The following is a 56,720-nucleotide window of genomic DNA, read 5'->3' on the forward strand; positions in this document are numbered from 1 at the left end:
ATCGAGCAGATCCTCAGCCTGCCGGATGTGCGTGAACGGGTGAAACTCTACCGCGACCATGAAGACAAGGCCAAGGAGCAGATCGAACGCTGCGCCAGCGTGCACGACAACCTGGTGGTGCTCGACTTTCGCGAGCAAGACCCGATCTATGCCACCAACCGTTTCGTGATCTACGCCCTCTATCCCCAGTGCAATATTTCCATCAACCAGACGTGGGGACTGAGAAAACACAATACGGTGCTAACTATCGGCAAATCGATTCTCGACTGCTCTAGCAACACCCATGTCGGTGAACTGTGTCTGGCCTACGACGGTGACGGCCATCTCGACGCCGGTACCTGTCAGATCGACAACCACCAGGCCGACGCCACGCTCCAGGATATTATCTTGCGCATCAATGCCGACGGCTAACGCTGAGACTCTGATCTGACGAGGCTCAGTTTTATTGATGTTAGTCATGGTCGTCAGGGCGTAATTACGTCACCATGCCGATACCTTACTGAATCACTCAGGTATCGCCATGCAAGCTCCTTTCCGATTCGCTCAAGTTCCCCTGCTGGGTTTGGCATTTCGCCCCTTCTTCTTGCTGGGTGCCGCCTTTAGCATTATCTCGCTACTGATATGGCTGGCCTTCTGGCACGGTAACATCTGGTTGCGCCCTTATGGCGGCTTGGTGTGGTGGCACCAGCACGAAATGATTTTCGGCTTTGCAGCGGCCATTATTGTCGGCTTTTTGCTCTCGGCGGTACAAAACTGGACAGGCAAACGCAGCCTGCATGGCGGCCCCCTGCTTGGCCTGGTGTCGGTGTGGCTGGCCGCGCGCCTGCTGCTGGCATTTCCCATGGGCATACCTGCCGCTTGGCTGATTGCGCTGGATGTCGCCTTTCTTCCTCTGGCCGCTGTGGTCGTGGGAGCCTTGGTGGTTTCAGCCAAACGTTGGCGCAACCTGATCTTCCTGCCGGTACTCACGCTTCTGGCCTTGGCCAATCTGGCCATGCACCTGGGCTGGGTATGGGGGGATGCCACCCTCATTCGCGATGCTGCTTACCTGGCGGTACTGCTGATCGGCCTGCTGATGGTAGTACTCGGCGGGCGTGTGATTCCGTTTTTCACCTCACTCAAGCTGGGCCGCCCACAAGTGGCAGGCCTCCCGCGACTGGAAGCCGCGACGCTAGGCAGCACTGCCCTGGTCGTGGTCTTGCAAGCGTTAGTAGTGATCGGTATGCCGGTGCCCGCGGTCTTGCTCGCGATAGTCTTGCTGGTGGCAGCCGTTACCAACGGCATTCGCCTGGCACGCTGGGAGAGCCTGCACACCCGGCATGAAGCGCTTCTGTGGGGGCTTCATCTGAGTTATGCCTTTATCGTGATCGGGCTTGGCATGTGGGCGCTGGCACTACTGGGTGCATGGCGGGTGGAACTGGCCGTCCATGCGCTGACCATCGGCGCCATCGGCGCCATGATGCTGGCAATGATCTCGCGAGTGTCCCTGGGCCATACCGGGCGCCCGATACGCACCTTGCCGGGCATCGGCTGGGCATTGGCGCTCTTGTTCCTCGCAGCCGTGCTACGCGCTCCGCTTCTGGCATTGATGCCGCAACTGAGCCACTGGGTTTACAGCATCAGCATTCTGGCCTGGTGTGTGGCTTACGCTATCTTTTTGGTGCACTACAGCTGGCCGCTTGTCACCCCACGAAAGGATGGTAAAGAAGGGTAGGGTGGGTTTCAACCACCCCTGAACCACACAAGCCATCTTCATCCCCCGGCAATGGGGCGGCCTGAGGATTTCCGAGCATCACCGCCAAGGCTCTCTCCCTGTGACGTCCAGTCATGTCGGCCACGCTCGGGAATCACCAGGTTGGCAAAATTACACGGCTTATGGCGACTATCCAGCTGCGTCAACAGAATGCCATCCCAGGCAGTGCGGCAGGCACCGGTGGAACCCGGCAGGCAGAACACCACGGTGGCATTGGCAAGCCCCCCCAGGCAGCGGCTCTGAATGGTGGAGCTGGCCACTTCCTGGTACGACAGCTGACGAAACAACTCACCAAACCCCTGGATCTGCTTGTCGAGCAACACTGCTACTGCTTCCGGTGTGGAGTCACGCCCGGTAAAGCCAGTCCCCCCGGTGGTCAACACTACCTGCACTTGAGGGTCGGCGATCCATCCGGCGACCACGGCCCGAATCCGGTAGACGTCATCGGGCACAATGCGCTTTTCCACCAGCTGATGCCCGGCAGCGGTTAGCCGCTCGACAAGCACCTGGCCGCTGCGGTCTGTGTCTTCGGTACGCGTATCGGAAATGGTGAGTACCACGACGTTGAGCGTATCCATCGGCTCGGTCATTGCGTCTGCTCCTGTTCCTGGGCGGCTTTTCGCGTTTGGCGATCCTCGAAGGCAGCCAGTTGCTCCGGAGTGGCTTTCTGTTGGTGGTTGTCTTTCCATTCAGCGTAAGGCATACCGTAGACATGCTCACGCGCGGCATCGTAATCCAGGTCGGCACCGCGTTCATCGGCGGCGCTCACCAACCACTTGGAAAGGCAGTTACGACAGAAATCCGCCAGGATCATCAAGTCGATGTTCTGCACTTCCTTGTGCTCGTCGAGATGCTGGAGCAAGCGACGAAAGGCGGCGGCTTCAAGCTCGGTACGGGTGGCGTCGTCAAGATGCTGCATGGAAAATCTCCCGCTGTTTAGATGGCAAATAGGTGTGGCAATCAGATTGCACTCAGCTTAACAAAAGACACAGGAGCGACCACCATGATCGTTGTCTCAGCTATTGTTCAGACACTTGTTCATCTCGCATTCACCTGGAGGCGCATCGATGATTTCCCGCGCTGAGCTGACCGGTCTGATTCTGGCCGGCGGCAAAGGCCGTCGTATGGGCGGTCGCGACAAGGGCCTCGAATTGCTCGCTGGTCAGCCGTTTGTGGCCCATGTGCAAAACCGCCTCACCCATCATGTGAGCGAAGTGTTGATCAACGCCAATCGCAACCTTGAACGCTACGCCGACTTCGGCGACCGGGTGATCGTCGATAGCGAAGGCGGATTTCTAGGGCCGCTGATGGGCATTTATACCGGCCTCCGGGCCGCCTCTACCCCCTGGGTCGTGGTGACGCCCTGTGATACCCCGGCGCTGCCCACGGACCTGGTGGCTCGCCTGGTAAACGGCATTGGCGAGAACGACATCGCCGTGGCCGATGACGGCGAGCGCCTGCATCCGGTGGTGGCACTGATTCGCACCACCCTGGCCGATGACCTCGAACAGGCCCTTAGCCAAGGTGAGCGCAAGGTCGAACGCTGGCAGGCGCGCCACGCCTGGTGCCGAGTGGATATGTCAGATTGCGCCGAGGCGTTTACCAACCTTAACAGCGAAGCCGACAAACGCAGGTTGTCGTTGAAAGAGGCAGGGGCAACGTTCACGAACATCTAAACCAGCCAAGCCATCAACAACCCTACCGCAAGCGACAGCAGCATGGGCAAGGCCACACGCCTGCCCAGCTGGTAAGTGCCGACGAACGTGGACAGCCCTGTCTTGAACAGGTTATTGGCTGAGGCAGCGATCACGATGCCCAGTACTGCCGTCCCTCCCTCTATGGTGGTCAGCGACATACGCGATAATGACAGGGTGATGGGGGCCACATCAGCAAGTCCGGACGTGGCAGCCAGCAGATAGACGCCGGTTTGACCCAATACCTCCCGTAGCCACTCTCCCAGTACCAGAATCAACGCCAGCAGCGCGCCGAGCAGTAAGGCAATGCGCAGCTCCAGGGGGTTCTGGGTCAGGGTAGGCCTATCCACCTTGAGCTTACGATGCTGGGTGCGCCAGATAAAAAATGCCGGCATATACAGGGCCAGCCCCATCAGTAGAACAGGAGGCGTCAACGTGGGTAACAGGGCGGGGTTGATCAAGACGGTATAAAGTAAAATGCGCGGAAACATGGTGCCGCAGGCTAGCAAGATGCCTACTGCCAACATCGGTTCCAGATCAGGGTTCCGGCGCGACTGGCGCGCGTACTGCAAGGTCAAGGCGGTGGATGAACTGAGACCGGCAAACAGGCCAGTGAATAGAATGCCTTTTTCGGTGCCCCCGAGGCGGATGGCGAAATAGCCGACAAAGGAAATCGAGGCGACCAGCACCACCAGCCACCAGATATGATAAGGATTAAGCACCCCGCCCGGGCCCATGTTCTCGTCCGGCAACAATGGCAACATCACCACGCTGATCAAGAGTAGCTTGAGCCCCGCATCAAGTTCATGCGACTGCAATTTGTACAACAAGCCGTGAATTTCTCGCTTATTGTCGAGAATCACAGCGGTAATCACCGCGCAGGCCGTGGCCAAGACAAGGTCGATCGCCACCGCAATAGCGCCGAAGCAGAAGGTCAGTAACAACCCTATCATGCCAGTAATGCTGTAATTTTGAGTTTCGACTGCATGCGCTCGCCATGCCACCAGACTAATCCCGGCCACCGCTAAAAAAATCAGCGGAAAGGCCCAGGGAGTGAGCGCTTGCGAAAGCAGCGCGGCAATTCCCCCCAGCAGTCCCACCAACGCATGGGTACGAATACCCGCTACTCGCTGCCCGGCTTTCTGTTCGCGAGCCACCCAGCCACGCTCGATCCCGATTAAGGTGCCCAACAACAAGGCCACGACCAAGCGAATGGCGGTCTCGTTGGTGGCAAAAAATTGCTGTGTGATGTCATCCATGAGGTGCTGCTCGCTAGGTGGCAGTGGCTGTTTTATGCCAAGGTAACAAGGTGTTCCGTGCAAGATGGGCCTACGCTGGAGGTAGTCTTCCAGTAAATACACAGCGTTGCCAGCATCGCCGCTGCCTGCAATGGCTAAATTGCCTCGCAGTGGCATGTCAAAGAAAACACACACCATCCTATTCAACAACCACGGGGGTTGCCATGTCCGAAACCGACCGCAGAACCTCATCGTCTCCAACGGATTCACGCTCAGAAAAGCGGGAAGAAAAGCGCTCACCTTTCCAGAATGAACCCACAGGCGCCGGAAATCAGTGGCTGCTATTCCTTTGGCTAACGCTGGGTATTTTCCTGGTATTCAATTACTTCGATGCCGCCGAACAGCAGAGCCAGGTGGAACTCACCTATTCGGAGTTTCTTGACGCTGTGGATGCCGGCCACATCGCGGAGGTCACTTTACATGGCCAGGACGTGGAGGGAAGCTTCAGCGAAGCCGGCCGGGAAGCCCGCGAGGCCGAAGAGGTCGAAACCTTCGAGACTATCCGCCCGGATGTCGAAAGCACCCGCCTGCTGGAGCGCCTGGAGACCAATGGCATCGAGATAGCCGCCAGGCCAGTCGACCCGCCTTGGTGGCAGCGCATGCTGATGGGGGTATTGCCGTGGGTGCTGTTTCTCGGGTTGCTGTTCTGGTTTTGGAATCGAATGCAGCAACGCGCCATGTCGGGGGGTGGCGGCATTTTCAGCATGGGGAAATCCAAGGCGCGCCAAGTGCGCAGCGAAGACAGCAAGGTACGCCTGGATGACGTGGCCGGCTCGGAAAACGCCAAGCAGGATGTCATTGAGGTGATCGATTTTCTCAAGCACCCGCAACGCTTTCGCGCGTTGGGTGCCAAGATCCCCCGCGGCTTGCTGTTGATGGGCCCGCCCGGCACCGGCAAGACCCTGATGGCCAAGGCGGTGGCCGGCGAGGCCGAAGTCCCTTTCTTCAACATCAGTGGCTCGGAGTTTATCGAAATGTTCGTGGGTGTCGGCGCCTCCAGGGTGCGCGACATGTTCCAGAAAGCCAAGGAACAAGCCCCTTCGGTGATCTTCATCGACGAACTGGACTCCATCGGCCGTTCACGCGGAACGGGGATGGGGGGCGGCCATGACGAGCGCGAACAGACATTGAATCAGATTCTCGCCGAGATGGACGGCTTCGAAGAAGGCGAGTCGGTAGTCGTGCTGGCGGCCACCAACCGTCCGGATGTGCTGGATTCGGCACTGCTGCGTCCAGGGCGTTTCGACCGCAAGATCACCCTTGAAAACCCTCACCGCGATGCTCGCCGCGAGATAATGGAAGTGCATACCCGCAAGATGCCACTAAGCGATGATGTCGACCTGGAACGCCTGGCCGAGATGACCACCGGCTTCTCCGGGGCGGACCTGGCTAACCTGGCCAACGAAGCAGCTCTACTGGCAGGGCGCCGTGAACAGAAGGAAGTCGACTGGAAGTGCTTTTCCGATGCTCGCGACCGGCTGTTACTGGGCGAGGCCAAGGACGTCGGGCTCTCAAATGAAGAGCGTCATCTCGTGGCCTACCATGAATCCGGCCATGCCCTGCTGGCTTATCTGCTACCCCATGCAGATCCGCTCGAGAAGATGTCCGTGCTACCGCGCGGGCGTTCGCTAGGTGTGACAGCCCAAGTGCCCGATGAAGACCGCTACAACTATCAGGAGTCTTATCTACGCGACCGTCTCACGGTGATGTTCGGCGGGCGCTTGGCGGAGTCGGTGGTCTTCGAGGAAACCAGCAGCGGCGCGGAAAATGATTTGCAGCAAGCCACCCAATTGGCGCGGCGCATGGTGGCGCGCTGGGGGATGAACCAACGTGTGGGGCCGATGATGTGCGCCCAAAGCCAGGATCACCTTTTCCTGGGCAAGGAAATAGCACAACAGCGCGAACATAGTGAAGAGACCGCCAATCTGGTCGACGAGGAGATTCGAGGCCTGCTGCAGGAAGTGGAAGAGCATGGCCGTGAATTGCTCAAACAGCATCGTAAGGCACTGGACGCGCTCGCTTCAGCGCTGGAAAAACATGAAACCCTAGATGCCGAGGAAATCCACGAAATACTGCATAAAAACACGGCGTAAACACAGAGGTTAATTCGTTTGAGTACTGGTCAGCTGTGCTGCTGCCGGCTGGCCGGGTTAAATAGTCGAGAATCAATACGGTGGTTCAACACAGCTTAACGTTAATTTACGTTTCATCTTGATACCATGCATGATATTTACCGTTTAAATAAAGGCTAAATAATCACATGCGTTGGTTTGAAGCCATCCATACTCAAATTCCCACTACTTCATACCAGTCATATAGACGCCGCGCGATTGCCATGTATCTACTGGCACTCCTGATGATGACCACCATGCTGGGCTGGGTATTGAGTGACCAATATCAACGCGATATTCAGGCGGGGCGTGAGAAGGGTGCAGTGCGTGCGGAGCTAGTCGCCGAATGGGTGAGCAATGTATTCATGGTGAATGAATACACCCTGGTGGGCGTCTCCCAACTAGTGGGAACGCCGGGACAATCGCTATTTTCTCTTTCAGACGATACCGCCCGGCGTATTGAAACCTTTCTGGCGACACGACGCGACAGCGTGCCGATTCTGGAAGAGCTGGGGCTGGTCGATACCCACGGTCGGGTCATCCTTTCTTCCAGTTCGCTGCACTCAGCGGGTTACGATATCAGTGACCTGCCCTTCTTCGAGGCGTTCGCCCGCGACTCAAGGCGTGATCAACTGGTGACACCCCTGGTCTGGTCTGCTCACGATCAACGCCATTATATTATCCACCTACACCGCTTACGCGGCCTGGAAGGTCACACCGAGGGCTTTAGCGTTGCCTGGATCGACCCCGTCGTGTTCCATGACACACTCAAAGGTCTGGGAAGGGCTCCGGGGGAAAATATCACTCTCCTCGATAATCAAATGCAGCTGATCGCGCACCATCCCGAATCGGCGGATAGCTTGAATGCAAGCACCCTAGGGGTATCCCTCCACAGATCGTTTGCTCCGGCATTTATCGAAAGCAAGGAGCAGCCGACCAGCTTGCGTATGGCATCCCCGCTTGACGGCAAAGACAAGCTTTACTGGCTGCAACAGGTCAATGGGCTGCCCTTCATCGTAGTGGTAGGCGAGGACCTTCAAGGATTGTTGAGTAACTGGCTGCAACGCCTATGGGTACTGGTCAGTATCGCCTTGCTCTTGGCGTTATTGGGTGGCTTGGTGCTGCGCCACTACATGGGACGTTTAAGCTTGGAAGAAACACTGAATCAGCGCATGGCCGAGCGTGAACAGGCGCGCCATCGAGCCCGCACCCGAGCCGCTCGGCTCCAGGCCCTAGTCAGCTCGATACAGGACATGGTTTTCGTCTTTGACCAAGCGGGTCGCTTTACTTATGTGCATGCGGCTGCTAAAGAACGGCTAGCGCTCGATCCCGAGGCGGCACTCGGGCAACATTACCGCGACGTTCTGCCAAGGTCGGTCGCTGACCGGTTCGCCGAAGTGTCCGCTCGGGTGCGTCACACGGAAACGTCCGAAGAATTCGAGTATTCCCTGCGTATCGGGCGAGAAACGCGCGCCTTTCATTCGGTTGTCAGCCCGCTGAAGGATGCCGCCAATGCCTTTAATGGGGTCTTGGCGGTGGTCCGCGATGTGACCCAGGCCAAGGCCAACGAAGCTCAGTTGAGAATCGCAGCGACGGCCTTCGAGACTCATCTGGGCATGCTGGTCACTGACGTCCACGGCAATATTCTCAAGGTCAACAGTACCTTTACCAGAGTCACCGGCTATCACCAGGACGAGGTAATGGGGCGTAACCCTCGAATGCTCAGTTCGGGACATCATGACAAAGACTTTTACCGCAAACTGTGGCAAGGCGTCGTGAAAAATGGCAGCTGGCAAGGGGAAATATGGAACCGGCGCAAGAACGGCGAAGTGTTTCCCGAGTGGCTGACCATCAGTGCCGTGCACAATGCCAAAGGTGCGCTGACCAATTATGTGGCAACGCTGAGCGATATTACCGAACGCAAGGCTGCCGAACAGGAAATCCATCAGTTAGCCTTCTATGACACCCTGACCGGGCTTGCCAACCGCAGGCTGCTTCAGGAGCGCCTGGGTCAGGTCGTCCAGAGCAGCTGCTCATCCAAGAAATCTTGTGCCGCCTTGTTATCCATTGACCTGGATAATTTCAAGCAGGTCAACGATACCCTGGGCCCCTATGCGGGTGACCAACTGCTGCAACACATAGCCCGAGAGCTTGACCAGGCGCTGGATGACAATGACACCTTGGCGCGCCTGGGCGGCGATGAATTCGCCGTATTGGCGCACAACTTGGGAAGCACCCTGGAAAATGGGGCGGCGCTGGCCGAGCGCTTGGCTCTCAAATTGCTCGCTGTTATGCGACGCCCTATTTCTCTGGGAAGTGAGTCGCTCACCATTACGGGAAGTATCGGCATTACCTTGGTATGCGGGAACAACGCCACCAAGAATGAACTACTCCAGCAAGCCGATATGGCACTGTTTCAGGCCAAGGAAGCCGGCCGCAATACCTTGCGCTTTTTCGACACTGCGATGCAGTTGCGCCTGCAAAATCGGGCCCGACTGGAAGCCGACTTGCGCAAGGCGTTACCCAATAACGAACTGGTGCTCTACTACCAGGCACAAGTAAATGCCGCCGGCATCCCCACTGGTTATGAAGCTTTACTGCGCTGGATACATCCCGTGCGTGGCATGGTTTCGCCGGGCGAGTTTATCCCCTTAGCCGAGGAAACCCGGCTGATTATCGAGATAGGTGCCTGGGTGCTGGAAACTGCGTGTCATCAATTGGTAGTCTGGGCCGACAACCCTGCCACGGCAAAGCTTACCGTGGCGGTCAACATCAGTCCGGTGCAATTTCACGAGCCGGATTTTGTCGAGCGAGTCATGCAAATTCTCGAACGTACCGGCGCCTCTCCTCAGCGTCTCAAACTCGAGCTGACCGAGGGCCTGCTTGTCGAAGCACAGCAGCAGGCCCGCGAAAAGATGCTGCGCCTGAAACAGACCGGCTTGAGCTTTTCATTGGATGATTTCGGCACCGGTTATTCATCGCTTGCCTATCTCACTCAATTACCGCTGGACCAGCTAAAGATCGATCAATCCTTCGTACGGCATCTGTTGGATGACCTCGCCAATGCGGCCATCGTCGAAAGCACTATCGGGCTGGCTCATAGCCTGGGACTGGAGGTTATCGCCGAAGGCGTGGAAACCGAGGCTCAGCGAGTCTGGTTGACCGAGCATCACTGCCACGCCTTCCAGGGTTACTTGTTTGCACGCCCGCTTCCGGTCGAGGCGCTGTGATCGCGACAGGCCTCGAGCCCGTCGGCCAAACTCTCGGCACCGGGTAAAGCTTGTGGCGGAGCGATGATTTCCAGGCGTGAGTCCTGACGCCAGGCGCTGCTTTGCATGTGCATGGCGCCCTCGGCACGGTTGAGAAGCTTCCAGCCATCGTGGGTATGGAGGATGCCCTTGATGCGTACCTCTCGAGGAAAGGCGCTGAGTTGCGCGGTGAGCTGATCAAGATCGAAGCATTCCTCAGGGTGCCAACGCCAGCTCAGGCTGGTATAGCCCAGGGCGCTGCCGGTCTCATGCTGAGGTTGTCCCAACGGGGGCGGCCTATCCACCACGGCGGCAAAAATATCATCCAACATGGTGGGCGCCGCAGGGACATGCAATGCCCGATGCGAGACTGGCCTAGAAGGAGTGGATACTGTCGAGGCATGACTGTTTTTCAACTGTTCGTTTTTCAACAACAGATCAATCGGCAAGGCGCCATGAGGGGCCTCGACCAGCCATTTTTTCGGTGGCCAGCAGGCTTCCATCCGTTCACGAGCGGCCTGGCATTGCGCGGCACTGGCCTGGTCGGTCATGGTCAGCGCGACGGCATCGGCCATTTCCAGCTGGTCGCGGAAGGTCTCGTGTTCGCGCACCCGTTGTTCATCGAGTCGGCGCGGGTCGAGGGTGGCGATGATATCCTGAACCTCCAGCACCTCGGCAAACGCCTCGCCGCGCAGCATATCGAGCAGCCCGGCAGGATGGCCGAGCCCGGAAGGTTCGATGATCAAACGATCCGGGCGATGGCGGTGTAGCAGGTTAACCAGGGTAGCCTGCATCACGAACGCCAGCTGGCAGCACAGGCAGCCGCCGGGCAGTCCTTTGACGACCACATCGTCGCGTTCGGTGAACATGGCCTGATCGATACCGATCTGTCCGAATTCATTGACCAGCACTGCCCAGCGTTCATCCACAGGCTTGTGTTCGATCAGGCTGTGGATAAGCGTGCTCTTGCCACTCCCCAGAAAACCGGTGATCAAGTGAGCGGGTATCTTCTTCAAAATTAGCCTCCAGTCATGTTCATAAAGCGTACCACTATTAGCGACTACTAGCCGTTGCCTCTTGCCAGCGCGCCTCCAAGCGGCCACCCTTTGCCTCAGCCCCTTTTTCAACCCAACTGGAGCTCGCCCATGAGCGATTCGCCTACAGATCCCCGTCGTCGACATTCCGCCCCGGTAGTGGATGGTGTCGGCAAAGCCGCCAGTCGCGCCATGTTGCGTGCGGTGGGCTTCAAGGATGAGGACTTCACCAAGCCCCAGGTAGGCATTGCTTCCACCTGGAGCAATCTTACGCCCTGCAACAGCCATATCGATGAACTGGCAAGACAGGCAGCCGCCGGGGCCGATGCTGCCGGCGGCAAAGGAGTGATCTTCAACACCATCACCATATCCGATGGCATTGCCAACGGCACGGAAGGCATGAAGTATTCGCTGGTGTCGCGGGAGGTGATCTGTGATTCCATCGAGACAGTGGCCGGCTGTGAAGGCTTCGACGGCCTGGTCGCCATCGGCGGCTGCGACAAGAACATGCCGGGCTGCCTGATGGGTCTGGCACGACTTAACCGTCCCAGCGTGTTCGTCTATGGCGGCACCATCCTGCCCGGCAAGGGCCACACGGATATCGTCTCGGTATTCGAGGCCATGGGCGCTCACAGCCGCGGCGACCTCGACCTGATCGAACTCAAGCAGATAGAGGAAACGGCAATTCCCGGTCCTGGCGCCTGCGGTGGCATGTATACCGCCAATACCATGGCCTCGGCGATCGAGGCATTGGGCATGAGCCTACCGGGAAGCTCAGCGCAAAACGCTGTATCGCAAGCCAAGCACGACGACTGCCATGCCGCCGGGGAAGCGGTGCTGGCATTGCTTGAGCGTGACATCAAACCTTCCGACATCATGTCTCGCGAAGCCTTCGAAAATGCCGTCACCGTGGTGATCGCTCTGGGCGGCTCGACCAATGCGGTACTGCACCTGATCGCCATGGCCAATACCGTGGGGGTCGAACTCGATCTTGACGACTTCACCACCATCGGCAAACGCGTGCCGGTGCTCGCCGATCTGCGCCCCAGCGGCCATTACATGATGAGCGAGCTGGTGGCGATTGGCGGCATTCAACCGCTGATGAAGATGCTGCTCGAAGCGGGCCTGCTACACGGCGACTGCCTGACGGTCACCGGCAAGACCCTGGCTGAAAACCTGGCCACAGTCGCCCCTTACCCCAACGACCAGACCATCATCGCGCCGCTTTCGGCACCCCTGAAAACCGAGAGTCACCTGCGTATTCTGTTCGGCAACCTGGCGCCAGAAGGGGCAGTGGCCAAGATCACCGGCAAGGAAGGTACACGCTTTTCCGGCACCGCCCGGGTCTTCGGCTCCGAAGAAGAGGCCCAGGCACGCATCAATGACGGCACCGTGGTCGCCGGCGATGTGGTGGTGATTCGTTACGAAGGTCCCAAGGGTGGCCCGGGGATGCGCGAGATGCTAACGCCAACCTCCGCCATCATGGGCCGGGGGCTGGGCAGTGAGGTGGCGTTGATTACCGACGGGCGTTTTTCTGGCGGTAGCCACGGCTTCGTGGTCGGGCATATCTCTCCGGAGGCCTTCGACGGCGGCCCCTTGGCTTTGGTGGAAGATGGCGACATGATCACCATCGATGCCAAGGTCAACACCATCGAGATCGACCTCAGCGATAAAGAAATGACCCGCCGCCGCGCGGCCTGGCAACAACCTGCGCCACGTTACACCCGCGGCGTGCTGGCCAAGTATGCCAAGACGGTCAGTTCGGCCTCGACCGGCGCGGTGACTGATATTGCTGATGGTCCTGAACTCAAGAAATAAGCACAGCGACTGACGGGGTAGCTTGCTTGGCCCCAACAAAAAAAAATCACAGGTAGATCCACCTAATCAAGGGATGGAGGCCACCGGATGACAACTATACTGGCCAGGAATGAGCCTTGAACACGAGCCAATAGAGGAGACCAGCCATGTTATTCGCCATTTCGATCTGCTCGGCGATTCCCCTTCGCGGTTGTGGCCGACGTAGCACTATTGTCCTTGGCACGTTGGTGGCCTTGGGTGTTAGTGCTCTCAGCCTTGCCGCAGAGCCCGTCAGGCCTGAACTGACACCCAAGCTGCAGGGCCTGCTGAAGAAGGAGATGGTTCAGATTGATCTGGCGATGCAGGAGGTCTATAGCGCCATTGTGCAGGGGCAACATGCTATGGTGGCAGAGAAGGGACAGTCGATTCACGACAGCTTTATTCTGGAACAGTCCTTGACCGATGAGGATCGTCGGGATCTAAAGGCCGCGGTGCCGCCGGAGTTCCTGCAAATGGATACATATCTGCATGAGCTCTCGGCGTCACTGGCCGAGGCTGGCCTTGCGGAAGATACCCCCCGGCAGGTGGATATCTTTGGGCGCATGACCGAATCCTGCGTGGCGTGTCACAGCACCTACGTGACCGACCGCTTCGAGGGACTGGAAGCCTCGGATATCCCGGCAGAGTGGGGGCTGGCCCCACAGATCCCAGGTGATAGCTCGTAAGGGTGATCTGTTTCGGATTTCAAGGATGTCGACGGCTAGTGGATCGGGGTCGTATCAGCCGACCGGCTCTCTACCTTGGGCGATTGAGCTCAAGTCCGAGTTCGTCAGGAAGGTGTGGTACCCCTCCCGCTAGATCGAAAGGGAGTCACTATGGCCAAGGATTCGCACCCTATCTCTGGCGCGACCGCAAACGACGTCTCACTTCGAGACAAGGTCGCGTTCCTGTCGATTCCCCGGGCTTACCCCGGTTTCGAGGGCGAGGTCGATGTCAAGGAGACCCACATGGCCTGGGTCTTTCTGACAAAGGATCGGGTCTACAAGCTCAAGAAGCCTGTCGAGTACAATCATCGCGACTGTCATGTCCTGCGCGACCGCGAGTTTCTTTGCCACGAGGAGGTTCGTCTCAACCGTCGCCTGGCACCGGAGGTTTACTTGGGCGTGGCATCGCTGGGGCTGAATTCCGAGGGCCGGCTCAAGATCAATGGCGAGGGAGAGGTGGTCGACTGGCTGGTCGTGATGAGGCGACTGCCCGAGCATCTCATGCTTGATGTGGCGCTGTCGCAGGGTACCGTCACTAGGGCCCGGGCCACCCGGGTCGCCGAGCGGCTCTCCGTTTTCTATCAGGGCCTCGAGCCGGTCGAGATATCGGTAGAAACCTACTTGGATCATTTCAAGCGCGAGCTCGACAGAAGCCGAGAAGTCATCGCTGATACGCGATTCTCTGTGACAAGGAATGGGGTGGCGCCGGTCATCAACCGCCTCGATCGCCTGCTCGCCGAAGAGCCTGACCTGCTGGGGGAGCGCGCGCATCAGGGACGGATCGTCGAAGGGCATGGTGATTTGCGCCCCGAGCATGTCTGCCTCACCGAGCCTCCCGTTGTCATCGATTGCCTCGAATTCAGCCGCCCTCTGCGGCTGGTGGATCCCTTCGACGAATTGAGCTTCCTGGGCCTCGAGTGCGACCGACTCGGGGCAGCCTGGATTGGCAAGCTATTGGTCAACGACTGCGCCCGGACACTCGATGATCGGCCAGACAGGCGGTTGCTGGCCTTCTATAAGGCGTATCGTGCCTGCCTCAGAGCGCGCCTGTCGCTCGCTCACCTGCTCGAGCCAGATCCGCGCATCCCAGAAAAATGGGAACCGCAGGCCAGGGAATACCTGGCCTTGGGGCAGCAGGCCTGTCGTGAACTGGACTAGCAAAAAACCTGCCTGAATCCCCTGCCATTGGGGTGGGATAGTGACCGCCGTTACGCCGGACCCCCGAGCAGTTCGGTGAGTGAGCCATTCTCATGGGCGCGGCGGATTGCCTCGGCAAAGATCGGGGCGGCGCTGACCACCTCAAGGTGTTGGCTGGCTACCTCGGCATCGAGGCGGGTTGGCGGGACGGTATCGGTAACGATAAGCTTACTCAGCTGGGGGTCGCTGACCACCCGGTCGGCATCGCCGACGAACAGGCCGTGGGCCGCCAGCCCGTATACCACCTTTGCTCCTCGGTCCAGGCATGCCTGGGCGGCGCGCAGCAGGGTACCTCCCGAACTGATCAAGTCATCCACGACCAGCACGGTGGCGCCTTCGACCTCACCGGTCAGCAGGGTGCCGCTGACCTTGCCCTCGCTGCGACGTTTCTCCATGTAGGCTGCACCGATCTCGCGATCCAGCATGGGCTCGAGCATTTCCCTGAAGCCCTGCGCCCGCTTCACGCCGCCCGGGTCGGGGGATGCCACTACCACCGGCCCGTCGCCACAGCGCTCGCGCATGTAATCGGCGAACAGACGACGCGTGTCGAGGGTGTGAGTGGGGCAGCGGAAGGCATTCTGGAAGGCCGCGGGATTGTGGACGTCGAGCGTCATGACGGCGTCGATGCCCATGGCTTCGAGAAGCATAGCGAGATAGCGAGAGGAAAGCGGGTCGCGTGACTTGGTCCGGCGGTCCTTGCGTGCATAGGCCATGTAGGGGATCACCGCGGTAACCCGCTGGGCGCCCGCGTCGCGGACGGCGCCCAGGAAGAACAGTAGCCGGCAAAGCCGCTCGTTGACCCCTTGCTCCGGGTCGCCATTGAGGCTCTGCAGCACATAGACATCCTCGCCACGCACGCTTTCCAGCGGTCGCGCCTTGTGCTCGCCGTCCTCGAAGTCGCGCTCTTCGTGTTCGGCAAGCGAGATGCCCAGTGCCTGCGCCACTTTTTCGCCAAAAGGTCTACTGGCGTTGAGAGAAAATAGTTTCATACCTTCCAGCATAGACGCTGGCACAAGGATTTGACGAGGCTGAAGGTGAATTTTCGTCGCTGGGTATGGAATTCGCCCCCTGAGATGAACCAGGACATGACCTCCACGACGACAGGAGATGGCTGGCCAAGTATGCCAAGACGGTCAGTTCGGCCTCGATCGGCGCGGAGACTGATCTGCCGGAGTGACCTGTCACGACGTATCATTTCCTCTGCCGGTTCCCCACCCCTTCTGGCCCGGCGACAAGGCCCAGCATCGCGCGTTTCGGGAGGTCGCCGGCAACCTGCACGTCACTTTGACCCAGTTCGAGGAGCGGGAAGCCTTCGCCCGCTTTGGCACCCGTCTGGATGACGTCACCCGGGCGCGCCTGAGCCGGGACGCTGCGGTCCGGGCGGCATTGCGCCAGCCCGAGCGCGATCCGACCCCCGCGCTGTTTGCGGCGTTGTTGCGCAGCCATATCTTTGCCAGTGTCTTTCGTGCCTTGGCGGAGGCCATGGTCACCGAAAATGCTGCGCGGGCTTGCCCTGATGCAACAGGCTGAACAATCAGTGGACGACCGCCTAGACGTCATCATTGGCTTCGCGGCGTTGCGCAACAAGCCGCGCAGGACTTGATCCCAAGGGCGCGGTAATTGAGGGGGCGGGCTTGCTCATCTCCCCTAAAGCACTACCTCAAAACCTTCGAATACCGGCGGGCCGAGATACACCCCACTGGCGGCCTTGGCATTGGCATGGGCCTTGCGGAAGGATTCCGACTTGGTCCAGTCGATGAAAGCGGTTTCCGATTCCCAGATGCTATGTGAGGCAAACAGGGTGTGGTCTTCGTGGCTCGGTCCCTGCAACAGCTGGAAGCTCTTGAAACCCGGCACTTCATTCAGGTGTGAATCCCGGTTGCGCCAGATCTCGATGAACTCCTCTTCACGGCCGGGCGCAATACGAAAGCGATTCATGGCAATATACATAAGCAAGGTCTCTTCTGGATGGGCGAGTGTCACTAAAGGGTGAGCTTTTCTTTCAGGCGCTTCAAGGCTTCCGGTTTCTCTTTCTATTCGGCGGAGCAAGCCTCGGGTGGCCAAGGCCAAGTATCGGCCCACAGGCGTTTCTGTGTGGGTGTCTTGCGCTTGAGCTGGTATTCGGCGCGGCTAGCGCTGCTACGGCAAGCAAAAGGTTGCACGCCCAGAATCGCGCTGGGCGGGTTGGCCCGGGTGTAACGCGCGCCCTTTCCAGCTTGATGCGCGGCATAGCGCCTGAGCACATCATTGGTGATGCCGGCGTAGGTATTACCGCCTCGGCATTCCAGCAAGTAAAGATACCACATCGAAAAATGCCTTCTTATGCCGTTTAGGGTAAATCAAGCCTGCCCCTGAGCGAGCATGCCATATCTCAGGAAACTATCATGATCGAGCGCACTCTCCAGCAAGTTTTCGGCTACGACGATTTTCGTCTCGGCCAGCGCCCGGTGATCGAGGCGGTGGTGGCGGGTCGTTCGGCCGCGGCCATCTTTCCCACCGGGTCCGGCAAGTCGCTGTGCTACCAGTTACCCGCCCTGCACCTGCCTCACCTGACGCTGGTGATTTCGCCGCTGCTGGCGCTGATGCAGGATCAACTGGCGTTTCTAGAGCGCCACGGCATGCAGGCGGCGAGTATCGATTCCGCCCAGAGCCGCGAAGAGACCTCCGCGGTGATGAACGGTGTGGAGCGCGGCGATATCCGCATTCTGATGATTTCGGTGGAACGCCTCAAGAACGAGCGGTTTCGCGCCTTTATCCGCCGAGTGCCGATTTCGCTGATGGTGGTCGACGAAGCACACTGCATCTCTGAATGGGGGCACAACTTTCGTCCCGACTATCTCAAACTCCCCGACTACCAGCGTGAATTCGCCATCCCCCAGGCACTATTGCTGACGGCCACCGCCACGCCAAGGGTGATCGAGGATATGCGCAACCGCTTCGCCATCGCGGCTGATGACGTGACCGCCACCGGTTTCTACCGCCCCAATCTGGCTCTGGAAGTAGCCCCGGCACCGGCCAATGCTCGGCCTCGCGCCCTGGTCGAATGGCTGCAGCCCAGGCTGGCCGATGGACCCGCCCCCACCATTGTTTACGTGACCCTGCAGCAGAGCGCCGAACGCCTAGCGGCTTACCTGAGCAAGGCGGGCATTCAGGCGACGGCTTATCACGCGGGGCTTAAAAGCGAGACCCGCCAAGCCATCCAGCAGGATTTCATGCAGGGTCGCTGCCATTGCATCGTGGCGACCATCGCCTTCGGCATGGGCATCGACAAGGCCGACATCCGCCATGTGGTGCATTTCGACCTGCCCAAGTCGATCGAGAACTACAGCCAGGAGATCGGCCGGGCCGGTCGCGACGGCAAACCTTCGACCTGCCTGATGCTGGCCGGTCGCGATACCCTAGGTGTGCTGGAAACCTTCGTTTACGGCGATACCCCGGAGTATCACGCCATTCGTCGCCTGATCGACGAACTCCAAGCCGCAGGGCCGCGCTGGGAGCTTCTGCTCACACCCCTATCGCAACACACCAATATCCGCCCGCTGCCCCTCAAGACCCTGCTGGTGCAGCTGGAACTGCGCGGCATCATCGAACCTCACCACGCTTATTTCGCCGACTATCGTTTCAAGTTGCTGGGCGACGCCGATGCCCTGGTGGCGCGTTTCCAGGGCGAGCGCCGGGCGTTCGTTCAGGCGATTCTCGATGCCTCGAAGCGTGCCCGCACCTGGTATGAACTGGATTTTTCCAGCCTGGAAATACTTGGCCGGGAGCGTGGCCTGGATACCGCCAGGCCACGCGTACTTACCGCTCTGGATTACTTCGTCGAGAAGGGCTGGCTTGAGCTACAGAGCCGCCAGTTGACCGAGGTCTATGCGGTATTGAAAACAGACATCGACGCCGAAGCACTCGGCCAGGAACTGCACGGCTATTTTCACGACAAGGAAGCCGCGGAAATCACCCGGTTGCACGCCATGCTGGCGCTGTTCGAAAGTGATAGCTGCCTCAGCCGCCGCCTGGCCGAGTGGTTCGGTGACGACCGCGCCCCGATGCACTGCGGTCATTGCTCGGCCTGTGGTGGGCAGCCTGCGCACTTGCCTGCCGAGGCGCCTTCAGCGGCGCTGGAAGCTCAACAGCTTACCGCGCTACTCAGTGAGTTTCGCATTCAGCTTGAACAGCGCGGCGATAGCCATCCCGCCACGCCGGATCTGCTGGCCCGCTTTCTATGCGGGATCACCACGCCGCTGTTCACCCGCATGAAAGCCAGACAGTTACCCGGCTTCGCCGCCCTGGAAGGCCATTCCTACGCCGACGTTCGCCGCCAGCTTGCTCAGGCATTATCCAGCGGCGTTCAGTAGCCGGTGGGATAGGTATCAGCGGGTTCGTTGTCCGCGGCACGCGGTACCTCCGTCAACGCCTCAAGTGCATGGGTCTTGTCGATATGCAGGATGAAATCGTATTGCTGTGACAAGGTACTGTGAAAATAATGACTCTGACGCTCGGTTTCCGGACGATAGATCACCCCGATAGCGCGATGCAGACGAGGTGTTTCCAGCGCCGCCGTTGCCGCATTACGCTTGCGCAGGTCGAGCAGGAAGCGCTCGTATTTTACTTGGTGGAACAGCCGCTCATAGCTGTCTTCCAGCGGTTCGCGTACGCTTTTATGCTCACCGGCTCCATCCCAATCGGTAGCAGCAGTGACCTCACCGGTCGCAGTGGAAAAGCCCACCAGCAAAGCATTTTCGGCATACTTTTCGCGGGCCAGCTGGCCGATATTGAATTCCCCCCAACGGCCCATGTCAGTAACCGCGGCATTACCAATATGCGAATTATGCGCCCAGACCACGATACCTGCAGGCCGGTCCAACTTCTCACTGAGATGCGCCTGCAAGGCTTCCAGCGTCTCGAACATATGCCCATCGCGCAGATTCCAGGAGCTGACTCGGCCTTGGAACATGGAGCGGTAATATTCTTCGGCATTGAGTACCACCTTGGCATTCTGCTCGACACAGAAGCGATGCTCTTCTTCAATCTGATGTTCGCCTTTCAGGCGCGGCAGGATCTGATGCTGCAACTCAACCAACTGGTCGATGATTTCCTGTTCGCACGACAGGGTCAGTCCCAGCTCGACCGACCTGCCGTAGCGATGCGGCTCATCGAGAAACTGATCCAGACAGGCATAGCGATCACGGGCACGCTTTGCGGCAGGCGGGTCATGCTTGTCAAGATAGTCGAGCACCGCATGAACCGAATTGCCCATGCTGTATAAATCGAGCCCATAAAAGCCAACCGGGCGCTCGCCTTGGCTGAAGGTGGTGCTGCGTGCTTCATTGAACGAGGCTAGCCAGCGCACGAAATCACGTACCTCGGTATTGGCCCACATCCATACCGGAAAACGCTTGAAGGTGTTGAGCGCTTCTTCAGCGCGACTTGCCGAAGAAACGTTCCATACATAGCGGTTGACGGCATAGGCATCCGGCCAGTCGGCCTCCACCGCGACTGCTGCGAATCCTTCTTCCTCGATCAGGCGGCGGGTTATTTCCGCACGGATCCGATAGAACTCCTGGGTACCGTGCGAAGCTTCGCCGATCATGACGAACCGCTTGCCCCGTGCCGCCTCGACAATGGCATCATAGTCTTCAGCCGTGCCCTTGAGTTCCAGTGCATTTTCCTCGATTGCCTGCACGGCACGCTTGTCATCATCACGTTTCATACCTGCCCCTCCTGGGTGTCTTGACCCGCTTGCTTGTGCTGACGCAGAAGCTCGATTACCTCGCTATCCGTGACTTGGGGAAAGTTGACATACCAACGCCCTACCCCGCCAAAATCGTCAAGCTGATGCGGACATACCACTCGGTCCACCTGACCCTCGAGCCTGCGACAAGTGTCCAGGGCGGCCACGGGAGCGGCGACCACAATTTCGCCGGCGGCGCCATGGTGCGCGGAAGCAATCGCGGCTTCCATGCTGGCGCCGGTTGCCAAGCCATCATCAACCAGAATTACTGTCATGCCCGTCAGATCGAGTGCGGGTGCCTCGCCGCGATACAGCCTGTCACGGCGTTCAAGCTCGGCTTTCTCTCGCTCCGCCACCTTCTCGACCTGTTCGGGAGTCAACCTAAGCGCTTCAATGACCTCTTGATGAAGCACACGATGATCACCGGGTGCGATGGCCCCCATGGCAAACTCTTCATGACCGGGCACCCCGAGTTTTCGCACCAGCATCAGATCCATCGGTAAACTCAATTCACGGCTTACCTCGGCTGCAATCGGCACGCCACCGCGGGGTAAGGCCAGCAAAATGGTGTTGTCACGCTCAGCATAGTCCGCTAACGCCGTGGCCAGCTCGGCACCGGCATGAATACGATCAGTAAAAATCATTTTGGCTACTCCTTGCCCGCTTGGTAATAGACTGATTTATAGATTTTTTAATCCATAACGAAGCTGAATAATTAACAGAAAATAAAGATGAAAACGTTTTATTAAAAAAACAAGTACTCACAGGTATAGCTAATCATATCGATTGTTCAAACTGGACAAGCAGTGGCCACCTGCCTTTCTCTCGACTAACGTTCTCTCTAATTAACTTTCAAAACGTCAATACCCAACGTCTGCCAAGGAGGCCACCATGCAACGCAATGAGGCACAAACGGTAAAACTGATGCTGGATGATCAGCCCCATGAAGGTATTCTTGCCCTGCCCTCCGCCTGCGCGGGCCTGGTGATATTCGCCCACGGCAGCGGCAGCAGCCGTTTGAGTGGACGCAATAATTTCGTGGCCCAGGTATTGCAGGATTCGGGCTTCGCCACTCTGCTTTTCGATCTGCTCACCGAAGAGGAAGATCGCATATTCGAAAACCGCTTCGATATCGACCTACTGGCTCGGCGGTTGATACAGGCATCACAATGGGCCAGTCGAGAATCCTCGCTATCGAATCTTCCGCAGGGTTATTTCGGTGCCAGTACTGGAGCAGCCGCTGCCTTGAAGGCAGCGGCTCAACAAGGCGACATGATTCGTGCGGTGGTTTCCCGAGGAGGACGCCCGGACTTGGCGGAAGAGAAATTACCCGACGTCGAGGCACCTACCCTTTTGATCGTGGGTGGCCACGACCCTGTGGTCATTGACCTCAACAAGGAGGCGCGTTCACGCATGAAAGCTACCTGCGAAATTGAGATTGTCCCGGGTGCCACTCACCTTTTCGAAGAGGCAGGCACTCTGGAAAAAGCCTCCCAGCTAGCCACTCAATGGTTTGAACGCTGGCTTTAAAAACTGGACGAAGAAAAGACGCAGGAAGACCGGCTATCTGAGAGTATCTTGTAGGTCTTCCAGGATGCCGCAGGCATTACGTTTCTGTTGAACGAACTGATTAAGTAAAGCGCGCAACTCTGGGGTGCTGCAGGTATTAAGTATAAGTTCATGGAATTGCCAAGAGTTGTAAGCTGCCGCCAGTACCTGAACCAGCGTCAACCACGCCATGTCATCATCGACCACGAAGAAATGCTGCCGACGAAGTTCCGCCAAGTGATCTGCTCTTATCTCACTATTGGCCATGAAATCTTCCGCTAGGTACATACTTTCGGCAGTGCATCTCAGGCTAGCTACTCGGTTTTCGCATTCGACACCCAAGGCCACCATCAACCGGCTAACACATGGTTTGATGGGTAGAAAGCTTAGGGCAAACCCACGGTAGCGGTGCATTTCCTCGATTTCGTGAGCCCCGATCAAAGCAAGCTGTTCTCCGGGCAAGCACGTGAGAAAAGCTATATCGGCTGTGGCCTTTGACATGGTGATAACACCTCCTGATGTGTTGGAAAGGAAGCCTTCTTCCAAGTGCTTCTCCAATTCAGCGTAGGTGAGGAGATCCGTTTTCCCCATGACATGGATCAAGTTTTAAAAATTTTCAAAGACAGACACTAAAAATTCATTTTTCCTAATGCTTGGCGGCCCTTGCTACCCATTGGCACTATGGGATTTCATGTTAAACTCAGCCTTATGCTTGCCCTCCCTGAGATTGTCAGCTGACCTTTGGCCACCCCAGCCTTTCGCTGCCACCTTCCTTGAAAGCACTCCTTTGAGAACCCGAATGAACTCTGACAAAAAGCTGGAAAACAGCAACTTGAGCCAAGCGATCGTGCAAGACGCTAAAAGCGTAAACGTGACTATTTATCGTAGTGATGAAGATGCCGAATGGAGTCTGGAAATCGTTGATGAATACGGAAATTCAGAGGTATGGGATAATACCTTCCCCACGGATCGCGCTGCCCTTGAGGAAGCCAGAACGGCTATTCATGAAGAAGGCATTGAAGCCTTTATCGGCAAATAACGTAGCCGACCTACCCCGTATCATTGTCAAAGGCTAGAGAGTCAGTTATGCAACTATCCGACAGCACTATCACTCAACAAACCATGAACTGGGTGAAACGATTTATTGTAGAGCTTGATATTTGCCCTTTTGCAAAGCGGGAAGTGGAAAAAGAGTCCGTGAGACTCTGCGTTGTTCGCTCCAAGAAAATTGAAGTAGCGCTCGAAGAGTTGATGATGGAAATTCAGTGGCTGGATTCTCACAAGGAAACTGAAACGACACTATTGATATTTCCCACCTTGTTCAGAGACTTTCATCATTACCTGGATTTCGTCGATCTGGCAGAAGCCATGATGACTGAGCAAGGATATGAAGGTATCTATCAATTGGCGACATTTCATCCAGATTACTGTTTTGCCGAGACAGAGCCAATGGATGTCTCCAACTATACCAATCGCTCACCTTACCCAATGCTACACCTTCTCAGAGAGGCGAGCCTAGATAAAGCCATCGATGCTTATGGAGACACCTCCGCCATACCCGATAAAAACATACAAAAAATGCAGACGATGGGCAAAGCTAGCGTGGAAAACTTATTACAAAGCTGCTTAAAATGATTGCCTTGAAAAACCATCAAGCTCAGTTCGGGTGCCTACGACCTTCGATGATACCCAGTACATTTCGATGAGCTCGACAAGGTAGGCAGAGAAACCTACTGCTGACATCTGAGATGGCCTTTACGTCTTTTTCTTTGCAGAATAAGCTCAAGCGTCTAGCCTCCTTGATAACGTCGGCGGCAAAAAAATGCCCGGAGGCATTACCCTCTACTTTGTAGTTCTTGCATCGCACAGCGGCTCACATACCCAACCAAAAAGGCACACGGATGTTTCGAAAACTAACTTTATGGCTTGTAACCACGCTGTTGACGCTCCTCGGAAGTCCCTTGGCGATAGCTGATGTTTCCATAGCCGCTGGTGTTACCAGCGAGTCCACCGCCTCACTTCACATCGAAGCTGATCGTTTTTTCTCACTGGAACGCTGGCATCCCCAGCTCGACCTTCGGCTGAGTACCGGTATACTATTGCTACCTGGTGACGATGAACGGGATAATGCCGCCTGGCAGCTAACGCCGGCGCTACGCTACACATTTTCCGGAAAGCCACAGGTCTTTGTGGAAGGGGGAATTGGTGCCGCGGTGTTTCTGAACACCCGCATGGAGTCACGCCAGCTCAGCACCGCCTTTCAGTTCCAGGATCGCCTGGCCGTAGGCATGCCCGCTGGCAATGGGGAATTAGCGTTGAGCCTGTCGCATTATTCCAATGCCGGAATCAAAAAGCCCAATGATGGTTTCGAGATGGTGACGCTAGGCTATCGCTGGTAGCCCTGAACCTTTATACATAGACCAGACTTAATCAGGCGATGAGGCTGCGTGTCGCCGTTGCACTGATTGATAATATTTCACCGAAACATTCACAAAAACATTCACAGAAACAATGGAACCAAAGGAAGTACGATGGTACCTGAGCATGAAACAGCCGATCCTGGCAAACGGTTAAACCGGCAAGACAAATGGGAGAAACATTTCGAGCGTTTGCTCTGGAGTTCACGTTTTCTGGTCATGCTGGCGGTTATCCCGAGTCTTCTGGGTGCATTGGTACTTTTTATTATAGGCACCTTTGATATTTTCAAGGTTGTCGCCAATGCAGTTCTATATTACACCGGCGCTAACGTCGGGGACATTCACGACACAGTAGTGACAGACATTATCGTGGCCGTTGATATTTATTTGATAGCGATCGTATTGTTAATTTTTGGCTTAGGCGTTTACCGGTTATTTGTTTCTCAAATAGAACAGTCGGAACAGCATGCTAAAAACCACCCCTTTAATGTTCAATCATTCGATCAGCTAAAAGATAAAATTGTTCGCGTTGTGATACTGGCGGTAATCATTGAATTCTTCCGCGCCGTGGTGGACATTCAATTCACGACACCGCTTGACGCTATTTATTTGGCAGTCTCGGCACTCGCCCTGGCAGCCGCTCTTTACTTGATGAGCCTGGCGCATCAATCGGAATAAAAAACCGATCACGCACTGTTTCGACTACACATTATTTCTATATTTAATTGATTAAAAAATTACTAATTGGAGGTCTCATGGAGACAGAATTAAGCGAATTTGAAACTAACATGAAGCGTGAAATTGACTCTTTCATGAACCCGGATCAACGCCGCCAGTCGACGCCACCCCGCTCTTCAGCGCCTTCTCAAGAGCGGCAATCAGGCAAGGGTTACAAGACCGGACATCTGGTGAAGCTCGCCGTGCGTACCAAGCGACTTGCGCTGGACACGGTGTTCGAGCATCAATCCTCAAGCATTTCCAGGCTGGAAGCGCAGATGGAAGCCGAGAAGGCCGCCAAAAAAGCCGGCTATCCCATCATCGGCCATCTGGTGGATATTCAACGCTTATAAAAAAACCGAGGGACAGCCCTCGGTTTTTTTTGCTCGGTTCTTGTACCCTATTTCTTGGCTACGCGGCTGCTATCTATTCTTTACACCCACTATCTACATCAGACCACGCCCTGACTGCGCAGATAGTCATCGTAGCTACCGCTGAAGTCGACGATACCGTCGTTACTCATGTCGAACACCCGAGTGGCAAGCGATGAAACGAATTCACGATCATGGCTGACGAAAATCAGCGTGCCGGGATAATTTTCCAGTGCCAGGTTAAGCGCCTCGATGGATTCCATGTCGAGGTGATTGGTTGGCTCGTCCATCAGCAAAACGTTGGGCTGAGTAAGCGTCAACTTACCGAACAGCATACGGCCCTGCTCACCCCCTGAAATGACCTTTACCGACTTGTCGATATCGTCGCTGGAAAACAGCATCCGCCCTAGCGCACCGCGCACTACCTGCTCGCCGCCCTGGGTCCACTGGGCCATCCATTCGAACAAGGTGGCATCGAAGGCGAAGTCATCCCCATGCTCCTGGGCGAAAACACCCAGGTCGGCGCTATCGGTCCACTTCACTGCCCCCGCATCAGGATGAAGCTCCCCGGCCAAGGTCTTGAGCAGCGTGGTCTTGCCGATACCGTTGGGGCCGATAATGGCGATGCGCTCGCCCGCCTCCACGGTCATGGAAAGCCGCTCGAACAAGGGAGTGTCGTTGTAACCCTTGGTGATGGCCTCAACATTGACCGCATTGCGATGAATCTTCTTGGCCTGGTCGAAACGGATAAAAGGACTCACCCGGCTTGAGGGCTTGATATCCTCGAGCTTGATCTTGTCGATCTGGCGGGCACGCGAGGTGGCCTGCTTGGCCTTGGAGGCGTTGGCCGAGAAGCGGCTGACGAACTGTTGCAGTTCCGCGATCTGGGCTTTTTTCTTGTTATTATCCGAATGTTGACGTTCACGCACGGCGGTGGCCGCGGTCATGTAGTCATCGTAGTTACCGGGGAACAGGGTGATCTCGCCGTAGTCCAGGTCCGCCATGTGGGTGCAGACGCTGTTGAGAAAGTGGCGATCGTGGGAAATGATGATCATGGTGCTGCTGCGTGCCTTGAGCATGTCTTCCAGCCAACGGATGGTATTGATATCCAGGTGGTTGGTCGGCTCGTCGAGCAGCAATACATCCGGGTCGGAGAATAGCGCCTGAGCCAGCAGTACCCGCAGTTTCCAGCCCGGCGACACCTCGCTCATGGGGCCGAAATGCTGCTCGATGGGAATCCCCAGGCCGAGCAGCAACTCACCGGCACGCGACTCGGCGGTATAGCCGTCGAGTTCGGCAAAGCGAACCTCCAGGTCAGCGACCGCCATGCCGTCGTCCTCGCTCATTTCCGGCAGCGAATAGATGCGCTCACGTTCCGCCGCCACCTGCCACAGCTCGGCGTTGCCCATGATCACGGTGTCGATGACCCGCATTGATTCGAACGCGAACTGATCCTGGCGCAGCTTGCCCAGCCGTGCACTGGAATCCACCATCACCTGCCCGGAAGTCGGCTCCAGGTCATCGCCAAGAATCTTCATGAAGGTCGATTTGCCGCAGCCGTTGGCCCCGATCAGGCCATAGCGATTACCGTTGCCGAACTTGACGGAGACGTTTTCAAACAGGGGCTTGGCCCCGAACTGCATAGTGATATTGGCGGTTGCGATCACGTAATGGTCCAGTCGTAGTGCAAAAGTTCGCCATTTTACGCGCTATCAGCCCCGCATTCACCCCACAACCCAAGGTTTAACCGGCGTGTCTCAAAAGCATGCGTTCACGTTTCAGCCTCACGGTCACCAGCCTGTTGATTTTGCTGAATCAAGGCCTGGTGCTGGCGCAGAGTGTCATGGGTTGCCTTAACGTGACGGGCATACTCGGATACTTCCCCTTCACCGGGAAGGTTGCGTTCTAGAAGCTCAAGTGCGTCAAGGTGCAGCCGTTCCTGATAGCGCAGGTAGGCGGCTTCGAACTCAGCCCCTTCCTGCTGTTTAAGCTCCTCGAAGGCTTGTGTATCGCGCATACGGGTTCCCGAAACGACGCTGGCGTCTTCCTCTTCAACCTCCATCAACCTTTCGTAGAGACGCTTGTGGTCTGTTTGCAGGGTGTCGGTCAACTCGAGGATGGCGTCCCGTTCAGCCCGGTCTTCGGCGAGTGCGGTCAGCTCGACCTGATGTTGATGCAACTCACGCAGCGCGGCCTTCACCTCTTCCTGGCGCTGCTCCTGTCTGGTTAGTGGCTGCTGACCTTCGGAAGCCTGCGCCTGTGCCAACGCCGACCAGGACGTCAGCGCACTGATCACGATTAACCCTAGCAGTAGAAACTGTTTCATCGTTGCTCTCCTGAAATTCATCCACTTCAACGCCTATTTTTACGGTAGACCAAAACATCGCGTTTTGGCGGCTGATTACCCGATGAGCAGAGGATAAAAGCAGCTGATAAAGTTATTTTAGGAATCCAAACCTTGGATTTAGCTCGCGGCACAAGGCATTATTTTCTAGCCCAAGGCCATTGAAGCTGACGACTCACCTGCAATACCGTCGCTCGCGTTACCGCCCAGCACTCGAGGTTATTTATCTAGGGATGTTCTTGGTATTCGGGTCGAAGCCTAACGTCAACGCCATGTCCCGCGCCGGCCCAAAGGCTATCGGCTCATCGAACACCTGCCTCTTAACTATCACCATCAAGTACGTGTCTAGACCTCAGAAGGTTTGTTGCAAAAGTAGTGTTGTATAAAGTACTGTCACTTTATATTATTGTATACAATGACTACAGACAATACATACAAAGGAAAGAATAATGTCTAACATCCTGCCCTCTCCTCGTCCTAGCGAACTGGAATTGGATGCCTTTCTAGCTCAGTACGGGGATATTTTTGAGCACTCGCCTTGGGTGGCCGAAGGCGCTTGGAAACAGGGCCTTACGACACAGCATGATGATCCGGATGTTTTGGCGGACAGCATGGGGGCCATCCTGCAGCAAGCCGATATCGATCAGCAGATTGCCGTGATTCGTGCCCACCCTGATCTGGCGGGAAAAGCAGCGCTGGCAGGTGAGCTGACTCAAGACTCCACACGTGAACAAGCCGGTGCGGGGTTGGACCAATGCACCGCCGCTGAATTCGAACGCTTTCAGAACCTGAACCAGGCCTATCAGGACAAGTTCGGTTTTCCGTTCGTTATCGCGGTAAAGGGGCTTGATCGGCACGCTATTCTGGATGCTTTCGAAAAACGTCTCGAAAACGACCTGGCCACCGAACGACGCACGGCAATCGAACAGATCATCAAGATTGCGCGCTTCCGCCTGCATGCACGTGCGGCCGAGACACAGTAAAGACTCGCGAAACGGCTAGACGCCCGTCAGCGTATGGGCTGGCCGAACCTGGGGGTCGATCGGCGGCACGGCGTTCACCCCCGATCGTTAATGCGCCGGAAGTGGCCATCCTTGGGGTATCCAAGACATCGATGAAGCCGGTCTGGGACGGCGCCGCCTTCCTGGCGGAGGTGCTGAGCGATATCCGGCGGTTGTTGCTGTAACAGAGTCGGTTTAAGCAACGGTACGTTAGCGGCGCCTTCGGGCGCCGTTTGTGATCGGGGTGGTATTGATATTCGTGCTCACCGGCGTGACAAGCTATTCTGCTCGGCGTAACGGTGTAAATCATCCTTCAGGGGATCCAGGTCGTGGCCAGCAGCCTGGGATGCCTTCATCAAGTCCATGATCGGGCATTCAGGGGCTTGAGAATAGGCCCAAAGATGCGAAACCCGCTTGCCGGTGCGGCAAAAACCCACTATGGGTTCGGGCGATGACTGCAGCACCTCGGAAAACGCATCAATGTCCTGCTGCGAGTACTCTCCGGGCTTGACCGGTATCTCGCGCCAGACCATGCCCAAGGATTCCGCTTTCTCTTTAAGCGCCTGCATATCCGGCTGATCCTCGGTTTCTCCGCGCGGTCGGTTGGAAATGATGGTGCGATAACCCTCTTTTGCCAAGGTATCGATATCCTCGTAACTGGGCTGAGCCATTACGCTGAGCCGTTCATCGAGCGGCTTGATGTCCATATAACTCTCCCATTCGTTGAATAGTTCGTTTTTGTTCAGGTACCTGGCGCCAGTCCAGCCCATTGACTGGCCACTTGCCCTGCTCAAAACGCAAAGCGCAATCCCGCCAGCACCATCCATTGTTCGGTCTTGTCTCCCGCCGCCGCCGCGATGTCTTCAGTCTCGCCCAGGAGGAACTGATAGCGTACGCCAATGTAAGGGGCAAATTCGCGTTTGACTTCATAGCGCAGACGCATATCCAGGTCGCCACTGGTCATGCCGGACCCGAGATTGCGTTCAGAAATGTCCTGAGCGGCAAAGCCCATTGCTGCACGCGGCTGAAGCACCAGACGCTGGGTGATGCGAAGATCGTATTCTCCTTCCACTTCTATCGTCAGATCGCCGTCCTCGGAGACATACAGGGAGTTATCGAGTTCGAACTGGTAAGGTGCCAGCCCTTGCAACCCGAGCACATACGACCACCGATCCTCGTACTCATCAGGGGTCCACTCATTGGCGTACTGAACGCCGGTCTGCACGTTCCAGAAAGGTGCAATCAGCCGGGAGTAGAGCAGATCGGTTTCGCTTTCGCCCTCGTTGGGCCCGTCGAAGACCGATTCGCCTTCCGTCTTCCACCAGAACCTGTTGAAGTCGCCGCCAGCCCATCCCTGGGCCTCCCAACCCAACTGGTCAGGCTGGTCGTCATCGGTAACCCGGTATTCCAGCTGATCGAATAGGACGAAGGCAAAGAGCTGATCGTCGGGCACCGGGTCGGGAAAATGCGCGGGTGGCTCGCTATCGGCATAATCGAATACCTCGTCCAGGGTCATGCCTGCAGGCAGCGGCGGAATTTCAAGGTCAGGAGGCGATGTCCCTTCGTGCTGCCGAGCGGATTCCTGGTGATCCGGGCGGTCAGCCGTGCTCGGCATGTCCGCCGTCTCAGGTTCGTCCTGGCCAAGCGCTGGACTGGACAGCAGAAAAGTTGCAGCAATTGTCGCGGTGAGGCGAGCGTTAGGCGTCAGCATCGATTGACCCTCCTTCCAGCGAACGGACCACGGCGACGGTGCGGAACATGCCCGCCTCCATGTGGTAAAGCAAATGGCAGTGGAAAGCCCACTGCCCGGGGGCATCGGCTGTGATGTCCACGGTCAGCAATTCGGAAGGCTGAACATTGACGGTGTGTTTACGGGGGTTGGTATCGAGGTTGCCACCGGCATACAGGTCCATCCACATACCATGCAAATGAATCGGATGGCTCATCATAGTGTCGTTGATCATGTTGATTCGCAGCCGTTCACCGTACTGGAACCGGATCACATCGGATTCCGACCATTTCTTGCCATCGAAGCCCCAGATGAACTTGTGCATGTTGCCGGTCAGATGCAGATCGAACTCCCGCGTTGGCGGACGACGGAGGGGCGGACGCTCCAGTGCCCGGAGCTGGCTATAGGTCAGTACGCGCCAACCGTCGTCACCGAGGCCCGCTCCGGGGTAGTCGAGTCGTCGGTACGCCGATTGGGCCATGGTGATGCTGGAGGGGCCATGCTTGTCCGGGCCATGCTCGATGCGATTGACCAGATTTTCGGTTGGCAATTCGTCTCCTGTGGGATGCGGCATTTGCTTTTCCATGCTGGCGTGATCCATCCCTTTCATGTCCTTCATGCCTTCCATGCCACCCTTCATCATCATGCCCATGTCGGCCATTGTCAGCATGGGCCGGCGGCGCTGTTCGGGTATGGCGGCTGACATGTCTTCGCGCGGTGCAAGCGTCCCATGAGTGTAACCACTCCGGTCCATAGCCTCGGCGAAAAGCGTATAAGCCTTGTCATCAGGCATGGTTACCACGACGTCGTAGGTTTCGGCGACAGCAATGCGGAACTCATCGGTTTCCACAGGCTTGGTATCCTGTCCGTCGGCCTGCACCACGGTCATCGGCACGCCTGGAATGCGGATATCGTAAAACGTCTGCGCCGAGGCATTGACGATCCGCAGACGAACCCGCTGGCCGGGCTCCGCAATAAACGTCGGGTTTTCGTCTGCCGTTTTGCCGTTCATGAGAAAGGTATAGGTGGCGCCCGTGACGTCGGCAATATCGGTCGGGTCCATCCGCATCCCTTGCCATGCCAGTCGTTTCTCGATGACCTCCCCCAGCGTCATGCCCGTGGCCTGCATCTGATCGTCGAGGTTCGCCAGCGTTGGCCGTTGAAAGTTGTAATAGCCCTCAATCGTTTTGAGATTGCGAAATACGGTGTGGGGGTTTTCGAACGTCCAGTCTGACAGGACAACCGAATATTCAACGTCGTAATCGACCGGGTCGGTTTGGGCGGGCTCGATGATAAGTTGCCCGTAGTGACCGCGCTGTTCCTGAAAGCCGGAATGGCTGTGATACCAGTAGGTGCCGTTCTGTCGCACTGGGAAGCGATAGGTGAAGGTTTCGCCTGCGGGAATGCCGGCAAAGCTGATACCCGGCACACCGTCCATATCGAAGGGTAGAAGAATGCCGTGCCAGTGGATCGAGGTCGCTTCATGCAGGCGGTTGTGGACGCGAATCAGTGCATCCCTGCCTTCTGTCATGCGAATGACAGGTCCGGGGATCGAGCCGTTGATGGTGATCGCCCGACCGATGCGGCCACCGACCAGCAGATCCTGGTTTTCGAGGTAGAGATCGATGCCTTCCTCTGCGGTAGCATCAAGTTGGCCAAAATTCCCGGCGTGAGCCACATCGACATCCGCTGCCCAGGCCGGGCGGTTTAGCAACAGGTAACTGGCCAATGCCGACGAACCTGTTGTGACGAGAAATCTGCGTCGCGTGATCGACCTTGACCCGATAAAACGGCATTGGTCTGTCACTAGTAACCTCCTTGTACTCTGTCTTGTATTCTGTCTTGTCCCGACGGCGGCGGACCCAGCGGGAAGCTTTTTCTGAAGGTATTCTCGAAAGCTGGAACTGTCCAGTACAAGTACGTTCCTGTTTATTGCTTGTGCCCGCCTCATAGGGTCACAGAAGTCAGGCATCCCTCTTCGCTTTTATTTCATGTAATACAATTGTTTATCGGCACAAGATGCCAATAAACCTCAAGATAAACCCCAGATGTTGGCAGAACGATAAATCAAGCCTGGGCTGATTTACCGCCCAGAATGGCCATCAGATCGGTATCCGCCGCTCTAGGCGAGAGATCGAGCAGGGCTTCCAGGCTGTAAAGATGGTCATGTACGCAACGTCGAGCCGCTTCGGCATCACCGCAAGCCAGATGCGTCAGCAGTTGGGCATGGTCGCCTTCCAGATAACAGGAAGCCAGGCTGGGGCGCTTATACAGGGCAATAACGATAGAAGTGCGTAACACCAGATCGGTCAGCATGGTGCCCAGGATACGGTTGGAGGCATGCCCGGCAAGCAGGTGATGAATGGTCAGGGAATGTTCGATGCGGGCGGGTTCGTCTCGTCGGTCATAGGCCTGCTTTTCAGCGGTGACTTGTTGCTCCAACGCCGCCATAGTGGTGGTGTCGAGTTTACCTGCCTGGAGTGCCGCAATTTCACCCTCGATCAACCTGCGTGCCGAAAACGTCTCGCGGGTTTCTTCGATAGTGGGTGCCCGAACGCGAGCGACCTGATTGGGGCGCTGATTGATGACATGTTCCGCTGCCAGCCGTGTCAGTGCCTTGCGTACCACGGAACGGCTGACGCCGAACACCTCTCCCAGGGTGATTTCGGGCAATTTGGTGTTCGGCGGCAGTCGCTGCATCAGTACCGCTGCCCGGATATGTTCAACGATGTCTTGATCGCTGACACGCCCACCCTCTTTGGGTTTTCTCAGACGTTTGTTGTGCCAGCCGAGGTTCATGGTGACGCTCTCCAGATGATCCTCATCAAACTCTCGCATGTTTACCCCCGACTGGCCACCTAACAACAACACTTACATTCACAGAGGCACTATTGCTCACAAGTGCCCTTGAATGGCGTTTAGCTGCGCTGATGTTCGGGTTTCACATCCAGTATTTTCATGGTGTTAGTACCGCCATGGGCATTCATGTGATCGCCCCGCGTAAGAATGACGTGATCATTCGGAGCGGCGACCCCATGAGTGACCAGCAGCTCCAATGCCCGATCATTGAGTTCTTCCGCCTTCATTTCCGTGGTGTCGAATGCCAGCGAGACCACCCCGCGATACAGCGCCATACGTCGCTGAGCAATCGCGCTATGTGCCAGGCCGACGATGGGCAGACCGGAATGAATGCGCGAGGCGATCAGCGCCGTGAAACCGCTGGACGTCATACAGGCGATAGCGGCGACACCCTCCAGGTGGTTGGCGGCGTACATGGCGGAAAGCGCTACGGTTTCATCGATTCTCGAGAAACCCTGATGAATGCGATGACCGGATTCCTGGGCACTGCGCTCGCGCTCGGCGCCCAGGCACAGGCGGTCCATCGCTTCGACGGTTTCCACAGGAAAGTCGCCGGCGGCGGTTTCCGCGGAGAGCATCACCGCATCGGTGCCATCGAGCACCGCGTTGGCGACATCGAAAACCTCGGCCCGCGTGGGCAGCGGCGCGCTGATCATCGACTCCATCATCTGGGTGGCGGTGATCACCACACGGTTGAGGCTGCGCGCGCGCTTGATCATGCGTTTTTGCACCCCGATCAACTGGGCATCGCCGATTTCTACGCCCAGATCACCCCGCGCCACCATGACCGCCTCGGAGGCCTTGATGATACCGTCCAGGGTTTCATCGTCGGCCACCGCTTCGGCACGTTCGACCTTGGCGATCAAACCAATTTCCTTGCCGGCTTCACCCAGCAGTTCGCGCGCTTCCTGCATATCCGCGGCACTGCGCGGAAAAGACACCGCCAAGTAGTCGACACCGATCTCGATGGCGGTTTTGAGGTCTTGTTTGTCCTTGTCGGTAAGCGCTGCCGCGGATAAGCCGCCGCCCTGCTTGTTGATGCCCTTATTGTTGGAAAGCTTGCCGCCGACGATAACTTGGGTATGAACCTCCTTGCCCTGAATGTCGCTGACTTCGAGCACCAGGCGGCCATCGTCAAGCAGCAGGCGGTCACCGACGCTGACATCATCCGCCAGCGTCTTGTAGTCACAACCCACACGTGTGGCGTCGCCGGCATTGCCATCCAGTAACATGTCGAGTACGAAGGGCTGACCTTCTTCAAGCACAACGGCACCGTCCTTGAAGCGAGCGATACGAATCTTGGGGCCTTGCAGGTCGGCCAGGGCCGCCACACTTCTGCCCAGGCGCTGGGCGATTTCACGTACTTCGCTCAGCCGACGCCGATGATCGTCAGCCGAGCCATGCGAAAAGTTGAGCCGAACCACATCCACACCTGCACGCAGCATGCTTTCCAGCACGCCTTCACGGTCGCTGGCGGGGCCTAGGGTGGCAACGATTTTGGTGCGACGAATCGGGATATAAGCGTTAGGTTTCATGCTGGCCTCGGGAGAACAAGAATGGCTCGAAAATCATTGACTCAAGTCGTCAATGGCGGCAAAAAAGCTGTAAGCATCATTACGCGCCAGATAACCCGTGCTGACAACTGCAAGGCGTCGGCACGCTTCCAGCAGCCGGGACCGATCAAGGCCCCGCACCTTATCAGTAAGGGCTGCTGAGCGAAAAAGGGCGTTCATCGGCAGACTCCTCAGGCAAGGGCCAGGGGCAAACAGGAAAAAAGAAGAAAGTTACTGGCCGACTTCATTATCCGCCAGTTTTTCCAGAGCACGCAGGATGCCCGCATGATCCCAATCGGCAAGTGTCGCATCCAGGGTGCCGCGTTTGGCGGTTACCAGGGATTGATGCCCTATTCGATCTCTACCTTGATAGCCAGCGGATACTCAAGGCAATTGTTGCCTTCTCCGCCACGGTCCACCACCAAGAATCGCCCTTCTCTCTCCAGCACCGACTGGATGGCATGCCAGGTACCGGCATGGTAATTGACCCCCTGGCGGCCATCAGTCACAAAGGCGCGCACCTCCTGGGTATCGATCGTTTCGCCTTTTGGCGCCACCACGATCACGAAGCGCTCGTCATGCAGCGGCATGAAAGCCTGGCTGCCCAGTGGATGGCATTCGAGAAAATCCAGCGTCAGGGGTATCTCGACCGGCTGGCTGACGAAGATATTGATCAGAGTGCGCGCCTCTTCACCCAGCGTTTCGACAGGCGCCAGGTCATGATAACGACGCGTACGCCCGGCATTGATAGGAAAATAATCCGCTGTGCGCGTATCGATCACATCGCCAAAAGGCGCAAAGGCCTCCGGCGTCAATGGCTGTGCTTTCAATTCCAGCATGGGTGGCTCCTGTCTACGTATCGGTGGCTTTATCAGCGACTTAGGGCGGTCCCACGCCACCCAGCTTCATGTGGCGGTTAACGTCCTTGTAGAGCAAGTAGCGAAACGGCCCCGGGCCACCGGCATAACAGGCTTGCGGGCAGAAAGCGCGCAGCCACATGAAATCGCCGGCCTCGACCTCCACCCAGTCCTGATTCAGGTGATAGACCGCCTTGCCTTCGAGCACGTAAAGCCCGTGCTCCATGACATGGGTTTCGTCGAAGGGGATAACCCCACCGGGCTGGAAGGTGACGATATTGACATGCATGTCGTAGCGGACGTCTTCCGGGTCGACGAAGCGCGTGGTCACCCATTTCTCATCGGTGCCCGGCATGGCCGTCGGTTCAATGTCGTTTTCATTGGTAACGAATGCTGCCGGTACCTCTATGCCTTCGACCCGCTCATAAGCCTTGCGCACCCAGTGAAAACGTACCGGCTCTTCAGACCGGTTATGCGCCTGCCAGCTGGTTCCCGGGGGAAGAAAGGCATAACCGCCGGGCTGCATGAGGTGGGCTTCCCCTGCCAGGGTGAGGGTCAGTTCGCCTTCGACGATGAACAGCACACCTTCCGCCGTCGGGTCGGGTTCAGGCTTGTCGCTGCCACCCTCAGGAGCCACTTCCATGATGTACTGGGAAAACGTTTCGGCAAACCCGGACAGCGGACGAGACAGCACCCACAAGCGGGTCTTGTCCCAGAACGGCAAGTTGCTGGTCACGATGTCGCGCATGACCCCCTTGGGTATCACTGCGTAGGCTTCAGTAAACACGGCGCGATCCGACAGCAGCTGTGTCTGGGGCGGATGACCGCCTTGGGGAGCGTAATAGTTGCGCTTGGCCATCATCTTCCTTTCCGTTCATTATTAGAAAAGCATTATGTCAGAGAGCGGGATGGTGCTCGGCCCAATGACGGGCGATATCCACACGTCGCGTCACCCAGACACGCTCATGAGCCTCGATATGATCGAGGAAACGCTGTAGCGCGCGAAAGCGACCCGGGCGGCCGATCAACCGGCAATGCAAGCCGATGGAAAGCATCTTGGGTGCTTCTTCGCCTTCGGCGTACAGGACGTCGAAAGCATCGCGCAGATAACTGAAGAAATGATCAGCAGTATTGAAGCCCTGTGGCGAGGCAAAACGCATGTCGTTGGAGTCCAGCGTATAAGGCACCACCAGATGGGAGTGCGTCCGGCCCTGGCTGTCCTGGTCCCGCATCCAGAACGGCAGGTCATCCCCGTAATAGTCGCTGTCATACAAAAATCCGCCCTGGTCGAGTACCAGGCGACGCGTATTGGGGCTATCGCGGCCGGTATACCAACCCAGCGGCTTCTCGCCGTACAGGTTCTGGAATATCTCGATGGCACGCTGCATGTGCTGGCGCTCCACCGCTTCCGGCACTTCCTGATAATTGATCCAGCGATAGCCGTGACAAGCGATCTCGTGACCCAACTCCTTGAAGGCATGCGCCACCTCGGGGTTACGTTCCAGGGCCATGGCCACACCGAAGATGGTCAACGGCAAGCCGCGCCGTTCGAACTCGCGCAACACACGCCACACTCCGGCCCGTGAGCCATACTCATAGATGGATTCCATGCTCAGGTGACGGCCGGAGAAGGCGGGCGCCCCCAGTATCTCTGAAAGGAATTGCTCGGAACCGCTATCGCCGTGCAGCACCGAATTCTCTGCGCCTTCTTCATAATTCAGCACGAACTGCACGGCAATTTTCGCCTTGTCAGGCCAGTTGGCATGAGGGGGAGTGCGGCCATAGCCGACCAGGTCACGGGGGTAATCGGGCGAATGCATGAGGTAAGTTCCTTGTTGTGAAAAGCATGCCGGTATGCGCTTTGAGAAATTCTACCGAATACTTTGTATACAACAAGAAGATAAACTGCACTCAAATAACCTGCAAGTTTACACGTAAGGATTGTTGACGTTGGTCAGGGTCATCAAGAGTTCATGCCGAATATCTGATGCAGGTCGGGCGCTACCGCTTCTTCTTCGATGATGGAAAGCGAGGCCTCGATTTCCTTGAGATGATGATTCATGAACGTCCTGGCTTTTTCACCGTCGCCTTCGGCCAGGTAGTCGATCAGATCGTCATGATCATGCGACTCACAGCCCAGATGCCCGGCGCTCCCGTAAACCGCGAGAATCAACGATGAACGCGAACAGAGCTGGCCGACGAATGCCGCCAGGGTAGCGTTACCGGAAAGTTGTGCCAGGCGCTCATGAAATGCTGCAGACAGCTTGATCGCCGTGCTCTGCTCACCGGTTTTGAGCGCTTCACGCTCGCGCTTGGCCATCTCGCGCAATTCGCTCACGTCCTGTTCGGTGATACGCCGCGCCACCTCCGGCATCAAGCCGCACTCGACCATTTGCCGGGCGGCGAAGACATCCCGCGCCTCACTGGCCGTCGGCCGTGTGACACTGGCGCCACGCCGGGGAGTAAGGGTTACCAGTTGCTCCAGCGCCAGGCGCTGCAGGATCTTGCGTATGCCCGTGCGACTGATATTGAACACTTCCGTCAGTGCGTCTTCTCGCAACCTGGCTCCCGGGCGCAGCTGTTGCTCGATGATGGCATCGCTGATCGATCGATAGATCACTTCATGACGCTCGGTGCCATCGCCGTTCTTGCCCAGACGTCTAGGGCGCGCCTTGTTCTCCGCCTCATCCACCAAGTTGTTTTTCTGCTCCATGCCAGGACTCCTTGTATGCCTTATTCAACCATCATTGTATACGTATTGTAGGATGACTATCACCGTGCGTCATTTGACGGAAAAATAGCCGCCTCGAAAACGCACACAGCCCGCCATGAGGCGGGCTGTGTGGCAGCGACTCCAGAGACGTCAACGCTTGGATGGTTACTCCGCCCAGGCTTGAATCACGGCACGTTCTTCCTCCGTCATGTTCGTCATGTTACCAAGCGGCATATAGCCACTCTCGACGACTTGTTGAATCTTGTCTTTCTGAAGGAAAATCTGCTCAATATTATCGTACGCCAAACCGGCTGGAGGCGCCGAGAAACCCGGTTGTGTCGGTGACTGCGAGTGGCAGGCGACGCAATGCTGATCAATCAACGCCTTTACCTCCGTGATGTCCGGCCCACTTCCCGCCGCTTGGGCGCCAGAGGGCGCCGAGCTACTCGCCGGCATACCCGCCCAGAAAGCCACTAGAATCAGGACGACACCGACTATCGGATAGGCAGGCTGTATCTTGCCCTGGTGCATCAATACGAAATACTGACGAATCAAGGCGCCGGCAAAGATGAACAACGTCATCAGCATCCAGGCATGCTCATGGGAATAAGCGAAGGAGTAGTGGTTGCTGATCATCAGCAACACGACCGGCAAGGTGAAATAGGTATTATGTACCGAGCGCTGCTTGCCACGCTTACCGTCAAGCGGGTTGGGCGTTTCGCCCGCCTTCATCGCCTTTACCATGCGACGTTGACCAGGAATGATCCAGAAGAACACATTGGCCGACATGGCGGTCGCCATCACGGCCCCGGTCAACAGGAAGGCGGCGCGTCCGGAGAACATCTGGGTGCTCAGGTAGGCCACCACCACCATCATGATCGCCACCGCGATACTCAAGAGGCCGTCACGTTCCATGTTGGGGCTGATACGTTTGCAGAGTTCGTTGTAAACGACCCAGCCCAGCAGCAGGAACGTCAATGCCAGAAGATTTGCCTGCCACCCCGCCAGGTTGGCGGCCCACTCCCAGTCACTGCCGGGGTTTACCAGATAGAAGCCCGGATTGACCATGTACAGGATGACGAACAGGACGAAGCCGGTTAACCAGGTGGTGTAAGCCTTCCAGAACGACCAGTGCAGGTCGTTAGGCAGCTTGGCAGGCGCGGTGGCGTACTTTTGATTGTGATAGAACCCCCCACCGTGAACCGCCCACATCTCGCCGAAGACACCTTTTTCACGGTCTTCAGCGGCCTTTGAGGGTCTCAAGGCGTTATCCAGCATCACAAAATAGATGGACTCGCCAATCCAGGCGATTGCTGCGATGACGTGCAGCCAGCGCAGCATGAAATTAGCAAATTCAATGAAATAGGCCTGCATGAGGGAACCTCACCTCGTTTGATTATTGTTGGACAGCCGGCCTTCAGCTACCGCGATACGTCGAGTAGGCGTAAGGCGATAGCAATAACGGCACATGATAGTGCTGCGATGCATCATTGACCCCGAAGCGTAGCGGGATAACACTCAGAAAGCGCGGTTCCTCACCTTTCACTCCTTGGCGCGCCAAGTAATCGCCTGCATGAAATACCAGTTCGTATTCCCCTATTACTAGATCGACACCTTCCAGTATCGGGGCATCGCAACGACCGTCATCATTGGTCTCGACTGTCTTGAGAAGCTGGCGTCGTTCAGCATCCAAACGATAAACCTCGATTTTAATGCCTTCTCCAGGGCGGCCCTGGGCTGTATCCAGAACATGAGTCGTAAGGCGTCCCATCGGTTTCTCCCGTGCTTGTCTGACGAAGCCACCATCGGCGGCGCATCATTGGTATCAAAATGGTTGAACATGCAACATAGCATCCTCCAACATAATGACGACACTGTTATCTCTTTAATTGCGACATTTCAAAGATTTTTTGTATACACTTTTTGTTATATTTTCTACTAAATTTTTGTGCACAGTATTATTATTACTATACAACAACAATGGAGAGACCTTCATGAGTGAAGCCTCAGCCTCTTCCGGCCAGCGGAAGCGAGTAAGCGAAAAGAATACCTCTCTGTTTGATTTCTACGGAAAACCGCGCTTTCTGAAGGCTCTCCCTCTCTCGCTTCAACACCTGCTTGCCATGATCGCCGGCGTGATTACGCCACCCATTATCGTTGCCGGCGTGGTGGGTGCGAACATGGAAGAAAAACTGCTGCTCATTCAGATTGCCGTCCTGGCATCAGGGGTATGTACCGTCTTCCACCTTTATGGGGTGTGGAAATTCGGCGCACGCCTGCCGGCCATCTTTGGTGTGGGCTTTGCATATGTGCCAACGTTGGTCGCGGTGGGGGCTCAGTACGGTATTGAAGGGATTCTTGGCGCCCAGCTGATCGGCGGCATGACCATGGTCGTGGTGGGCTACTTCATCCAGTATATCCGCCACCTTTTTCCACCCGTCGTCGCCGGTACGGTGGTACTGGTTATCGGCTTGTCGCTTTACGACATTGCCATTCGCTACATGGCGGGCAGTGGCAACGTGAACGCACCCAATTTTGGCGACCCCATCAACTGGTTCGTGGCAGTGGTCACGCTACTCACCGTGTTGATCGCCGCTCAGTTCGGTAAAGGAGTGGTCAAGCTTTCCGCGATCATTGTCGGCATCGTCGTGGGCTATCTGCTGTCGCTCACCCTGGGTATGGTCAGCTTCGGCAATGTGGTCAATGCGCCCTGGATCGCCGTTCCCAAGGTAATGCCCTTCGAGATGGAGTTTCACGCCGCCGCTATCGCTTCCATGGTGGTCATCTGCGTGATCAATTCCGTGCAAACCATCGGCGATTTGTCCGCCACGACCGTAGGCGGCATGAACCGTGAGCTAAAGACCCAGGAGTTGACCGGCGGCTTGCTGGGCAATGGCCTGACCACCACTATCAGCTCTTTCTTCGGTGCATTGCCGACCTCCACCTTCAGCCAGAACGTCGGCATCGTCGCGATGACCAAGGTCATCAGCCGTTACGTCCTGGCACTGGCGGGTATCTTCATGATCCTGGCCGGGCTTAGCCCGAAGTTCGGGGCGATCATGACCACCATCCCCTACCCTGTGCTGGGCGGTGCGACCATTACCGTCTTCGGCATGATCACCATGACCGGCATCCAATTACTGGTCAAAGATGAGATGTCCGCCCGAAACATGACGATCGTGGGTCTCGCCCTGGCATTGAGTCTGGGCATCGCTTCGGTACCGTCGGCCATTGAGCAGTTCCCGGCAGTGTTGAGAGACCTGATCGGCGGCGCACCTATCGTGGTAGCGGCGATCACCGCCTTCACCCTTAACATCGTACTGCCTGATAAATCGCTTTCGGACGAGGCCAAGGAGCGCGAGGCGATTGCCAAGGCAGATGAAGAAGCCGCCAAGGCAGAGAGCGACAAACTGAAACAGAAGTTCTCCCAAAATAATGCCAATGCCGATTAGGTTTTGTACGAAAAGTTGGCTCGCAAGCAACGGTCGATGCATGCCACGCATACCATCGCCTTAAAGCTACTTGCCAGCTTTTCATAGCGTGTGGCGATGCGGCGTAACTCTTTAAGCCAGCCAAAGCAGCGTTCTATCGCATTCCGTTGCCGATATTTGGGTTTATCGAACCGCCTGGATAGCCCAGGTCGGGTTCTTCGGTGCATGTTGCGCTGAGCAATCACGGGTTTCATACCGTACCTGTCGCAATAATGGCGCAACTCATCGCTGTCGTATCCTTTATCAGCCACCATATAGCGACTACGTTTGCGTGGTCGCCCGACGTTACCTGGCAGAGAGATTCTCTCCAACGTGGGAACGAAGTGCCGAGAATCTGCTTCTTGACCAGGAGACAGCGTGAACGCCAGAGGCCAGCCATGACGATCACAAACCAAATGAATTTTGGTTGTTAAACCCCCGCGACTACGGCCAAGTGCATGGTCTAGCGGTTCTTTCGAGCCCCCTTTTTACCGCCTCCAGCGGCAGCGCGTGTGGCTCGCACTGAAGTGGAATCGATCATCCACGTGTCCAGGTCCATAAGACCATCTTCGCGTAACTTGAGCTGCAAGCGAGAAAGAACCGCTTCAAAGGTGCCATCATCACGCCACTTGCGGAATCGGTCATACACCGTCGACCAAGGACCATATCGCTCAGGTAAATCACGCCATTTGGCGCCAGAGCATAATACCCAGAAGATGCCGTTGAGCATTTGTCGGTCATCTCGCCTGGGTCTACCCATGGATTGAGGGGGCGACACGATATCTTCAATCTGTGCCCAGCCGTCATCTGAGATCTCGTAACGTCCGACCATTGCTTTCCCCTATGCTGCTTTTGCATAGGTAAAATTAGCAGATAAGGCTTTTCGTACAAAACCTAAGTCGATTGCCATAGGATCCGGGAAGAGACTACTGGGTTGGTCACGCCTGAACGAAAAGTGGCCCAATGGGATGAAAATCCCATTGGGCCACTTCAGTCAGCAGTTAATAGAACCGCGACCAACCTCTTCTTCCTTACGCGACCCCCATGGCGTTGTCTTACTCTCCCTTCCCTGGAATGACAGCGGCAACCACTGAAATTTCCACAAGCAGTTCAGGGCTGGCCATGCGGGCCTCGACGCAGGCCCGTGCCGGCGCCTGCCCTTCGGGCACCCAGGCATCCCAGACCCGATTCATCGCCTCGAAAAGCGCCATATCTTTCAGGTATAAAGTGGCAGAAAGCATGTGATTACGGTCGCTGCCGACGGATTCGAGAAGGGCGTCGACCTTGGCCAGCATCGTTTCGGTCTGGCCGGTGATGTCGGCATGGCGATCTTCGGCTACCTGGCCGCAGAGGTAAATGGTGTCGTGGTGTACGACGGCCCGACTCATGCGGACGCCGGTTTCATGGCGAGAAATTGTCATCTTGGGATTCCTGAAAAAAGTGGAAAGGATCAGTTTGCGATATCTGCGAGTTCACCGATGGTCAAGGGCTTGATAGGTGGACGGATATGGTAGTAACCGACAGCATCGATAGATTGATTGCTGCGCTCGGCGAGCACCTGGGAAACCGTCAGGCCGCAAAGACGTCCCTGACAAGGCCCCATGCCGGCCCGACAGAAAGCCTTTGCCTGGTTGGGCCCCTGGCAACCGGCATCTGCGATGTGGCGCAGCTCACCGGCGGTGATTTCCTCGCAACGGCAAACAATAGTGTCATCCTCGGGAATAAGGAAGGACCGGGCGGGTTGATAGAGGACATCAAGAAAGGGCCGGATGGCTTGATGCGGCCCCAAGCGCCGACGAATGGGCACCGCTCGCGTATCACACTCCCCTTCCTCCAGCTGACCCAGCTGCTTGGCAATCTGCAATACTGAAAGTCGTCCAGCTTCTTCTGCTGCCTGAGCACCGGCAATGCCGCTTGAGTCACCTGCCACGAAGATACCGGCTCTAGAAGTTTCACCCCAGACATCGACGTGCGGATGCCAGCATTGCTGTTGCTCGTGCCAGCGGTGCTCGAGTTCCAACGCTCTCGTCAGCTGTACGTTGGGTACGACGCCTTGGTGGACCAGAAGAGAGCGACAATAGAGCTCGTGATCAACCCCCTTACGGCGATAGCACACCCTGTCTAAATGGTCATCGTTACCCGACTCGGCTCTCAGGCTTCCTACCCCAGTGATATGTGGAACCCCCGAGCGCTTGAGTGTGCGCAGCAGGCCAACTCCCTTGAGAAGCAACTTGGGATTACGCAGCGCACCGGGGCTATATCGTGCTGCACGAAGGTAGTTGTCGCGAGGAGTGGTATCCAGTACAGCCTCGATCGGGACACCTGCGTGAGACAGCTGGCTGGCAATCAACAACAAGAGAGGGCCGCTGCCAGCCAGTACCAGCGGTGCCGGCGGCACCAAGGCACTATTCTTGAGCAGCACTTGAGCGGCGCCGCAGGTCATGACACCAGGCAGTGTCCAGCCAGCAAACGGTACGGGGCGCTCCTGGGCGCCGGTCGCAATCAATAGTCTGCGAGCACGGACCTGCCGACTATGGCCATGATGAGAGACGCTCATCGTCAGATCGTCCTCGACATCCCATACCGAGGTGCCGGGCAGATAGTCGGTGTGCGATGCCTGCATGGCCTCCAGCAGGAGCCGACCCTTGTAATAGTCGCTGCCCAGCACATCTTCGTCAGCTAACGGTGCTCGCCCGATAGCGCGGTAGATCTGTCCACCAGCCTCCTCTTGCTCGTCGATCAGGACGGTGGCTAGCCCAAGTTGTCCCGCTTCTGCGGCGGCGGCCATTCCAGCGGGGCCTGCACCGATGATAGCAAGGTCATAACAATACTCGGTCGTGTCGCGGTCACTCATGTTGCTGCCTCCTGCCGGGGCTCATGGATATCGCGGGCACCGGCTTGGCGGCGAATCTGCATCCCATCGCGGACCTTCACCATGCAGCCCTGCTGATTGGCCACACCGTCTATGTCCAGCAGGCATTCGAAGCACACCCCCATCAGGCAATAAGGTGCCCGCGGGCTACCGCTTGTCGGCGTCGTGCGGGACGGCACCAGGCCAGCGATCAACACGGCCGCGGCGGCTGTGTCATAACTGTCCACCTTGAGTGCCTGACCCTCCACGAAGACAGTCACCGGTTCGCCTGCACGCATGGGCAGACGTTCAAAGTTTGAAACGTTCGGCATGGAATACCTCCAGCGAAGGGTCGTACCGGTCGCTGGCAATCCAGTCAGCCAGCGGACCTTCATGAAAGGCCGCCAAGGTCACGCCACTGTGGCAAGTGACCAGGTACGCACCAGGACAGGGGGTCGATGCTTGATAGATGGGGTAGCCATCCGGTGTCATGACGCGCAATGCTCCCCAGGCGCGGACCAGTTTCACATCGCGCAGCAAAGGGAACAGTCTGATGGCCCGATGGGCTATCTTTGCCATGACTTCGGTAGTGGTACCGCTGTCGAAGCCCACGTCTTCCTTGGAATCACCGATCTGGACGGTGCCCTCACCGGTTTGCCGGACATGCCCAGTGGGATAGTCGAGGAAGGGACGAACCCGTTCGCCCACGAGTACTTGCCCACGGTTGGGCGACAACGGTGCAGACAGACCAACCTGTGGGGCCAGCTCACGATTACCCAGGCCGGCACAGAGCACGACCCGGGCACAGTCCCAGACACCACCGGCATGGATACGGAAACCCTCAGGATAGGATTCAATGGTTTCCACCCGTCCAGTGTTGTCGATGATGCCCCCCTGCGCCTTGAAGCGTTCCGTCATGGCACGCAGTAGCAGCAATGGGTTCACGTGGCCATCTTCCGGACACCAAGTGGCACCGGCTACCGTATCCCCTACCTCAGGAATCTTCTCCCGAACCTGCTTCAGGTCCAATATTTCGTAGGGATAGTCTCCACCTGCCGCTTCGTGCATTTTGCTCAGCATGCGGGCACGGGCGTCGAGCTCTTGTTCTGTCAGGCAGAGATACAAGCCTCCACGCTGCTGAAGCTGGACATTGACTCCTGTGGAATCCTGAAGAGAAGCAGCGAAGGTGGGCCACAGCCGTGCGGATAGCCGAGTGATATCGGCATATTCCGGCAGGGTGTCTCCCTTTCCCTGCACCCATACCAGACCGAAATTCCCCCTGGAGGCACGCAACGCCACGTCACCCTCGTCGAGCACAGCGACATGAAGCCCGTTGCGTTGTAGCCCTAGTGCGATTGCCATGCCGACCAGGCCGCCGCCTATCAGGCAGACATCGGCGATACGCGCCCCTGGCGTCGCTGTTTCCGTCATGGTGAATCCTCGCGTCGTTCCGGAAAATTCGATGGGCCCGACCGAATGGCCGGGCCATGAAACGTATCAACGACCGGCGCGATCCAGCACGTCGTTAGCCCATTCGCTACCGATATCATCGATAATCACGGGCCATACTGTCTCGCGGACGATTTCAGCATGCTCGGCGATCTGCTCATCCGAGACCGGAATGATGGTGGCACCTGCTTCTTCGAGAAGTTTTTCGTTGCGCGCCTGGTCGGCTTCGGCGGTCTCCCAGCGGTCTTCTTCGAAGCGTTTTGCCGCATCGGACAAAGCTGCCTGCTGGTCTTCGGTCAAGCTATCGTAGGCGGGTTGATTGATCAGCAGGTACCACATCTCGAAATGCGTATTGAGCGGCAGGTAATACTCCGTCACATCGCGGAAGGAGGCGTAATAGCCCTCGGCTCCCGAGCCCATGATGCCGTCGACCACGCCGGTCTGGATGGCGGTAAAGGCCTCCGAGAAAGGTAAGGGGGAAGCGATGTATCCGATGTTATCTGCCGTTAGCTGAAAGGATTTCATCGGTGGCACACGCAATTTTGCACTCTTTTCAACGTGCGGATTCGTGGCATTCTCCACCTCGGTATTCAGTGCTATGCCACCGAAGTAGACCGGCCAGGCCCCCAGAACATGAATGTCCTGTTCCGCATAGAGCTCCTCGACCGTCTCACGCAGGGGGGCGCCAGCCGTGAATGTCTTTTCGGCGTCTTCCCAGCTCTGCACAAGATAAGGAAGGTAGGCCAGCTGGAAGCGACGATCGACTTCTGAGGAAGGAGGCTGAACAGCCATATCCACTGAACCGATGCTAAGCCCTTCCTGAACCGTGGTGTAGTCGCCAAGGGCACTGGCCGGGAACAACCGGATATTCACCGCGCCATCGGTGGCCTCTGCTACTTCTTCGGCGAATACGCGGGCGTCATTGTCGATGGCGGTCCCTTCGGGGCGTACATGCGACAACATCAGGGTGGCAGCTTCGGCCATCGTGCTTGCCGAGACCGATAGGGCGATAGCGGCAGTCAGAATCTTAACTGAAGGCATTTTCATTGTTTTCTCCATTCTTTCATTGCGGGTATCGTGATCGCTTTATTGCGACCGATCAGTAGCCGAACAGGCCGGGTAGAAACTCGGACAGGTCAGGCCAGGCTGAAACCAGCACCACCACGGGCAGGTAACCAAACAGGATCAGTTTCATGGCGGGCTTGACTACCTCGGTGAACTTCACTTTGCCGATACGGGCACCGAGATAGAGGATGCTTGCATAGGGTGGGGTCACGCCGCCCATGGCGGTGTTGACGCCCATGATGGCAGCGAACTGAACGGGACTGACTCCCAGGGCTTCCATCAGGGGAAGTAGCAAAGGGCCGGTCAGGATGATGGCGGTGATATCGTTGACCACCATGCCGATGCCGAAAAGCATCAGATTGATAAGCAGCAACAAAAGGAACTTGTTGTCGGTAATTTCGAAGATCATCTCGACCAAGGCTTGGGGAATGCCTTCCCGTACGAACAGCTGACTGAGTATCAAGCTGAACAGGATCATGATCAGAATCGCGCCAATAGAAGTAGCGGACTCCTTGCCTGACTCAAGCAGCGTCCTCCAGGTCAGTCCGCGATAGATCATGAAGCCCACTGGCAGGGCATAGATGACGGCCACTGCTGCAGCCTCGGTAGGCGTCATGATGCCACCGTAGATTCCACCGAGAATGATCACTGGCATTAATAGTGCCGGTATCGCATGAAAAGTGCGTCGACCGGCATCACGGATTCGCTGGTCGAATGCCATCGGCTCGTCAAGCACCAGATCAAACTTGCGCGACATGACCATGTTGACGATGCAGAAGAGAAGCATGATCAGCAGCCCCGGACCCAGGGTGGCCAGAAAGCTCGCCAGTATGGAGGTGTCCGTGACCCACCCATAGACGATCATCGTGACGCTGGGTGGTATCAGTAAGCCGAGAATCGAGGAGTTCGCAATCAGCGCCGTGGCGTAGGCCCGGGGATAACCTTTGCGCTCCATCTCAGGAATGAGAATGGGGCCAATGGCCGCAATGCCAGTCAGACCACTACCGGAAATAGCGCCGATGATGGCGCAGCTGATTGTTGCCATCACCCCCAGGCCGCCGCGAACGCGACCCACGAAGATGTTGACGAATCTGAGTAAGCTAGAGGCAATGCCACTGACGCTCATCAGCGTTCCAGCAAAGACGAAAAGAGGAATCGCCAGGAGTATCGGATTGGTGAGTTGGCTGAACCCCCACATCATCATGCCGCGCATCGTGGACTCGCCGATCATGGTCATGACCATGAGAGCTGCACCGAAGCAATAGGGCAGGGGTACACCGAGGGTCAGCAACACGATCAATACAGCAAATGCCAACAGCGCTATCTCAATCATGATTTTTGTCCTTATTGTTATCAGCCAACACCTTGAACTCCTGGACCTCGGCAGTTTCGGGATAGTCGGGGTCGCTAGAGGGGTGGTCGGGGTTTTGGCGAATACCCAACAGGTAGCCGAGATTGCGCAGCAAGTGCCAGAGGGTAAAGACGACCATCAGAACCAGGCCCACTATTAGCGCGGATTCATAGATAATGGTCGGGATATAAAGCGTTGGGGTGCTCTTGCCGACCCGGGAGGCATAGCTGAAGTAGTCCCATGCCCAAGTAGCCAGCCAAATCGAGATAATCACGCTGATGGTGTCGGAAAATGCCTGCAGGAAGCCCTTGGCACGGTCCGTCTTCAAGAAGATGTCCAGGACGTTGGCTCTGATCTGAGTGTCCTCACGCGAGGCATTGACACTGCCGAGCATATAAAGCCAGAGGGTAGGAATCAGCGTGGCTTCTTCGAGACCCATGACCGGCATTTCAAGGAGGTAACGGGTAATAACCTGGATGAACTGACTGCCTGCCACCAGGATGATCAACAGGGTCAAGGTGTAGCGAAAGAATCGTTCCATAGGGCCTTCTCGCGTGTTGTGTTTGTATGCCAGGGCCGTGAAGTAGTGTCATCGACATCTTGGCCGCCGCCATATATAACATCCAATCGTTTATTCATATCTTTTGATAACATCATGTTGTCAACTTGCTCGGAGAGTCTGCATGACTAAACTGACCTACCGGCAGATCGAAGCCTTCCGGGCCGTCATGATCAATGGAACAACCAGAGGGGCAGCGGAGATTCTCTACGTCTCCCAGCCTGCTGTAAGCCGATTGTTGACCGACTTCGAGGAGACCATCGGCGTGAAGATGTTCGAACGGCGCCGGCGCCGGCTGGTTCCCACACCAGAGGCACGCTTCTTCTATGAGGAAGTGGAAAGAGCCTTCGTCTCGCTGGAAAAACTATCCCGGGCAGCGGAGGAACTGAGAGAATTCCACCTGGGGTCGCTGCGCATCGCCTCCATGCCTGCCGTATCGGTAGAGTTCCTGCCAGCCTTGACCGACCAATTCTGTCAACTGCACCCCGGCGTGTCAGTCACCCTCCAGGTGCGCAGCACCCAGCAGGTGGCTGACCTGGTGGCCAGTCAGCACTTTGATCTGGGGGTGATTTCGGGCATAGAACTCAACGACCCGAGCATTGAGGCAAGCGTTCTCGCCGATAGCCGTTTGGTCTGCATCCTGCCCTCCGGGCATCGGCTTGCCGACCACGACGTCATTCGACCGCGGGACCTGGAGGGGGAAATCTTTGTATCGCTGGGCTCGGAGCAGAGTATCCGCCACAAGATTGATAGTGTCTTCGAACGCGAGGGCGTCAGCCGACAATTGATGATCGAGACCCAGCTGCATTACGCCGCCTGCGCCTTCGTGCTGGCCGGCAGTGGTGTCTCATTGGTTGATCCCATCACTGCCTGGCACTATCGACGTCTCGGCCTGATCGTGAAGCGCTTCGAGCCGAGGGTCCCCTACCGCTACAGCATGATTTTTCCCAAGCAGAGGGGGCAATCCGGTCTTACCAAATCCTTTCTAGAACTGCTGAACAACTCGCTGATGGAGCTTGAGAAAGAATCCGCTGGCTTATTCGAGAGACAAGTCCCCTCTTGAAGGCAACACGATGAAAAGCGCCCCCGCCGGGCATCCGGTGGGGGCGTTCTGGTTCATGGCGGTATGGCTTGCGCCGGCGGCGGTCAGACTTCCTTGTACAGCTCCCGCCCTTCTTTCTTGAATTTCTCTGCCTGCTCCTCCATGCCTTTCATGACCGCTTCCTGGTCGCCGTCCAAGCCATGCTCCTTGGCGTAGTCGCGCACTTCCTGGCTGATCTTCATCGAGCAGAATTTCGGCCCGCACATGGAACAGAAATGCGCCACCTTGGCCGAGTCCTTGGGCAAGGTCTCGTCGTGGTATTCGCGGGCGGTGTCCGGGTCCAGGCCCAGGTTGAACTGGTCTTCCCAGCGGAACTCGAAGCGCGCTTTCGACAGTGCATTGTCACGGCGCTGGGCGGCCGGGTGCCCCTTGGCCAGGTCGGCGGCGTGGGCGGCGATCTTGTAGGTGATGATCCCGGTCTTGACGTCGTCCTTGTTGGGCAGGCCCAGGTGTTCCTTGGGGGTCACATAGCACAGCATCGCGCAGCCGAACCAGCCGATCATCGCCGCACCGATGCCCGAGGTGATGTGGTCATAGCCCGGGGCGATATCGGTGACCAGCGGGCCGAGGGTGTAGAACGGCGCTTCGTCGCAATACTCGAGCTGCTTGTCCATGTTCTCCTTGACCAGGTGCATGGGCACATGACCGGGGCCTTCGATCATCACCTGAACGTCGTGCTTCCAGGCGATATGGGTCAGCTCGCCCAAGGTTTTCAGCTCGGCCATCTGGGCTTCGTCGTTGGCATCGGCCACCGAGCCCGGGCGCAGGCCGTCGCCCAGCGAGAAGGCCACATCGTACTGCTTGCAGATCTCGCAGATTTCCTCGAAATGGGTGTAGAGGAAGCTTTCCTGGTGGTGGAACAGGCACCACTTGGCCATGATCGAGCCACCGCGCGAAACGATGCCGGTGACGCGCTTGGCGGTCAGCGGCACATAGCGCAACAGCACGCCCGCATGAATGGTGAAGTAATCCACGCCCTGCTCGGCCTGCTCGATCAGGGTGTCGCGGAACACTTCCCAGGTCAGGTCTTCAGCGACGCCCTTGACCTTTTCCAGCGCCTGATAGATGGGCACCGTGCCGATGGGCACCGGGGCGTTGCGAATGATCCACTCCCGGGTTTCGTGGATATTCTGGCCGGTGGACAGGTCCATGACGGTATCCGAGCCCCAGCGAATGCCCCAGGTCATCTTGTCGACTTCCTCTTCAATGGAAGAAGAAACCGCCGAATTACCCAGGTTACCGTTGATCTTGACCAGGAAGTTGCGGCCGATGATCATCGGCTCGGATTCCGGGTGATTGATATTGTTGGGAATAATCGCCCTTCCCGCCGCCACTTCGGCGCGCACGAATTCCGGGGTGATCTCTTCGGGCAGGCGGGCGCCAAACCCTTGGCCGGGGTGCTGGTGGCCCAGAATACGCTCGACTTCCGCCGTTCCCAGCGTCTGGCGGCGCTGGTTTTCGCGAATGGCGATGAATTCCATCTCGGGGGTGATGATGCCCTGACGAGCGTAATGCAGCTGGGTAACGTTCTTGCCCGGCTTGGCCCGGCGCGGGGTGCGCTTCAGGTCGAAACGTAACTGGGCGAGCATCGGGTCGTTGGCGCGGCGATTGCCGTATTCGCTGGTAAGGCCATCGAGCAGCTCGGTGTCGTCACGCTCCTCGATCCAGGCCCGGCGCAGTGCCGGCAGGCCTTTGCGCAAATCGATGTCGGCGTTCGGGTCGGAGTAAGGGCCGGAGGTGTCATAGACCAGCAGCGGCGGGTTCTCTTCATCGGCCCCCGAGGTCTTGGTCGGGGATAGCGAAATCTCGCGAAACGGCACGCGGATATCCGGCCGCGAGCCTTCGACGTAGAGCTTGCGCGAGCCGGGCAACGGCTGGATGGCGGCGCTATCGACCTGGGCGGTCTCGGCGAGGAAATTCTGGGTCTTGCTCATTGCGTTATCTCTCTTATGGTTGTGATATCGAGGGGTGAGGGGTTAATCAATCGGCCTGATCCAGGCCCATTTGCCAGAAATCGATTTCCAGGCGGGTGGCATCGCAAAAGGTGGTGGATAATTCGGCAAAGCGCGCGTTCAACCAGTCGAGTTCCGCGTGCATCGCTGCCTGAAATTCATCGCTTGCGTACATGGCGATCCAAGCATCATAGGGGTTGCCCTCGCCACGCAGGGTAAAGGGCTGCGCCTTCAGCCAGTTGGCGATTTCGCCGTAGCCGACCAGGCAAGGGGCCAGCGCCACGTGCAAATCGAGCAGGTCGCCCCGGTTGCCGGTGTCCAGTACATAACGCGTATAGGCAAGCGTTGCCCGAGCCTCGGGAAGCTGGGCCAGGTCATCTTCTGAAATGCCCCATTCACGACAGAAACCCACATGCAGGTCGAGTTCGATATCGACGATGGCTTTCAGCCCTTCGTGGGCCTGGCGCAGGTCGGCAAGCGTGCGGCTCTTGTAGGCCGCCAACCCATAGGCACACGCAAAATGAATCAGGAACAGATAGTCCTGCTTGAGGTAGTGGCGAAAGGCGTTCTCGTCGAGGGAGCCGGCACCCAGAGCACGCACGAAATCGTGCTGGAGGTAAGCCGTCCAGTCGTCTTGGCAAGCGGTAGTCAGGTCAGCGAAACGGTAGCCCATGATGCCCCCGGTAGCGATGAGATCCGGAGGTCGGGCAGGTACAAGAATGGCACGGAGGGGGAAAGAAAAGAGATAGGCCCGGCCAATGCTTGATCCCTACGCCGGTACCCTTCCCGAGAAGCGCTCAGGAAATTAGCCGGATCAGGTTCAACGGGACCAACGCTTGTGGTGTGTATACAACCTGCAGCACACCTGCGTCATCTCAGCCGGATTCACCGGCACCCCGTCAAGCAGTTCGTGACTGGAGTCTATGAGGCTAAAGGAGGCGTTGCAAGGGGCAGGTAGTTTGATCGTGCAGCGTATTTCCACAACAAAGCCAATGGTCCTCGTTAGGCTGAGCACCAAACCGCCCAGTGGTCTAAAAGCTGGTCCTGCCCCCTTTCCACCACCTTCATAGAATTGCCTCTGGGGTTGCCAAGATTATGTGCTTATATCCAGACTTATTGGGAATGGTAAAACGCAATTTGGCGAATTTTGGATATGCGGCCAAATTTAGCTTTGCTCCCAAGGTAATCAATGAGGTAGATTTGATCGAGGCAGCTGCATAACCTTAATAAACTCGCTGGCACGTTTATTAAGGTTATGTAGCCGGGCGTATAATCACTGTTAGAGACAAGAAGATTCACTCCATGTCAGAAGCCCAAGCATCCTTCGAGTTCGGGATTAAAGATTCCGAGGATCTACTGGCGCATTTCGACGCAATCAATTGCCAACCTCCGCCCGAAAACGCCGAAGTTCTAAAAAGAGCGAGCTTGGTTATGGCCTTGACTGCCTGGGAAACCTACGTCGAAGATCGGGTAGAGGAGGCTTTGGCCAAAAAATTGGCCGTTGTGTCCGGGAGCTACGCTGGTAACTTCATTCTCAGGAAATTAGCAAGTGATCTGAAAACCTTTCATAATCCCGATTCAAACAAGACTCGCCGACTATTCCTTGAATTCTTGGAGATTGATATTACGGAGGGCTGGAAATGGGCGAATATGGACTCGGACAAGGCCAAGAAAACTCTGGATGCTTGGCTAAAGAAAAGAGGCGATGCTGTACATCGCGCAAAGAAGCCAAGTAACGGAAGTCCGAGCAAGCATCTCGTCAAACGAGAGGAGCTCGTCAAAGTCATTCGTTTTATTAAAGAGCTTGTCGCAGCAACGGAGAGGCATCTTGCATCGTGTCTCTAATAAAAGCTTCAACCCGACGTTGGGTAACTTTCGGGCAGGCAAAGCCGGGTTGGGTATGGGCGGCGCGGGTTAAGCTACGACGCGGCACAGATGAATTCGTGGCTAGAGCAGGACGAGAACTCTAAGAAATGATGGCCCAGTACACAATAATCTGTATCGTGCGAACTATCGTGGTGGCCGTTGCGGTTCTGTTCGGCGTTGTTACGCTTTTTGCAGGTGGTCGAGTGCTTTTGGGTTCTGACCCGGGGTACGAAGTGTTTTGGCCGCTCCTCATTTTCAACACAGCAATGGGCCTAGCGTATCTGGCAGCCGGCATGGCTATCTGGCGCAGCGTCAACGTCGGCAGGAACGCTGCAGGCACAATCTTCTTGCTTAACCTCTTGTACTGACTGGCATCCTTGTCATCTACCGCAGTGGCGGAGCCGTCGCTTTTGACAGCCTTCGCGCCATGACTCTTCGGACGGTTGTGTGGCTGATTCTGTTCTTGTGTGCATCTTGGCTGGTCCGGCGACATGAAGCTGCCAAACGAGTCAGAGAGCGTGGTGGTAATTCGTGATCAAGATTTGGCCCCAAAATTGCGCTGGAATGGGCCATACGATTTGGAAATTCTTTATCCTATCTACGTGCAGGTGGGCCGAATAGATGAAATGCCAAATGACGTGTCTGTTGTGTACACCCCAGTTGCCGAGTGAATTACAACTAACCAGGCGCTACGGCCAGTAGCAGACAACAGATGAGCGTCAGCATCACCAAGGTGTCAAGTTCACCGATTGTCACGATCCCGCCATCACCGAAGCGCTGATAGCATTTTTCAATGATATCTATAGCCGCCTGAAGGGCTTTCGGCACCTGACGCGATCCAGAGTTATCGACTAGACTGTTTGTAGGCCCATCTAGTCTAGTCGAGGAGAATAATAACGTGTCCGATCAAAAACCTACACGCCCGGAGTGGGGCGCACGCACCACGCCACGTTTGCAGGGCAACGAGCACTGGTGGCCCGACCAGCTCAACCTCAACGTCCTGCACCAGAAGCACCCCGACGCCAGCCCCTTCGGAGCCGACTTCAGCTACGGCGAGGCATTCTCGCAGCTTGACGTCGATGAGCTCTCCGCCGATGTCGATGCATTGATGACCGACTCGCAGGAGTGGTGGCCCGCCGACTGGGGCCACTACGGGCCGTTCTTCATCCGCATGTCGTGGCACGCCGCCGGCACCTATCGAGCGCTCGACGGCCGTGGCGGCGGCGGCACCGGCGCACAGCGCTTCGCCCCGCTCAACAGCTGGCCCGACAACGGCAACCTGGACAAGGCGCGCCGTCTGCTCTGGCCGATCAAGCAGAAATACGGCGAGAAGATTTCCTGGGCCGACCTGATGGTCTTCGCCGGTAACCGCGCCTTGGAGACAATGGGCTTTCGCACCTTCGGCTTCGGGTTCGGCCGCGCCGACATCTGGGCGCCTGAGGACGACATCTACTGGGGCCCGGAGACCGAGTGGCTGGCGACCAACGACGAGCGCTACACCGGGAACTGGGAAGACGGCAGCCGCGTGCTGGACAACCCGCTTGCCGCAGTCCAGATGGGCCTGATCTACGTCAACCCCGAGGGCCCCAACGGGGTTCCCGATGCGATGAAGTCCGCGCAGGATGTGCGTGAGACCTTCGCGCGCATGGGCATGAACGACCGCGAGACCGTCGCACTGACCGTCGGCGGTCACACCTTCGGCAAGATGCACGGCAATGGTCCCGCCGAGGCCGTCGGCGAAGCTCCCGAGGGCGCCAAAGTCCATGAGCAGGGGTTCGGCTGGGCCAACAAGCATGAAACAGGCCTCGGAGAATACGCCGTCACTTCGGGCCTCGAGGGGGCCTGGACCCCGACGCCGACCCAGTGGGACCACTCCTACCTGAACACCATCTTCGCCCATCAGTGGGAGGTCAAGAAGTCGCCTGCCGGCGCGAACCAGTGGGAGCCCGTCGAGGTCAAGGAAGGCTACTGGGTGCCCGACGCCCATGTCGAAGGCAAGAAGAACCCGCCGGTGATGACCACCGCCGACATGGCGATGATCACCGACCCCGCCTACCTCGAAATCTCCAAGGAGTACCACGAGAACCCGGACGTGCTCGCCGATGCGTTCGCCCGTGCCTGGTACAAGCTGCTGCACCGTGACATGGGTCCACGCGACCGCTATCTCGGCCCACAGGTGCCCGGCGAGGCTCTTGTCTGGCAGGACCCGGTGCCCGAGCACGAAGGCCCGCTGGTCAACGATGAGCAGATCGCTACGCTCAAGCAGCAGATCGCCGATGCCGGCCTCACCGCCAAGCAGCTGGTGGGAACCGCCTGGGCCTC

56 protein-coding genes, 1 pseudogene and 1 riboswitch (2 of these 58 only partly in view) are annotated in these 56,720 nt (G+C 57.1%); of the genes and pseudogenes, 22 read left to right on the forward strand and 35 right to left on the reverse strand.

Annotated elements, in window-relative coordinates; genetic code table 11:
* On the forward strand, positions 1-411 hold the final stretch of the coding sequence (locus LG290_RS14920; protein ID WP_499835463.1) for an exopolyphosphatase. It extends 438 nt beyond the left edge of the window; the window shows 411 of its 849 coding nt (coding positions 439-849); its start codon lies off the left edge, out of view; its stop codon occupies positions 409-411.
* Positions 412-520: 109 nt separating this feature from the next.
* Complete coding sequence (locus tag LG290_RS14925) at positions 521-1,714, forward strand: NnrS family protein (RefSeq protein WP_499835464.1); 1,194 nt, start codon at positions 521-523, stop codon at positions 1,712-1,714.
* Between the two features lie 38 nt (positions 1,715-1,752).
* Here LG290_RS14925 and moaB read toward each other — a convergent pair whose 3' ends face one another.
* Positions 1,753-2,343: a molybdenum cofactor biosynthesis protein B gene (gene moaB / locus LG290_RS14930; RefSeq protein WP_499835465.1), complete on the reverse strand. Its 591-nt coding sequence runs from the start codon at positions 2,341-2,343 to the stop codon at positions 1,753-1,755.
* Entirely contained in the window at positions 2,340-2,672 is a 333-nt protein-coding gene (locus LG290_RS14935; RefSeq protein WP_160418135.1) for a DUF1244 domain-containing protein, read from the reverse strand. Before LG290_RS14935 ends, moaB begins: the two co-directional genes overlap by 4 nt.
* 148 nt (positions 2,673-2,820) lie before the next feature.
* Here LG290_RS14935 and mobA point away from each other — a divergent pair, with 148 nt between their 5' ends.
* The gene (mobA, locus tag LG290_RS14940; RefSeq protein WP_499835466.1) at positions 2,821-3,429 is read left to right on the forward strand and encodes a molybdenum cofactor guanylyltransferase MobA; all 609 of its coding nucleotides are present in this window, start codon (positions 2,821-2,823) and stop codon (positions 3,427-3,429) included.
* On the opposite strand, the gene LG290_RS14945 is transcribed toward mobA, so the two are convergent.
* Positions 3,426-4,706, reverse strand: a complete 1,281-nt coding sequence (locus LG290_RS14945) for an MgtC/SapB family protein (RefSeq protein WP_160418139.1) — start codon at positions 4,704-4,706, stop codon at positions 3,426-3,428. The genes mobA and LG290_RS14945 overlap by 4 nt on opposite strands.
* Before the next feature lie 203 nt (positions 4,707-4,909).
* On the opposite strand from LG290_RS14945, the gene ftsH reads away from it, so the two are divergent.
* Both ftsH and LG290_RS14955 read left to right on the forward strand, forming a co-directional pair.
* Positions 4,910-6,838 (forward strand): ATP-dependent zinc metalloprotease FtsH, encoded by a 1,929-nt coding sequence (ftsH, locus tag LG290_RS14950; RefSeq protein ID WP_499835467.1) that lies wholly within the window; start codon positions 4,910-4,912, stop codon positions 6,836-6,838.
* A gap of 242 nt (positions 6,839-7,080) precedes the next feature.
* Positions 7,081-10,086, forward strand: coding sequence for a bifunctional diguanylate cyclase/phosphodiesterase (locus LG290_RS14955; protein WP_499835468.1), 3,006 nt, complete (start codon positions 7,081-7,083; stop codon positions 10,084-10,086).
* On the opposite strand, the gene LG290_RS14960 is transcribed toward LG290_RS14955, so the two are convergent.
* Positions 10,047-11,120, reverse strand: coding sequence for a CobW family GTP-binding protein (locus LG290_RS14960; RefSeq protein ID WP_499835469.1), 1,074 nt, complete (start codon positions 11,118-11,120; stop codon positions 10,047-10,049). The genes LG290_RS14955 and LG290_RS14960 overlap by 40 nt on opposite strands.
* Positions 11,121-11,249: 129 nt before the next feature.
* Here LG290_RS14960 and ilvD point away from each other — a divergent pair, with 129 nt between their 5' ends.
* From ilvD to LG290_RS14975, 3 genes are all read left to right on the forward strand, one after another.
* A complete protein-coding gene (gene ilvD, locus LG290_RS14965) occupies positions 11,250-12,956 on the forward strand; it encodes a dihydroxy-acid dehydratase (RefSeq protein ID WP_499835470.1) in 1,707 nt (568 codons plus the stop codon).
* 146 nt (positions 12,957-13,102) lie between these two features.
* Positions 13,103-13,660, forward strand: coding sequence for a hypothetical protein (locus LG290_RS14970; protein WP_499835471.1), 558 nt, complete (start codon positions 13,103-13,105; stop codon positions 13,658-13,660).
* A gap of 150 nt (positions 13,661-13,810) precedes the next feature.
* Positions 13,811-14,857 (forward strand): hypothetical protein, encoded by a 1,047-nt coding sequence (locus LG290_RS14975; protein ID WP_499835472.1) that lies wholly within the window; start codon positions 13,811-13,813, stop codon positions 14,855-14,857.
* Positions 14,858-14,907: 50 nt separating this feature from the next.
* Here the strand turns inward: LG290_RS14975 and LG290_RS14980 are convergent, their stop codons facing one another.
* Entirely contained in the window at positions 14,908-15,885 is a 978-nt protein-coding gene (locus LG290_RS14980; RefSeq protein ID WP_499835473.1) for a ribose-phosphate diphosphokinase, read from the reverse strand.
* 184 nt (positions 15,886-16,069) lie between these two features.
* Between LG290_RS14980 and LG290_RS14985 the strand changes: the two genes are divergently transcribed.
* On the forward strand, positions 16,070-16,426 hold the full coding sequence (locus tag LG290_RS14985) for a hypothetical protein (RefSeq protein ID WP_499835474.1): 357 nt from the start codon (positions 16,070-16,072) through the stop codon (positions 16,424-16,426).
* 117 nt (positions 16,427-16,543) lie between these two features.
* Here LG290_RS14985 and hmuQ read toward each other — a convergent pair whose 3' ends face one another.
* Together hmuQ and LG290_RS14995 are read right to left on the reverse strand one after the other, a co-directional pair.
* The gene (hmuQ, locus tag LG290_RS14990; RefSeq protein ID WP_160418146.1) at positions 16,544-16,846 is read right to left on the reverse strand and encodes a heme-degrading protein HmuQ; all 303 of its coding nucleotides are present in this window, start codon (positions 16,844-16,846) and stop codon (positions 16,544-16,546) included.
* A gap of 83 nt (positions 16,847-16,929) precedes the next feature.
* The gene (locus tag LG290_RS14995; RefSeq protein ID WP_160418147.1) at positions 16,930-17,202 is read right to left on the reverse strand and encodes a GIY-YIG nuclease family protein; all 273 of its coding nucleotides are present in this window, start codon (positions 17,200-17,202) and stop codon (positions 16,930-16,932) included.
* Between the two features lie 78 nt (positions 17,203-17,280).
* Here LG290_RS14995 and LG290_RS15000 point away from each other — a divergent pair, with 78 nt between their 5' ends.
* Positions 17,281-19,248 (forward strand): RecQ family ATP-dependent DNA helicase, encoded by a 1,968-nt coding sequence (locus LG290_RS15000; protein ID WP_499835475.1) that lies wholly within the window; start codon positions 17,281-17,283, stop codon positions 19,246-19,248.
* Here LG290_RS15000 and LG290_RS15005 read toward each other — a convergent pair.
* Positions 19,242-20,603, reverse strand: a complete 1,362-nt coding sequence (locus LG290_RS15005; protein ID WP_160418151.1) for an erythromycin esterase family protein — start codon at positions 20,601-20,603, stop codon at positions 19,242-19,244. The genes LG290_RS15000 and LG290_RS15005 overlap by 7 nt on opposite strands.
* Positions 20,600-21,268, reverse strand: coding sequence for a phosphoribosyltransferase (locus tag LG290_RS15010; protein ID WP_160418153.1), 669 nt, complete (start codon positions 21,266-21,268; stop codon positions 20,600-20,602). The genes LG290_RS15005 and LG290_RS15010 overlap by 4 nt, the downstream gene beginning before the upstream one ends.
* 247 nt (positions 21,269-21,515) lie before the next feature.
* Between LG290_RS15010 and LG290_RS15015 the strand changes: the two genes are divergently transcribed.
* A complete protein-coding gene (locus tag LG290_RS15015; RefSeq protein WP_160418155.1) occupies positions 21,516-22,154 on the forward strand; it encodes a dienelactone hydrolase family protein in 639 nt (212 codons plus the stop codon).
* Between the two features lie 33 nt (positions 22,155-22,187).
* Here the strand turns inward: LG290_RS15015 and LG290_RS15020 are convergent, their stop codons facing one another.
* Complete coding sequence (locus LG290_RS15020; RefSeq protein ID WP_499835476.1) at positions 22,188-22,718, reverse strand: hypothetical protein; 531 nt, start codon at positions 22,716-22,718, stop codon at positions 22,188-22,190.
* A gap of 253 nt (positions 22,719-22,971) precedes the next feature.
* Between LG290_RS15020 and LG290_RS15025 the strand changes: the two genes are divergently transcribed.
* From LG290_RS15025 to LG290_RS15045, 5 genes are all read left to right on the forward strand, one after another.
* Positions 22,972-23,211: a hypothetical protein gene (locus tag LG290_RS15025; RefSeq protein ID WP_499835477.1), complete on the forward strand. Its 240-nt coding sequence runs from the start codon at positions 22,972-22,974 to the stop codon at positions 23,209-23,211.
* Positions 23,212-23,258: 47 nt separating this feature from the next.
* Positions 23,259-23,807, forward strand: coding sequence for a DUF1415 domain-containing protein (locus LG290_RS15030; protein ID WP_499835478.1), 549 nt, complete (start codon positions 23,259-23,261; stop codon positions 23,805-23,807).
* A gap of 266 nt (positions 23,808-24,073) precedes the next feature.
* Positions 24,074-24,571 (forward strand): acyloxyacyl hydrolase, encoded by a 498-nt coding sequence (locus tag LG290_RS15035; protein WP_499835479.1) that lies wholly within the window; start codon positions 24,074-24,076, stop codon positions 24,569-24,571.
* Positions 24,572-24,703: 132 nt separating this feature from the next.
* Positions 24,704-25,267 (forward strand): YqhA family protein, encoded by a 564-nt coding sequence (locus tag LG290_RS15040; protein ID WP_499835481.1) that lies wholly within the window; start codon positions 24,704-24,706, stop codon positions 25,265-25,267.
* A 77-nt stretch (positions 25,268-25,344) separates the two neighbouring features.
* On the forward strand, positions 25,345-25,659 hold the full coding sequence (locus tag LG290_RS15045) for a hypothetical protein (RefSeq protein ID WP_160418166.1): 315 nt from the start codon (positions 25,345-25,347) through the stop codon (positions 25,657-25,659).
* Between the two features lie 98 nt (positions 25,660-25,757).
* Here the strand turns inward: LG290_RS15045 and LG290_RS15050 are convergent, their stop codons facing one another.
* The gene (locus LG290_RS15050; RefSeq protein ID WP_160418168.1) at positions 25,758-27,344 is read right to left on the reverse strand and encodes an ABC-F family ATPase; all 1,587 of its coding nucleotides are present in this window, start codon (positions 27,342-27,344) and stop codon (positions 25,758-25,760) included.
* Positions 27,345-27,448: 104 nt separating this feature from the next.
* Positions 27,449-28,003, reverse strand: coding sequence for a DUF4142 domain-containing protein (locus LG290_RS15055; RefSeq protein WP_499835482.1), 555 nt, complete (start codon positions 28,001-28,003; stop codon positions 27,449-27,451).
* 467 nt (positions 28,004-28,470) lie between these two features.
* Between LG290_RS15055 and uraD the strand changes: the two genes are divergently transcribed.
* Entirely contained in the window at positions 28,471-29,004 is a 534-nt protein-coding gene (uraD, locus tag LG290_RS15060) for a 2-oxo-4-hydroxy-4-carboxy-5-ureidoimidazoline decarboxylase (protein WP_499835483.1), read from the forward strand.
* Between the two features lie 52 nt (positions 29,005-29,056).
* Positions 29,057-29,207 (forward strand): annotated as a pseudogene (locus LG290_RS15065) (2-oxo acid dehydrogenase subunit E2); the annotation flags it as partial.
* 78 nt (positions 29,208-29,285) lie between these two features.
* On the opposite strand, the gene LG290_RS15070 reads toward LG290_RS15065, so the two are convergent.
* The 12 genes from LG290_RS15070 to uraH form a co-directional block, all read right to left on the reverse strand.
* A complete protein-coding gene (locus tag LG290_RS15070; RefSeq protein ID WP_160418175.1) occupies positions 29,286-29,729 on the reverse strand; it encodes a protein tyrosine phosphatase family protein in 444 nt (147 codons plus the stop codon).
* 83 nt (positions 29,730-29,812) lie between these two features.
* Positions 29,813-30,733, reverse strand: coding sequence for a copper resistance protein B (locus LG290_RS15075; RefSeq protein WP_499835484.1), 921 nt, complete (start codon positions 30,731-30,733; stop codon positions 29,813-29,815).
* Complete coding sequence (locus LG290_RS15080; protein ID WP_499835485.1) at positions 30,720-32,558, reverse strand: copper resistance system multicopper oxidase; 1,839 nt, start codon at positions 32,556-32,558, stop codon at positions 30,720-30,722. Before LG290_RS15080 ends, LG290_RS15075 begins: the two co-directional genes overlap by 14 nt.
* A 260-nt stretch (positions 32,559-32,818) precedes the next feature.
* Positions 32,819-33,550, reverse strand: coding sequence for a GntR family transcriptional regulator (locus LG290_RS15085; protein ID WP_499837120.1), 732 nt, complete (start codon positions 33,548-33,550; stop codon positions 32,819-32,821).
* Positions 33,551-33,669: 119 nt separating this feature from the next.
* Positions 33,670-35,145, reverse strand: coding sequence for a pyruvate kinase (gene pyk / locus LG290_RS15090; RefSeq protein WP_499835486.1), 1,476 nt, complete (start codon positions 35,143-35,145; stop codon positions 33,670-33,672).
* Between the two features lie 33 nt (positions 35,146-35,178).
* Positions 35,179-35,343, reverse strand: a complete 165-nt coding sequence (locus LG290_RS15095; protein WP_160418181.1) for a hypothetical protein — start codon at positions 35,341-35,343, stop codon at positions 35,179-35,181.
* A gap of 170 nt (positions 35,344-35,513) precedes the next feature.
* Entirely contained in the window at positions 35,514-36,002 is a 489-nt protein-coding gene (locus LG290_RS15100) for an ureidoglycolate lyase (RefSeq protein ID WP_499835487.1), read from the reverse strand.
* A 40-nt stretch (positions 36,003-36,042) separates the two neighbouring features.
* Positions 36,043-36,879 (reverse strand): bifunctional allantoicase/(S)-ureidoglycine aminohydrolase, encoded by an 837-nt coding sequence (locus LG290_RS15105; RefSeq protein WP_499837121.1) that lies wholly within the window; start codon positions 36,877-36,879, stop codon positions 36,043-36,045.
* A 37-nt stretch (positions 36,880-36,916) separates the two neighbouring features.
* Complete coding sequence (gene puuE / locus LG290_RS15110; RefSeq protein ID WP_499835488.1) at positions 36,917-37,840, reverse strand: allantoinase PuuE; 924 nt, start codon at positions 37,838-37,840, stop codon at positions 36,917-36,919.
* Positions 37,841-37,983: 143 nt separating this feature from the next.
* Complete coding sequence (locus LG290_RS15115; protein ID WP_499835489.1) at positions 37,984-38,733, reverse strand: GntR family transcriptional regulator; 750 nt, start codon at positions 38,731-38,733, stop codon at positions 37,984-37,986.
* A 165-nt stretch (positions 38,734-38,898) separates the two neighbouring features.
* Positions 38,899-40,107, reverse strand: a complete 1,209-nt coding sequence (locus LG290_RS15120) for a urate hydroxylase PuuD (RefSeq protein WP_499835490.1) — start codon at positions 40,105-40,107, stop codon at positions 38,899-38,901.
* A gap of 43 nt (positions 40,108-40,150) precedes the next feature.
* Positions 40,151-40,504 carry a hydroxyisourate hydrolase gene (uraH, locus tag LG290_RS15125; RefSeq protein ID WP_499835492.1) on the reverse strand — a complete coding sequence of 118 codons (354 nt, stop codon included), beginning with the start codon at positions 40,502-40,504 and terminating at the stop codon, positions 40,151-40,153.
* Between the two features lie 223 nt (positions 40,505-40,727).
* Between uraH and LG290_RS15130 the strand changes: the two genes are divergently transcribed.
* Positions 40,728-42,185, forward strand: coding sequence for a uracil-xanthine permease family protein (locus LG290_RS15130; protein ID WP_499835493.1), 1,458 nt, complete (start codon positions 40,728-40,730; stop codon positions 42,183-42,185).
* Here LG290_RS15130 and LG290_RS15135 read toward each other — a convergent pair.
* From LG290_RS15135 to LG290_RS15170, 8 genes are all read right to left on the reverse strand, one after another.
* A protein-coding gene (locus LG290_RS15135) for an IS5 family transposase (RefSeq protein ID WP_499835494.1) occupies positions 42,182-43,035 on the reverse strand; the annotation gives its coding sequence in 2 pieces (ribosomal slippage) (positions 42,182-42,693 and positions 42,693-43,035; 855 coding nt in all). The two genes, LG290_RS15130 and LG290_RS15135, sit on opposite strands and share 4 nt — an antisense overlap.
* Positions 43,036-43,258: 223 nt before the next feature.
* Positions 43,259-43,624 carry a RidA family protein gene (locus LG290_RS15140; RefSeq protein WP_160418197.1) on the reverse strand — a complete coding sequence of 122 codons (366 nt, stop codon included), beginning with the start codon at positions 43,622-43,624 and terminating at the stop codon, positions 43,259-43,261.
* A 29-nt stretch (positions 43,625-43,653) separates the two neighbouring features.
* Complete coding sequence (locus LG290_RS15145) at positions 43,654-45,057, reverse strand: FAD/NAD(P)-dependent oxidoreductase (RefSeq protein WP_499835495.1); 1,404 nt, start codon at positions 45,055-45,057, stop codon at positions 43,654-43,656.
* A complete protein-coding gene (locus LG290_RS15150) occupies positions 45,054-45,386 on the reverse strand; it encodes a (2Fe-2S)-binding protein (protein ID WP_499835496.1) in 333 nt (110 codons plus the stop codon). The genes LG290_RS15145 and LG290_RS15150 overlap by 4 nt, the downstream gene beginning before the upstream one ends.
* Positions 45,364-46,485, reverse strand: a complete 1,122-nt coding sequence (locus tag LG290_RS15155) for an NAD(P)/FAD-dependent oxidoreductase (protein WP_499835497.1) — start codon at positions 46,483-46,485, stop codon at positions 45,364-45,366. The genes LG290_RS15150 and LG290_RS15155 overlap by 23 nt, the downstream gene beginning before the upstream one ends.
* A gap of 66 nt (positions 46,486-46,551) precedes the next feature.
* Positions 46,552-47,550 (reverse strand): TRAP transporter substrate-binding protein DctP, encoded by a 999-nt coding sequence (gene dctP, locus LG290_RS15160; protein WP_499835498.1) that lies wholly within the window; start codon positions 47,548-47,550, stop codon positions 46,552-46,554.
* 52 nt (positions 47,551-47,602) lie between these two features.
* Entirely contained in the window at positions 47,603-48,901 is a 1,299-nt protein-coding gene (locus LG290_RS15165) for a TRAP transporter large permease (RefSeq protein WP_499835499.1), read from the reverse strand.
* Complete coding sequence (locus LG290_RS15170; protein WP_499835500.1) at positions 48,894-49,460, reverse strand: TRAP transporter small permease; 567 nt, start codon at positions 49,458-49,460, stop codon at positions 48,894-48,896. Before LG290_RS15170 ends, LG290_RS15165 begins: the two co-directional genes overlap by 8 nt.
* A gap of 142 nt (positions 49,461-49,602) precedes the next feature.
* On the opposite strand from LG290_RS15170, the gene LG290_RS15175 reads away from it, so the two are divergent.
* A complete protein-coding gene (locus LG290_RS15175; protein ID WP_160418210.1) occupies positions 49,603-50,541 on the forward strand; it encodes a LysR substrate-binding domain-containing protein in 939 nt (312 codons plus the stop codon).
* Positions 50,542-50,624: 83 nt separating this feature from the next.
* Here LG290_RS15175 and thiC read toward each other — a convergent pair whose 3' ends face one another.
* Both thiC and LG290_RS15185 read right to left on the reverse strand, forming a co-directional pair.
* On the reverse strand, positions 50,625-52,514 hold the full coding sequence (thiC, locus tag LG290_RS15180) for a phosphomethylpyrimidine synthase ThiC (RefSeq protein ID WP_499835502.1): 1,890 nt from the start codon (positions 52,512-52,514) through the stop codon (positions 50,625-50,627).
* Positions 52,515-52,560: 46 nt separating this feature from the next.
* Positions 52,561-53,205, reverse strand: a complete 645-nt coding sequence (locus LG290_RS15185) for a TenA family protein (RefSeq protein ID WP_499835503.1) — start codon at positions 53,203-53,205, stop codon at positions 52,561-52,563.
* Positions 53,206-53,281: 76 nt separating this feature from the next.
* A riboswitch (TPP riboswitch) is annotated at positions 53,282-53,441 on the reverse strand.
* A 393-nt stretch (positions 53,442-53,834) separates the two neighbouring features.
* On the opposite strand from LG290_RS15185, the gene LG290_RS15190 reads away from it, so the two are divergent.
* A complete protein-coding gene (locus LG290_RS15190) occupies positions 53,835-54,377 on the forward strand; it encodes a HEPN domain-containing protein (protein ID WP_499835504.1) in 543 nt (180 codons plus the stop codon).
* A 699-nt stretch (positions 54,378-55,076) separates the two neighbouring features.
* Here LG290_RS15190 and LG290_RS15195 read toward each other — a convergent pair.
* Entirely contained in the window at positions 55,077-55,226 is a 150-nt protein-coding gene (locus LG290_RS15195; RefSeq protein ID WP_499835505.1) for a hypothetical protein, read from the reverse strand.
* Between the two features lie 70 nt (positions 55,227-55,296).
* Between LG290_RS15195 and katG the strand changes: the two genes are divergently transcribed.
* Positions 55,297-56,720: the 5' portion of a catalase/peroxidase HPI gene (gene katG, locus LG290_RS15200; protein WP_499835506.1), read on the forward strand. The gene runs 775 nt beyond the window's last position; the window shows 1,424 of its 2,199 coding nt (coding positions 1-1,424); its start codon is at positions 55,297-55,299; its stop codon lies off the right edge, out of view.

It is taken from the genome of Halomonas sediminis (genome assembly GCF_044871105.1).
In the GTDB taxonomy this organism is placed as follows: Bacteria; Pseudomonadota; Gammaproteobacteria; order Pseudomonadales; family Halomonadaceae; genus Vreelandella; species Vreelandella zhuhanensis.

Bases quoted from the DNA above. Each gene is read 5' to 3' on its own strand.
- LG290_RS15115 (WP_499835489.1), bottom strand. From the start codon at position 38,733: ATGGAGCAGAAAAACAACTTGGTGGATGAGGCGGAGAACAAGGCGCGC.
- LG290_RS14970 (WP_499835471.1), top strand. From the start codon at position 13,103: ATGTTATTCGCCATTTCGATCTGCTCGGCGATTCCCCTTCGCGGTTGT.
- LG290_RS15070 (WP_160418175.1), bottom strand. From the start codon at position 29,729: ATGGACATCAAGCCGCTCGATGAACGGCTCAGCGTAATGGCTCAGCCC.
- LG290_RS15120 (WP_499835490.1), bottom strand. From the start codon at position 40,107: ATGCAGGCCTATTTCATTGAATTTGCTAATTTCATGCTGCGCTGGCTG.
- uraD (WP_499835483.1), top strand. From the start codon at position 28,471: ATGTCTAACATCCTGCCCTCTCCTCGTCCTAGCGAACTGGAATTGGAT.
- LG290_RS14925 (WP_499835464.1), top strand. From the start codon at position 521: ATGCAAGCTCCTTTCCGATTCGCTCAAGTTCCCCTGCTGGGTTTGGCA.
- LG290_RS15170 (WP_499835500.1), bottom strand. From the start codon at position 49,460: ATGGAACGATTCTTTCGCTACACCTTGACCCTGTTGATCATCCTGGTG.
- LG290_RS14945 (WP_160418139.1), bottom strand. From the start codon at position 4,706: ATGGATGACATCACACAGCAATTTTTTGCCACCAACGAGACCGCCATT.
- thiC (WP_499835502.1), bottom strand. From the start codon at position 52,514: ATGAGCAAGACCCAGAATTTCCTCGCCGAGACCGCCCAGGTCGATAGC.
- LG290_RS15175 (WP_160418210.1), top strand. From the start codon at position 49,603: ATGACTAAACTGACCTACCGGCAGATCGAAGCCTTCCGGGCCGTCATG.
- dctP (WP_499835498.1), bottom strand. From the start codon at position 47,550: ATGAAAATGCCTTCAGTTAAGATTCTGACTGCCGCTATCGCCCTATCG.
- LG290_RS15030 (WP_499835478.1), top strand. From the start codon at position 23,259: ATGCAACTATCCGACAGCACTATCACTCAACAAACCATGAACTGGGTG.
- LG290_RS15035 (WP_499835479.1), top strand. From the start codon at position 24,074: ATGTTTCGAAAACTAACTTTATGGCTTGTAACCACGCTGTTGACGCTC.
- LG290_RS15045 (WP_160418166.1), top strand. From the start codon at position 25,345: ATGGAGACAGAATTAAGCGAATTTGAAACTAACATGAAGCGTGAAATT.
- LG290_RS15150 (WP_499835496.1), bottom strand. From the start codon at position 45,386: ATGCCGAACGTTTCAAACTTTGAACGTCTGCCCATGCGTGCAGGCGAA.
- moaB (WP_499835465.1), bottom strand. From the start codon at position 2,343: ATGACCGAGCCGATGGATACGCTCAACGTCGTGGTACTCACCATTTCC.
- LG290_RS15145 (WP_499835495.1), bottom strand. From the start codon at position 45,057: ATGAGTGACCGCGACACGACCGAGTATTGTTATGACCTTGCTATCATC.
- LG290_RS15025 (WP_499835477.1), top strand. From the start codon at position 22,972: ATGAACTCTGACAAAAAGCTGGAAAACAGCAACTTGAGCCAAGCGATC.
- LG290_RS15040 (WP_499835481.1), top strand. From the start codon at position 24,704: ATGGTACCTGAGCATGAAACAGCCGATCCTGGCAAACGGTTAAACCGG.
- mobA (WP_499835466.1), top strand. From the start codon at position 2,821: ATGATTTCCCGCGCTGAGCTGACCGGTCTGATTCTGGCCGGCGGCAAA.
- LG290_RS15155 (WP_499835497.1), bottom strand. From the start codon at position 46,485: ATGACGGAAACAGCGACGCCAGGGGCGCGTATCGCCGATGTCTGCCTG.
- LG290_RS15000 (WP_499835475.1), top strand. From the start codon at position 17,281: ATGATCGAGCGCACTCTCCAGCAAGTTTTCGGCTACGACGATTTTCGT.
- LG290_RS15015 (WP_160418155.1), top strand. From the start codon at position 21,516: ATGCAACGCAATGAGGCACAAACGGTAAAACTGATGCTGGATGATCAG.
- LG290_RS15010 (WP_160418153.1), bottom strand. From the start codon at position 21,268: ATGATTTTTACTGATCGTATTCATGCCGGTGCCGAGCTGGCCACGGCG.
- LG290_RS15140 (WP_160418197.1), bottom strand. From the start codon at position 43,624: ATGACAATTTCTCGCCATGAAACCGGCGTCCGCATGAGTCGGGCCGTC.
- LG290_RS15005 (WP_160418151.1), bottom strand. From the start codon at position 20,603: ATGAAACGTGATGATGACAAGCGTGCCGTGCAGGCAATCGAGGAAAAT.
- LG290_RS14980 (WP_499835473.1), bottom strand. From the start codon at position 15,885: ATGAAACTATTTTCTCTCAACGCCAGTAGACCTTTTGGCGAAAAAGTG.
- puuE (WP_499835488.1), bottom strand. From the start codon at position 37,840: ATGCATTCGCCCGATTACCCCCGTGACCTGGTCGGCTATGGCCGCACT.
- LG290_RS15185 (WP_499835503.1), bottom strand. From the start codon at position 53,205: ATGGGCTACCGTTTCGCTGACCTGACTACCGCTTGCCAAGACGACTGG.
- LG290_RS14975 (WP_499835472.1), top strand. From the start codon at position 13,811: ATGGCCAAGGATTCGCACCCTATCTCTGGCGCGACCGCAAACGACGTC.
- LG290_RS14935 (WP_160418135.1), bottom strand. From the start codon at position 2,672: ATGCAGCATCTTGACGACGCCACCCGTACCGAGCTTGAAGCCGCCGCC.
- hmuQ (WP_160418146.1), bottom strand. From the start codon at position 16,846: ATGTATATTGCCATGAATCGCTTTCGTATTGCGCCCGGCCGTGAAGAG.
- uraH (WP_499835492.1), bottom strand. From the start codon at position 40,504: ATGGGACGCCTTACGACTCATGTTCTGGATACAGCCCAGGGCCGCCCT.
- ilvD (WP_499835470.1), top strand. From the start codon at position 11,250: ATGAGCGATTCGCCTACAGATCCCCGTCGTCGACATTCCGCCCCGGTA.
- LG290_RS15100 (WP_499835487.1), bottom strand. From the start codon at position 36,002: ATGCTGGAATTGAAAGCACAGCCATTGACGCCGGAGGCCTTTGCGCCT.
- pyk (WP_499835486.1), bottom strand. From the start codon at position 35,145: ATGAAACCTAACGCTTATATCCCGATTCGTCGCACCAAAATCGTTGCC.
- LG290_RS15165 (WP_499835499.1), bottom strand. From the start codon at position 48,901: ATGATTGAGATAGCGCTGTTGGCATTTGCTGTATTGATCGTGTTGCTG.
- ftsH (WP_499835467.1), top strand. From the start codon at position 4,910: ATGTCCGAAACCGACCGCAGAACCTCATCGTCTCCAACGGATTCACGC.
- LG290_RS15105 (WP_499837121.1), bottom strand. From the start codon at position 36,879: ATGGCCAAGCGCAACTATTACGCTCCCCAAGGCGGTCATCCGCCCCAG.
- LG290_RS15095 (WP_160418181.1), bottom strand. From the start codon at position 35,343: ATGAACGCCCTTTTTCGCTCAGCAGCCCTTACTGATAAGGTGCGGGGC.
- LG290_RS15130 (WP_499835493.1), top strand. From the start codon at position 40,728: ATGAGTGAAGCCTCAGCCTCTTCCGGCCAGCGGAAGCGAGTAAGCGAA.
- LG290_RS15055 (WP_499835482.1), bottom strand. From the start codon at position 28,003: ATGAAACAGTTTCTACTGCTAGGGTTAATCGTGATCAGTGCGCTGACG.
- LG290_RS15075 (WP_499835484.1), bottom strand. From the start codon at position 30,733: ATGCTGACGCCTAACGCTCGCCTCACCGCGACAATTGCTGCAACTTTT.
- LG290_RS14955 (WP_499835468.1), top strand. From the start codon at position 7,081: ATGTATCTACTGGCACTCCTGATGATGACCACCATGCTGGGCTGGGTA.
- LG290_RS14995 (WP_160418147.1), bottom strand. From the start codon at position 17,202: ATGTGGTATCTTTACTTGCTGGAATGCCGAGGCGGTAATACCTACGCC.
- LG290_RS15190 (WP_499835504.1), top strand. From the start codon at position 53,835: ATGTCAGAAGCCCAAGCATCCTTCGAGTTCGGGATTAAAGATTCCGAG.
- LG290_RS15085 (WP_499837120.1), bottom strand. From the start codon at position 33,550: ATGAACCTCGGCTGGCACAACAAACGTCTGAGAAAACCCAAAGAGGGT.